This window comes from Rhodococcus sp. DT1 (assembly GCF_049844875.1).
Lineage (GTDB): Bacteria > Actinomycetota > Actinomycetes > Mycobacteriales > Mycobacteriaceae > Rhodococcus.
In genome coordinates, this window is the sequence record NZ_JBNCLW010000008.1 from 167348 (window position 1) to 217696 (window position 50349).

The window sequence follows — 50349 nt, forward strand, 5'->3', positions numbered from 1 at the left end:
GCGGGTTTTTTCCCCGGAACCTGGTTGTCCATCGAGGGCTCCTGGGCCGCGCGGGGTGGTGGTGGCCCGCGGTGGAGGCTCCGGGGAGCCTCCACCGCAACGGTGGGACGAGCGTGTCGGGTCAGGCCCGACCGAACGCGAGTGCCACGTTGTGCCCACCGAAACCGAACGAGTTGTTCAGCGCGAAGTCGATCTGTCCGTAGCGGGCTTCACCCTTGACCACGTCCAGGTCGATTTCTGGATCCTGGTTTTCGAGATTCAGCGTGGGCGGAATGACTCCGTCACGCAGACTCAGGACCGTAAGTACTGCTTCGAGCGCACCGACCGCGCCGATCGAATGTCCGAGTGCGGACTTCGGGGCATAGATCGCTGCATGATTGCCCACTGCGGCGTTGATGGCCTTCGCCTCGGCGATGTCGCCGATCGGAGTGGCCGTCGCGTGTGCGTTGACGTGCCCGATGTCGGCCTTGGTGAGGCCGGCGCTTTCGATGGCCCGCGTCATCGCACGGGCCGCTCCGGTGCCCTCGGGATGCGGTGCCACGATGTGGTACCCGTCCGAGGTGATACCCGCGCCGAGGATCCGGGCATGGATCGTCGCCCCGCGCGCTTTCGCGTGTTCTTCGGATTCGAGCACCATCAAGGCGCCCGCCTCACCGAAGACGAAGCCGTCGCGGTCCTTGTCGAAGGGCCGCGAGGCGCCCTGCGGGTTGTCGTTGCGAGTGCTCAACGCCCGCATCATGGCGAAGCTGGCGAGACCCACCGCATCGAGCTGACTTTCGACACCACCGGCGACGGCGATGTCGGCATCACCGTTCGAGATCATGCGGAACGCGTTCGCGATTGCTTCGGAACCCGAGGAGCACGCCGAGACCGGTGTGATGACACCGGCGCGGGCACCGAATTCGAGACCGACCGTGGCGGCCGGTCCGTTGGGCATGATCATCTGCACCGCGAACGGCGACACCTTGCGGTAGCCGCCGTCCCGCAGCTTGTCGACAGCGTCGATCAGCGACTCACCGCCACCGAGACCGGTGCCGATCACGACCGCGAGCCGGTCCTTGTCGACGTCCGGGCTTCCGGCGTTCTCCCAGACCGTCCGGCCGAGAGTGAGGGCCAGCCGTTCGACGAAGCTCATCCGCCGGACCTCGACCCGGCTGAGCGACTCGTCGGGGCTCACCTTCAGCCGACCGCCGATGCGGACCGGGAGGTTGTACTCGTCGACGAAGCCGTCGAGCACACCGATCCCGCTCTCACCGGCCAGGAGTGCCTTCCAGCTGGCATCCACATCGCCGGCGATCGACGTCGAAGCCGCGAGGCTCGTGACGACGACGTTGCGCAATGTCCGAGGAGAAGGGGAAGTCACGGTTGGGCTCACTCGTTGTCGTTCGTGGCCTGAACGCCCTCGGCCTCGAGCTTCTGGATGTAGTTCACGGCGTCACCGACGGTGCGGAGGCTGGCGAGGTCCTCGTCGGGGATCTTGACGCCGTACTTGTCTTCGGTCTGCACGGCGATCTCGACCATGGACAGCGAGTCGATGTCGAGGTCGTCGACGAAGGACTTGTCGACGGTCACCTCGGAGGGCTCGATGCCGGTAACTTCTTCGATGATCTCCGCGAGGCCGGCGATGATTTCTTCCTGAGTGGCCACGTCGTGGCTCCCTTCGTGATGTACCGACTATGTCGTGTGAAACCGGCCGAATGTTTCCGGCCGGACCCGGAAATTTCCCGGGTGTGCCCGTGCTGCGCGACGGTGCGCAGCAACCTAACCGAGTTCGAGTGTTTCGGCCAGAGCGGAGATGTCCGCGGGTGTTTTGAGGGCAGCAGTGGGTGTGCCGCGCATTTCGCGCTTGGCGATGCCCACGAGCGTGCCGGCGGGGGGAAGCTCCACCACCGTGGAAACCTGGGCGGAACGCAGATGTGCTGTGCACAGGTCCCAGCGCACGGGGCGGGTGACCTGCGCCGCGAGTCGTTCGAGCGCTTCGGCGCCCGAGGTGACCGGTGCGCCGTCGAAGTTGGACAACAGGGTGCGGGTCGGATCGCTCGGGGCGATCTTCGCCGCGGCAGCGGCAACCGCATCCTGCGCGGGTGCCATGAACCGGGTGTGGAAAGCGCCCGCGACCGGCAGGGCACGAACGCGCGCTTTCGCGGGAGCGTCCGCGGCGAGTGCCGCGAGTGCCTCGAGGCGTCCGGCCGCGACGATCTGACCGGCGGCGTTCATGTTGGCGGGCGTGAGGTCGAGTTCTTCCAGGCGTGCGAGCACCTCGTCCTCTGCGCCGCCGAGCACGGCGGACATTCCGGTGGGCTCGAGCGCGCACGCCTTCGCCATCTCACGGCCGCGGATCGCGGCGAGGCCGACGGCCTCGTCGGTGCTGATGACACCGGCCATCGCCGCAGCGGCCAACTCGCCCACGGAGTGGCCGGCAACGATCACATCGCCGGGTACGAGACCCAGGCGTTCGAGTTCCTCGAAGGCGAGCAGTGCGGTCGCCACGACGAGTGGCTGAGTCACGGAAGTGTCGGTGATCTCGTCTGCTGTCGCTACGGTGCCGAGGCGCTCGAGGTCGAGACCGGATGCCTTCGACCACAGCGCAATGCGGTCACGGGCACCGGCCTGCTCCAGCCACGGAGCAAGCATGCCGGGTGTTTGGGACCCCTGGCCGGGGGCAAGCAGCGCAATCACGAGCACCAGCGAACACCCTCGGCGCACTGTTGCGAGATGTCGGTGGGAATGAAAGCTTGTGCCCGGATTTGTGGGGATCTTACAAATTCCCACGTCGGCGTCGCCTATCGGACGACTCTCCCGCCGTGTTACATGTCCGATTCGCGGATTGTGAACCGTGTGACTGGTGGTGCTGGAGATTTCAGTTCGTTATGACTTCGAGCCAGGCGACCCACCGTTGCCGCGATTCGCAACACGTACGCATCGCGAGGATTTGTGGGATCCCGCCCAGTGACTTCTGTGATCCGCTTGAGTCGATACCGGACGGTATTTGGATGAACAAACAGCTTTCTGGCGCACGACTCGACAGCGCCCCCGCTGTCGAGGTAGGCGTCCAAGGTGTCGGAGAGCGAGGACCCCGCCGCGGCCAGCGGAGCCACGATGTGGTCGTCGAGCGCGACGATCGCCGCCGGATCGCCCAGCAGCGCCCGCTCGGGCAGAAGTTCGGCCGCGTGGACCGGCCGGGGCGCACCGGGCCAGCCTCCGACCGCTTCCATCCCCGCGAGCGCCTCGAGGGCGGAGACGTGGGCGGCGCCCAGGGTTGCGGTCGTCGGCCCGATCACCACTGGATCGTCGGAGAATGCCTGCATCAGTTCGCCGAGGAAGCTCGCTGCCTCTGTCGTTCCGTGCAGATCGCCGCTGACGACCATCACCAACCGCTCGCCCTGGACCACCGCGAGAGCGGCACGACCGTGCCGCTGGGCGATCGCGTGCACCGTGGTCACCACCGACACGCCCTCCTCGGGCGGGGGTGTGCCGACCACGACCGTCGCGGGCGCCGTCGCGTCCCAGTTGAGCGTTGCCGCACGCGACTGCATGTCGGCACCGGTGTCACCGCGGACCACGGCATCGACCACCAGCGCCTCGAGGCGGGTGTCCCACGCGCCGCGCGACTCGGCGGCGGTCGCGTACACCGCCGCGGCCGCGAAGCCCAGTTCGCGGCCGTATCGCAGGATCGCCTCGGTCAGCGCGACGAGTTGCTCCTCGTTGCGGGCCAGCGCCGGCAGCCACTGCTCGAAGAACTCCATCGCCGCCCGCACCATGTCCACGGTCTGCAGGAGGGTCAGGCGGTTCGCCAGATCCTGAGGGATCATCTGGAACGCGTCGAGGCTGAACCGTGGATCGTTCTCCGGGTTGCGCACCCACTCCAGGAAGTCCACCACCGACGTCTGGATCACCAACTGCACCGTCGCGCGCTGCGAGGCATCCAGATCGGAGAAGAACGGCAGTTGCTCCTGCAGCACGTGCACGGCCTCGGTGGACATGCGCCCCGAGAACTGCTTGACCCGACGCAGCAGCGCGTCGGGCAGGGGAGCGCGGTCGGGTCGCGCAGGCGGTACCGGACGCCCGGTTGGGACGCCCGGTACCCGCGCTCTGCGACCTGATGCGGGCTCGTCGACCATGCAACGAACCTACCCGGGTGTCACCCGGTCACCGTGGCCGAACCGCACGTGACGGCGTGATTCAGGCGACGCCCGGGTCCGAGGTCTGCTCGGGGGCTGCCGTCACGTCGTCGATCCGGTACTTCTTCGCCGCCTCGACTGCCCGCGCACGATCGATCGTGCCCTCACGGCCGAGAGCCTCGAGCACCGCGACCACCGTGGATTCGGCGTCGATGTTGAACACGCGCCGTGCGGCCGGGCGGGTGTCGGAGAAGCCGAACCCGTCCGCGCCGAGCACGGTGTAGTCACCCGGCACCCACTTGCGGATCTGATCGGGCACCGCACGCATCCAGTCGGACACCGCGACGAACGGTCCGGCGGCGTCGTTGAGCACGGACGCCACGTACGGAACCTGCGGTTCCCGGCCCGGATCGAGCAGCGCCTGGCGGTCGCGCTCGACACCGTCGCGGCGAAGCTCGCCCCACGAGGTGACCGACCAGACGTCGGCGGACACGCCCCACTCCTCTTCGAGCATCTGCTGAGCGCGCAACGCCTCGGGCATGATCACGCCGGAGACGAGGATCTGCGCCTTCGGGCCCGACTCGGCACCCCGCTTGTACAGATACACGCCCTTGAGAAGACCCTCGACGTCGAGGTCTTCGGGTTCGGCAGGCTGTGCGTACGGCTCGTTGTACACGGTGATGTAGTAGAAGATGTTCTCACCGCCGAACCCGTCGACACCGTCGGTCCCGCCGTACATCCGGCGCAGACCGTCGCGGAAGATGTGCGCGATCTCGTACGAGAACGCCGGGTCGTACGTCACCGCGGCCGGGTTGCTCGAGGCGAGCAACAGCGAATGCCCGTCGGCGTGCTGGAGGCCCTCACCGGTGAGGGTGGTGCGTCCGGCGGTCGCGCCGAGCAGGAATCCGCGTGCCATCTGGTCGGCCGCGGCCCACAGGCCGTCACCGGTGCGCTGGAACCCGAACATCGAATAGAAGATGTAAACGGGGATCATCGGCTCGCCCTGCGTGGCATAGGACGTACCCACAGCCGTGAACGAGGCGACCGATCCGGCCTCGTTGATGCCCTCGTGCAGGATCTGGCCGGCGGCGCTCTCCTTGTAGGCGAGCATCAGTTCGGCGTCGACGGAGGTGTAGAGCTGGCCGTTGCGGTTGTAGATCTTCAGCGACGGGAACCACGAATCCATGCCGAACGTGCGGGCCTCGTCCGGGATGATCGGCACGATGCGCTTACCGATCTCCTTGTCGCGCAACAGTTCCTTCAGGACACGGACCGTGGCCATGGTGGTCGCGACTTCCTGCTTGCCCGAGCCCTTACGCACGACGTCGTACGTCTTCTCCGGCGGCAGCGCGAGAGGCTTGGCGGCGGTGCGACGTTCCGGAACGAAGCCGCCCAGAGCGCGCCGGCGCTCGAGCATGTACTCGATTTCGGGAGCGTCGAAACCGGGGTGGTAGTACGGCGGCATCTTCGGGTTCTTCTCGAGCTCGGCGTCCGAGATCGGGATGCGCTGGAGGTCGCGGAAGTACTTGAGATCCTCGAGCGTGAGCTTCTTCATCTGGTGGGTCGCGTTGCGGCCCTCGAAGTGCTTACCCAGGGTGTAGCCCTTGATGGTGTGGGCGAGGATCACGGTGGGCTGGCCCTTGTGGTCCAACGCGGCGCGGTAGGCGGCGTGGATCTTGCGGTAGTCGTGGCCACCGCGCTTGAGGTTCCAGATCTCCTGGTCGCTGAGGTTCTTGACCAGTTCCTTGGTGCGAGGGTCGCGGCCGAAGAAATGCTCGCGGACGAACGCGCCGTCGTTCGCCTTGTACGTCTGGTAGTCGCCGTCCGGCGTGACGTTCATGAGGTTGACGAGCGCGCCGTCCTTGTCGGCGTGCAGCAGGGCATCCCACTCGCGGCCCCACACGACTTTGATCACGTTCCAGCCCGCTCCGCGGAAGAACGACTCGAGTTCCTGAATGATCTTGCCGTTGCCGCGGACCGGCCCGTCGAGACGCTGCAGGTTGCAGTTGATGACGAACGTCAGGTTGTCGAGACCTTCGGTGGCCGCCACGTGTGTGAGACCCCGCGACTCCGGCTCGTCCATCTCGCCGTCACCGAGGAACGCCCACACGTGCTGGTCGGAGGTGTCCTTGATTCCGCGGTCGTGCAGGTAGTGGTTGAACCGGGCCTGGTAGATGGCGTTCATGGGCCCGAGACCCATCGACACCGTCGGAAATTCCCAGAAGTTCGGGAGCAGACGCGGGTGCGGGTACGACGGCAGGCCGCCGCCCTGCGAGGCGTGGCTGTGTTCCTGGCGGAACCCGTCGAGCTGTTCCGCGGGAATCCGGCCTTCGAGATACGCGCGGGCGTAGATGCCGGGGGAGGCGTGGCCCTGGATGAAGACCTGATCGCCGCCGCCCGGGTGATCCTTGCCACGGAAGAAGTGGTTGAAACCGACCTCGTAGAGGGCCGCGGAGGACGCATACGTCGAGATGTGCCCGCCGACGCCGACACCGGGACGCTGCGCGCGGGTGACCATGATCGCCGCGTTCCAGCGGATGTAGGCGCGGAAGCGGCGCTCGACCTCTTCGTCACCGGGGAACCACGGCTCGTTCTCCGTGGGAATGGTGTTGACGTAGTCGGTGGACGTCAACGCCGGAAGCGACACCTTGCGCTCGTTCGCGCGCTCGAGCATGCGGAGCAGCAGGTAACGGGCGCGGGTCGGGCCCGCAGCCTCGAGCATGCCGTCGAACGATTCGAGCCATTCGTCGGTTTCTGCCGGATCGATGTCGGGCAGGTAGGAAGCCACGCCCTCGCGGATGACCCGGACACGGTTGTCCTTGGTCGAAGCCGTCTCGTTCGAGGGGCCCGTTCCCGCGGAGCCTGGTGTGGCGTCCTTCTGCGAGTCGGGTCCGTGGATCAGGTCTGTCAACGTCTGCTCCTCATCGTGGTAGGACGCGCAGGTGGGGCGCCCATTCAGAAGGCCGGCTCTTGTGGGGGCCGACCCAATCGACATCTGAACATGATGCTGATCTCATTCTCCCCCATCCCGCGGCGGAAGATGCGAGATGCCCTCTGATCGGGACACGAGAGTGCTCGGGCGGTCCCGCAGCCGAGCTTCTCGACGGTGACGGCGTAGCGTCCGGGGAAAGATTCTTGGTCTTTCCCAGCGATTCGGGTTGCGTTGAGCCTCCCGACCATGTTCGCTTTGACCATTGATCGTCACACACCGGTACGCCGAAGCGATTCGCGCACCACTACTTTTAGGAGGAGCCACCGTGGTCGCCGCGGCGGATGCCAAGAACTACGTTTCCAAGCTCGGTATCACTCACGACCATGTGGTGCAGGAACTCGGGTGGGACGAGGACACCGACGACGAGCTGAGGTCGGCGATCGAAGAGGTCACCGGAACCGAGCTCCTCGACGAGGAGTCCGACGAAGTCGTCGATGTCGTGCTGCTGTGGTGGCGCGAGAGCGACGGCGACCTGGTGGACACCTTGATGGATGCCGTCAGCCCACTCGCCGACGACGGTGTCGTCTGGGTTCTCACCCCGAAGAACGGTCGCGTCGACCACGTGGAGCCCAGTGAGATCGCCGAATCCGCCACCACCGCCGGTTTGACCCAGACCTCGGCGGCCAACCTCGGGGACTGGATCGGCAGCCGTCTCGTGCAGCCGAAGACCGGCCGTCCGCGTCGCTGAACCGGCCTTTCCCCCGAACGAAGGACCAGCACCACATGGCGATCGCAGTGGGCACCGAGGCGCCCGACTTCACCCTCAAGGATCAGAACAACCAGGAAGTCTCCCTCGCGGATTACCGAGGGAAGAAGAACGTCCTGCTGATCTTCTACCCCCTCGCGTTCACCGGGGTGTGCCAGGGCGAGTTGTGCGCCGTGCGCGACGACCTGCCGACCTTCGACAACGACGACACCGCGATCCTCGCGGTGTCGGTCGGGCCGTCGCCCACGCACAAGATCTGGGCGGCCGAGCAGGGGTACCTCTTCCCGTTGCTGTCCGACTTCTGGCCGCACGGTGAAGTCGCTCAGGCGTACGGGGTGTTCAACGAGAAGTTCGGTTTCGCGAATCGTGGGACGTTCGTCATCGACAAGGGCGGCATCGTGCAATTCGCGGAAGAGAACCAGCCCGGAGAGCCCCGTGACCAGGGAGCTTGGGTCAGAGCGCTGGCCGCGCTAGAGTCCTGATGCGACGTCGGCGGCTTCGGCCGCCGACGATGCGGGCGTGTAGCTCAGTGGTAGAGCTCTGGTTTTACACACCAGCGGTCGGGGGTTCGAAACCCTCCGCGCCCACCATGTAATAGGCGGTGAACGGCCTCTTGCCGACCTTCGCTGCTCCGTTCGATCCTGCCCCTGCGCGCCGTCACCTCGAGATAGCGTCCGCTCATGCCTGAGGACGCCCGCAATCGCTTCGCTGAAGACGTCTTCGGCCACGTCATCACCAAGGACGGCAAGGTGCTGATTTCGTGGCAGGGCAGGACCGTCACGACGGTCGCAGGAAAAGCGGCCGAGAAGCTCATCGCCCGGCTCGCGACCGCTGACCGTCGCGAGGTGCAGCACCTGCTCGCCCGCGCGACCGGGCACTTCAAGCACTAGAGGCGTACACGCCGATCTCGCGCGGCTCGGGCGCTTACCTTGTCGGTAGAAACCAGATCCGCTCCGGCGAGCGGCCCATACGACAGGGAAGCCCCGGAACTCGTCGCGAGGATCCCGACGTCGTCGCTTCCGGCGCCCGCTCCGGGATCGAGAATCTTGTCCTTGCCCAACCATCCCGCGGAGGCATCGAGTGTTCCGTCGGCGCCGTGGGCATCCCTCTTCCCACCGGTGGAGAACCTTCGCGCGTCCTCGGCGACGGTCGCGGTGGCCGTCGCGGGGCAAGCCGTGCAGGGCGACAACCTGGTACAGGCCGTGCAGGACGCGATGTGGCAGCCGGTGCCGCCCGAGCGCTGAACGGTGCCCGGCTGGGGGCGACCACGATGGGATGACCCGCACGAATTCCGGCGCGGTTGTTAATGTAGGCTTGCCTTACTAACGACCTCTCGCCGAGCGCCCTGCGCTCTCCGACCCGGAAGAGTCCTGTGCCAGAAGCCGATTGCTCACCCGCCACCCTGCCTCCCGATGGGCACGCGCCCGCCACCGCACCCGTCCTGCACGTCACCATGGGTGCCGAGGGCCCCAGCGACGACCCGCGCATGGCCCGTGTGGATATCTATCGCCTACCCGAGATCGACCTGTCCGCGGTGCGCGGTCTCATCCTCGGCGGAGGTGTCGACCAGATCTTCCTCGCGCGCAACAAGGATCTGCTCACGGACTTCGTCACCTCCGGCGGCCGCATCGCGGTGATGGGCCACGCGCTCACGGACTTCCTTCCGGGACTTGGGGTATGGCGCAAGCTCGACTACACCGGGCCGAAGGATCTGGCGATCACGCTCGGCGAGCCGCATCCCGTATGGGAGGGTGTCGAACCCGTCGATCTGAGCACCCGCAAGGGCGTGACCGGATTCTACGGCCGTGGATACATCGACAAGATCCCGGACGACGCGCTCGTCACGACCCGCATCGGACGACACGCTCTTCCGTTCGACTACGTCTACCCGCTCGGGAAAGGCCAGGTTCTCGCCCACGGCGGCAACGACCTCCTCGGATGGAAGAACGACCCGAACAGTTCGGCACGGCTGGCCGTCCAGCTCGTAGATTGGCTGGTGCAGCGATGACGATCGTCGAACCCTTCACTCGTACCGACCGCGCACCCAAGCGCGTCCGCAGGCTCGCCATCGTCCACGGGGGCACGTACTTTCACCTCCAGACGATGAAGGATCCCGCAGTGCTCGCTCACCAGCCGGACTTCCTCTACCTTCCCGAACTGCTGCCCGGCGATCTGGACTGCTACGACACCGTCGTCGTGGGCGACCGGCTGCACCCGGACCTGGTCGCCAAGAACGCGGCACAGTTCTATTCCGTGGCCGAACGTGGTGGCACCGTGGTCGCGCTCGGTGAAAGCGGCGCCCACACGTGGCTTCCCGGTGTGACGTGGGAACCGCGACCCACGAACTTCTGGTGGTGGCTGACCAAAGAGGATCCGATGATCCGGACCCGCAGTCACGACCATGAGTCCTGGCAGTACCTCACGACCAAAGCCGTCATCTGGCATCACCACGGCATCTACAACACCGACGCCGACGTGGTGCCCCTGCTGGTGTCGGAAGAGCCTGACTCCGAAGGTATTCCGCGTGACGCGGGCATGATGCTGTACGAGGACACCGTCACCACTCCCGGCCGGATCATCGCGACCACGCTGGACCCGATGTACCACCACGGCAGCAATTTCATGCCGGGCGCGACCCGCTTCCTGTACGCGTTGCTGCGCTGGGTCGACAACACCTGAGCGCTGTCACCGGCGAGTTCGGCTCGCGGCGTCCTCTTTCCGGGTGTGCGCCACAAGAGCGTTGGCGTGGCCGTGACCGAGACCGTGTTCGGCCTTCAGCCAATTCACCAGCTCGGAATGTTTGCTCAGATCCGACGCGCGGATGAGTTCTTTCCACTCCGCGATCGGCCGGCCGTACTTCTTCTCGATCGACGGAAAGTACGACTCCGGACCCTGCACCTTCTCACCCATGTCCGAAAGCTAGCAGTCCGGTCGGACACCCACGGGGAGTTCACTCGGATGCGGTGCGAGACCGGTTGCGGAGCAGGCATCTCCGGACCAGCAGAGTGAGGAACGCGACCACGGACAAACCCGCGGTCGTTCCGAGCACCAGCAGGGCCAGGCCCACGACCCACAGTCCGCTGGTGTCGTCGGACGACGCGTCGAGCGCCCACATCACCGCGAAGGCGCCCGTCGCAGTGAGAACCACTGCGGCAGCGCCGCCGCGCGAGCCACGGAGAGCCAGGCATCCCGCGACGACGACGGCCGCGACCGTCACCGCGCATGCGACCACCTGCGCGGCCGAATACGGTCCCTCCACGCTGCCGTCGGGCAGTTCGCGGTAACCGGTCTCCCAGCCGAGCCACGCGAACCAGGACAACGCGGAGGCCACGGCCACCGCGATCAGGACCGGAGCGGTGCGTGAGAAACGGGACATGGGTGCACCGTACGGGTCGCTCGCGAGACGAGCGTGCCCGCCACCGACGAACGGTGGCGGGCACGTCATGCTCGATCACACGAGTGGTTACCCGACGATGTCGTAGACCTCGTCCGCCGCCGCGGAGAGCAGTCGGTCTGCCATCTCCTGCTTGAGCACCGTCAGCCGTTCGTCCTCGGCACGGGTGCGGTCGGCTTTGCGGCCGAGGGCGATGAATTCGTCGGTGACGAACCCTTCGCGGATCTCGAGCCTGACGGTCTTTCCCCGATAGGTGAGTTCGAATACGTACCGCTCGAGCGTCTCTCCTCGCTCGGGGCGTTCCAGGGCCGAGTCGACGGTGAAGCGACCTTCCGTGACGCCACGGGTGACGGCCTCGAACGTGTCGCGGACCCCCGGCCCGCGGTGGGCGGTGACCGCCGAGATATCCCGGCGCTCGGCCGGTGCATCGGGGCTCAGGACCGGCAGGGCACGTTCGAGTACCTTGACGGCGTGCGCGACGCCACCGGGAAACCCGGGGCCGTGGTACTTCATGATGTCGTCGATGTCGAAACCGATGACGGTTCCGTTGTCGACGACCTCGAGCAGTGCAGACATGATCGATCCTCCTGTATTACAACTGTTTCCGTGTTCGGTCATTGGGCGCCGGACGCCGCCGCGACAAGCGCTGCGGTGTAGGCGTGGCGGGGACGTGCGAGAACCTCTTTCGCACAACCTGTTTCCACGATGCGTCCGGCCTGCATCACGGCGATGTTCTCGCAACTCCGCTCTGCGAGAGCCAGATCGTGCGTGATGTGCACGACCGCGAGATGTGCGGTGCCGGCGAGTTCGGTCATCAGGTCGACGATCCCGATGCGGAGCGACGCGTCGAGGCCGCTGGTCGGTTCGTCGGCGAGCAAGAGGCGCGGACGCGTCACCAGCGCCCGCGCGAAGGCCACTCGCTGGCGCTGGCCACCGGACAACTCGTGAGGAAATCGGTCCAGGTACCGGTCCGTGGGAGTCAGGTGCACGGCGTCGAGAGCAGCGACTGCCGCATCTCGTCGCTCGGCACGGTCACCGAGTCCGTGGATCACCATGGGTTCGGCGACGATGTCCCGCACCCGCAGTCCGGGTGGCAGCGACGCGTACGGGTCCTGGAAGACCATGTGCATGTCGCGGCGCACCTGTCGTCGTTGCCGTCCGCGGGCAGTCGTCACGTCGGTACCGTCGAAGACGATGCTGCCGGCGGTCGGAGTGACCAGTCCGGCGATCGCCCGCGCCACCGTGGACTTCCCGGCGCCGGAACCGCCCACCAGGGCGACCGATTCGCCCGCCGCGACCCGCAGGGAGACATCGGATACGGCGGGGACACCGTCGAACACCACGGACAGCGATCGGATGTCGAGCAGCGGGCTCACCGTGCGGCCTCGAGCAGCGCGGGGCGGAGCCGGGGAGCGGATTCGACGAGGTGCCGGGTGTAGGGATGTTCGGGTGCTCCCGTGATCTGCGAGACCGGGCCGATCTCCACCAGGTCTCCGTCCTTCATCACGGCGATGCGGTCGGCGATCCGCTCGATGACCGGGAGGTTGTGGGTGACCACCAGCAGCGCCAGCGAGTGCCGGGTTCTCAGGTCGTCGAGCAGTGCGAGCACTTCGGCTTCGCGGAGCACGTCGAGGCCGCTGGTGGGCTCGTCGGCGATCAGAACGTCCGGATCGTTCGCCAATGCCATCGCGATGACGACACGCTGCCGCATGCCCCCGGACAGTTGATGCGGGTAGGCGTCGGCCCGATCGGCACCGAGACCCACCTGGGCCAGCAGGTCGAGCGAGCGTGCCCGCGCGTCGGCGCGGCTGCAGGAACGGTGTGCCCTGACGGCTTCATCCAGTTGAGAGCCGATGGTCGTCACCGGGTTCAGGGCGCTCAGGGCCTCCTGCGGAACGAGAGCGATTCGGTTGCCGCGCACGGCGCGCAATTCCGCGGGCGTCATGGCCGCGACGTCCCGGCCGGACACCAGCACGCGCCCGGACACAATGCGTGCCGCGGGCGGCAGCAAACCCACCGTGGCGGCGGCGACGGTGGACTTCCCGCTGCCGGATTCGCCGACCAGGCCGAGCAGTTCGCCGGGTGCGATCGAGAACGACACGCCGGTGGCGCCGCGTCCGTCCGCGCCGTAGCGGACGGTGAGGTTGTCGACGACCAGGGGGTGCTGCACGTCGTCGGCGACGGTCTCGGGGGTCGCCGCCCGGAGACGAGACCGGCGAGAGGCTTTGCGCGGTAGAAGGATCGGCCGTGTCCGCTCTTCGATGGCGTTGCCGAGCAACGCGAACCCCAGCACCGTGACCGCGATCGCGATGCCGGGCGGCAGGACCCACCACAGCCACGCATCGGTCAGGAACGCGTTGCGGGAGTGGGCCATCGACAGCATCGACCCCCAGCTGGCCGCCGAGATGTCGCCGAGCCCGAGGAACGACAGCGAGGCCTCGAGCAGGATCGCCGTCTTCACGGCGAGGACGAACTGCGGAACGACGAGTGGGACCACCGCGGGTGCGATGTGGCGGCGGAGCACATAGCCCGCGCTCGCGCCCATCGCTCGCTGGGCCTGGATGTGATCGCGCTCGCGCAGGGTAAGGACCTGCGCGCGCAGTTCACGGGCCATGCCGGCCCAGAGGACGGCGGAGATGACCATGATCTGGGTGCGCAGGCCCGGACCGGCGAACACGCCGATCACGATGGTCAGTGGCAATACCGGGAGGGACAGCACGACGTCGACGGCGCGCATGAGAACGGTGTCGAGGACACCGCGCGCATAGCCTGCGACGACACCGACGAGTGTGCCGATCGCGGTGGCGACGGTTGCGGCGACCACACCGACGAACAGGGAGACACGGGCGCCGTGAAGCAGCATCGACAGCAGGTCGTGCCCGACGTCGTCGGCGCCGAGCCAGTGCTGCCAGGACGGAGACGCGAACGGCCGTGTCGCGCGCTCGGCCGGGTCGAAGGGGGAGAGCCACGGCGCGGTCAGCGCGCACAGCACCAGGATTCCGAGGATTACCGCGCCGGCCGTTGCGAGTCGCTGCGACCGTGTCTTCGTACCGAGAATGCTCACACGGTCACCTCTTCGTGAGTCGTGGCGGAGGTCCGGTCGCGACGGACCCGGGGATCGAGCAGGGGATAGGTCAGGTCGGCGACGATGTTCGCGGCGACGATGCCGACCGTGGCGAGCAGGAATGCGCCCTGGAGCAGGGGATAATCCCGCGCGGTGACCGCGTCGAAGGTGAGTTTGCCGAGACCGGGATATGCGAAGACGGATTCGACGACGACCGCACCGGACAGCAGGACGCCCACGGTGAGCGTGAGGGTGGTGTAGACGGGCAGCAGCGCGTTGCGCAGGGCGTGTCCGACCGCGACGCGGAACTCGCTCAGGCCCTTCGCCCGCGCGAGCCGGATGAACGGCTCGTCGAGGACCCCGACCATCGACGCCCGGGTCATGAGGAAGAACCCGCCGACACCGGCAATCGTGAGCGTGGCGACGGGAAGCGCCATGCGCGAGGCGACTTCGAGCAGCCATTCCCCGCCGGTGGAGGTGATGGCCGCTGCCCCGTAGGACGGGAACCAGCCGAGGGTCACGGAGAACACCGCGATGAGGATCATTCCGATGAAGAAACCGGGCATCGAATCGAGAACGAGAATGCCGACGACGGTTCCGGTTTCCTTGCCGGTGCCGCGGCGCCAGGCCGCCCAGGCACCGAGCAGGGTGCCGATGAGGAACGCCAGGAGGGTGCCGATACCTACCAGCGCAACCGTCCAGGGCAGCTTGTCCCACAGGACGTCGACCACGGGCCGGTTGTGCTGCACGGAGATTCCGAGATCTCCGTGCAGCAGACCCGACCAGAACGAGAGGTATTGCTCGAGGATCGGCCGGTCGAGTCCGTACTCGGCGCGCATCTGCGCGATGTACTTGGGATCGAGGGCCTGCTGGTCGCCGCCGTAGAGGTATTCGACGGGATCGCCGGGCGCCAAGTAGGGCAACGCGAAGTTCAGCGTCACCGCCGCCCACAACACGAGCGCGTATTGCCCTGCTCGACGCACGACGGTCATGGGTCAGTCCTGCGGTGCTTGTGCGTTGGCTGCCTCGACGACGTCCGCCGGCAGAAACGACCACTTGTGGACGATGCCGTAACCCGGGGTTTCGATCCATCCACCGAACGTGTCGGCGCGGAAGGCCCAGTACTCGTCCGGGTAGTACAGGGCGATGGCGGTCGGCTGGCGGTTGAACAGCTTCTGCATGTCCTGCATGGCGGCGATGCGCGCGTCGTTGGTCTCGGTGGCTTTCCACGCGTCGTACAGGGCGTCGAACTCGGGGTAGGCGAGGTCCGGGTGCTTCCACAGGTTGCCGGAGCGGTGCGACATGATGAACTGCGTCGAATCGGCCACTGCGTGAGGGCTGTTCGTGGTGACCATCATGTCGTAGGTCTTCTTGGACGACGCATCGGAGAACGATCCGGAGTCGAGCGGGGTCACGGTGACGGCGATGCCGATCTCGGCGAAGTCCTCGACGAGCAGTTCGGCGGCGCGGACCTGCGGTGCGTTGCCACCGTTGACGGCCAAGGTGAAGGTCGCCGGTTCGCCGGCGGGATTCTCCCGGGTGCCGTCGCCGTCACGGTCGGTCCAGCCGAGGCGGTCGAGCAGTGCTGTGGACTGCTCGGCGTCGTAGGGGGTCGAGGCGTCGGGGTCGGCGAACGGCGCGTCGGGATGGACGTAGCCCTGTGTGCCGGGACGGCCCTGGCCGAGTCCGACGACGTCGAGCAACTGGTCGCGATCGACCGCGAGGTTCAGCGCCGCGCGGAAGTCGGCCTGTGCGAACGGTTCCCGGGTGAAGTTCAGTTTGAGTTCCGGGTAGCTGAGCGGCGCGACGGTGATCACGCCGATGTCGTTCGAGGCGGTGAAGCGGTCCACGAGTTCGGGTGTGAGCGCGCGGTCGGCGGCGTCGATCTGGCCGGAGCTGAGCGCGGTGAACGCGGCGGCGTTGTCTTCGATGACCGGCATGACGAGTTCGTCGACGGTCGGGGTACCCGCGAAGTAGTCCTCGTTCGCCTCGAAGCGGTACCCGCTGGTCGGGCTGTAGTCGACGAGCACGAACGGTCCGGTGCCGACCGGAAGGTCGGTGACGGCTTTGGCCTCGGCAGGGTCGACCTTCGACCACACGTGCTCGGGGATGATCGGCAGGTCCGCGAGTGTGACGGGGCCCAGTTCGGGGCACGAGTAGTCGCACACGAAGCGGACCGAGTCCTCGTCCACGGCGTCGACCGCGGAGATGGACGGCGTGTCGTTGACGTGGTGGGTGTAGCGACCGGTGGGGGCGGCGTGCATGTAGTGGAAGCTGAAGACGACATCGTCTGCCGTGAACGCTTCACCGTCGTGCCAGGTGACGTCGTCGCGGAGGTCGACCTCCCAGGTGGTCGCGTCGACCTGGCGGACGTCGGTGGCCAGCCACGGCTGGGGGTCGGCGACGTAGGGGGACGGCGACAGAAGCTTGTCGTAGATCAGCTCGGTCATCTGGTCCGTCTGGCCGGCGAAGATGTTGAGGGGCCCGGAGTCCTTGGAGGCGGCGATGGTGAGCGATCGGGCCGAGGACGGTCCCGGAGCCGACTCTGCCGCCGTGCTCGACCCGCCGCATGCTGCAACGAGAAGTGCCGGCGCAAGAACGAGGGGCAGGGCGTGAGAACGCCGGAGTGTGCGCGTCAACTGAGTTCACATTCTGCTGAAGGGAAGTACACGGCCCGCACCACCCGAGGTAAGGCAATCCTTAGTGCGGTAAGGCTACCTTAATCCAGATCCGGGCATAAAAGGCAACCGCCCCCTCGTGTGAGGGGGCGGTTGTGTTGTCTCCGGAGAACGGACGGTTCGGCTACGGGCCGGGCTCCGCAGCCGTGTCGTAGGCCTCGCGCAGGAGTTCGGCCAGATGGTCGTCGAACCCGGCGGCGTCCGCGAGACTCAAACGGTGGGTGGTGATCGGGCCGGTCGGGAACGCCTCACGGAGAGCCGCGTGGTGCACCCGCCGCGGAAGATCGAGGGCGACTTCGAGCTTGGAGGCGTACACGAATGCGGCAGCGAATGTGCGGCCGCGGGACCACGAGATCTCCGACGCGTGCACGCGCTCCTCGATGTCGTCACCGAGGTCGAGAACCATCGTGCGGAATCGCAGGAACGCCTCGATTGCGGCCGGGTCCTTGTCCGCCAGGTAGTCCTCGACCGTGGCGTACATCAGGGCTCCTCGGAAAGTCGGTCGGCGGAAATGCGGTCGGCAGACGTGCGGTCGGCCCAGCCTGTCACCGGGACCGTCCGTAACGGTCGGCGAGCTTGTCTTCACGGGACGGCGGCGCTGCAGGAGCCGGCGCGTCGGCCGGTGCGGTGCCGGCGGGCACGGTGTCGTCAGCATCGTCGGTGAGCGCAGTGCTCTCCGACTTACGGAGGTCCGAACCGCGGCTGTCCGACTTCGCGGTGTCCGAGGCGTCGGCATCCGGCCCGGCGATCGTCGCGGCCTTCGCCTTCCGGCGTTCGCGGAGTTCTGCCCACACGAAGTAGCCGAGACCGAGCGGCGCCATGATGCCGAACGCGAGCCACTGGAGACCGTAGGAGAGGTAGGGGCCGGCGTCGAGCTGTGGCAAGGGGATGGTGCCGAGTCCGCCGGGCTGACCGTCGTCGAGCTGGAGGTAGACGTCCTCGAGCGGAAGCCCGGTGACCTGCGCGACCTGCGGGGCGTCGATGAAGTAGACCTGCTGATATCCCGCGTCGGTGAACGGGTCCTTGCCGGCCACGGTGCCCTCCGACATCCGGATCCGAGCGTCGAGGGAGACGTCTCCGGCCGGTGCGGGCGGGACCTCGGGTACCGCGGTGCCCTGCACCGGGCGGACGAAACCGCGGTTGACGAGGATCATCCGCCCGTCGTCGAACTCGAACGGAGTGAGGACTTCGTAGGCGGGACGGCCGTCGATGTTGCGCAGCCGCACGAGTACGTCGGAGTCGGGGAGATACGAACCCTGGGCCACGACCCGTCGCCACTCGTCGTCCACCGTGGGGCCGGGGCCGGCGAGAAGGTCACCGACCGGCACCGGATCCTCGGACATGGACGCGGCGAGACGATCGTTACGTTCCTCGGTGCTGGTGTTCTTACCCAGCTGCCACGGGGCGAGGACGGTGAAGCACGCGTAGGCGAAGCCGCCGACCACCAGGGCCAGGACCAGCCAGCTGGGACGGAGGAGAAACGTCAATCGGCGCACGTGTCCACGGTAGACGGTGAGGTAGGTCTCACTGCTGCCGCACCCAGTCGAGCAGCGCGGGAATCGCACCCTCGATCTGGTCGCGGACCTGCTCGAACTCGGGGAGCCCGCCGTAGTACGGATCGGGCACCGAATCGCCGTCGGCATCCGGGTCCAGCGATCGCAGCAGGACGCGCCGCTCCGCCGGGACACCCAGGTGCGCCACCGCCCGATCGTGGTGGGTGGTCATCGACACCACCAGGTCTGCGGAAAGATGCGACGGTCCGAGTTCGGCCGCGACATGCCCGGTCGGGTACCCGTGCCGCTGCAGCACCGCGTTCGTCCGCGGGTCGGCCTCGGCGCCGACATGCCAGCCGTGCGTGCCGGCGCTGCTCACCCGCACCCGGTCGCCGAGTCCTTCGCGGCGCACGTGCTCGGCGAAGATCTTCTCGGCCATCGGAGACCGGCAGATGTTGCCGGTGCACACGAACGTCACGTGGAGCACGTCGTCGTCAGCGGCCACCCGTGAGCACCTCGCGAAGTTCGTCGACACTGGTCGCGATGCGGGCGGCGGCCTGCCCCTCGGTGGCGTCGCCGTAACCCCATTCGACGAAGACCGTCGGTATGCCCCAGCGTCCCGCGCCGTGGATGTCGTGCTCGCGGTCACCGACCATCACGACGCCGGTGGTCCCTGCTTCGACCGGCCGGATACCGAGGGCTTCGAGGCTGTGCGCGACGACATCGGATTTCGCGCGCCGCGTTCCGTCGTCACTCGCCCCGCCGATGAACTCGAAGTACGGCGCGAGCCCGAAGTGGTCCAGGATGCGTTCGGCGAAGGACTCCGACTTCGATGTCGCGACCGCGAGGCGGCTCCCTGCGGCGCGCACGGCGTCGAGCAGGGGTTCGACGCCGTCGAACACCGCGTTCTCGGCCCAGCCTGTCGCCGAGTAGTACTCCCGGTACGCCTCGATCCCTGCGGCGATCCGGTCCTCGTCGAGCCCGAGTGCGAGCAGGCTGTCGCGCATGGGCGGACCCAGCAGTCGGTGGAGGTTGCCCGTGGGTGGAGCGAATCCGACGGTGTCGGCCGCGTGGAGAAATCCGTTGATCACGCCGGTCGCCGAGTCCGTGAGCGTTCCGTCGAGGTCGAACAGGACAACCGGGGCGGGCAGGAGCAGTGGCTGTGGTTCGACGAGAAGGGTCACGCATCCATTGTCCTCGGTTCGGGCACACCGCGCCGCGTAGGGTCGTCGGGACAGCCGAGACAACCCAGGAGGACACGTGACTGCGCCGTCGCTGCGTGAGGTGATCGACGTACTCGATACCGCGTATCCACCGTCGCTGGCCGAAGGATGGGACTCCGTCGGACTGGTAGCGGGCGACCCCGCCGACCCGGTCCACAAGGTGCTCCTCGCAGTCGACGCGACCGCCGAGGTCGTCGACGAGGCACTCGAGTGGGGTGCGCAGTTGCTCTTCGTCCACCACCCGCTGCTCCTGCGCGGCGTCGACACGGTGGGCGCGCACACCCCGAAAGGCGCGTTGATCCACCGGCTCATCCGCGGGGGCTGCGCGTTGTTCACCGCGCACACCAATGCCGATCGTGCGAATCCCGGCGTGTCCGACGCCCTCGCGGAGGCACTCGGGCTGACCGGACTGCGGCCGCTCGAGGCCAAGCCCGAACCGGCCACCGACAAATGGGTGGTGATGGTGCCGTCCGGTGCGGCCGACAGCGTCCGGCAGGCGTTGTTCGATGCCGGTGCCGGAGCCCTCGGCAACTACACGGAGTGCTGCTGGACCACCTCCGGCACCGGCCAGTTCCGTCCCGTCGGCGCAGCCGACCCCGCCCTCGGCGTCCTCGGGGAACTCGAGCACGTCGAGGAAGCCCGTATCGAGGTGATCGCGCCGCGGCGTTCCCGCTCCCGGGTTCTCGCCGCCCTGCGCGCCGCCCATCCCTACGAGGAACCGGCGTTCGACGTGCTCGAACTCGCCGAACTCCCGAGTGCGCGCGGGCTGGGGCGGGTCGGGGAGCTACCCGAGACGATGACGCTCGCCGAGTTCACCGACTCGGTGGCCGCGGCCCTGCCCGCCACCGTGTGGGGAGTACGCGCCGCGGGCGACCCGGATCGGCCGATCCGGACCGTCGCGGTGTGCGGGGGATCGGGCGACTCGTTCCTCGGCGCGGTCGCGGCGCTCGGCGTGGATGCCTACCTGACAGCGGACCTCCGGCACCACCCCGCCGACGAGCACCTGCGCGCCGGGGGTCCCGCACTCGTCGACGTCGCACACTGGGCGAGCGAGTATCCCTGGTGCGCTCAGGCACGTGACGTTCTCGACGCGGCATTCGCCGGCCGGGACGGCTGGCAGGCGCGGGTGAGCCGGTTGCGAACCGATCCGTGGACGACCGCCGCGGTGCGCGCGGTACCGTAATCAGCTACGACCCGTCTCCGGGGCTGTCCGTCATCCCCGCCCATCGAGGCCCCACCGAAAGCAGGAACCACCCGAGTGAACGTCGAATCCGCAGTGCAGTCCAAGCTTCTGTCTCTCGCCGCCGTGGACGCGGAGCTGAATCGCCTTGCGCACCGCCGTCGCACCCTGCCGGAACAGCAGACGGTGGACCGGCTCCAGTCCGACCGCAACGCGCGCAAGGATGCGGCCGTGGCCGTCGAGATCATCCTCGACGATCTCGATCGCGACATCCGCAAGCTCGAAGGGGAGATCGAAGCGGTGCGCATGCGTGCACAGCGCGATCGGACGATGCTCGAGAGCGGGTCGGTCGGCTCGAAGCAGCTCACGGAACTGCAGCACGAACTCGGAAGCCTCGAACGCCGTCAGGGGGCGCTCGAGGACGACCTCCTCGAGGTGATGGAACGTCGCGAGGCGTCGAAGGGCGACCACGATCACGCCGGGGCGCAGGTCTCGCAGATCGACGATCAGCTCGCCGACGCGACCCGCGCTCGTGACGAAGCCCTCGCCGACATCGACGTCGCCGAGCAGCGGTGCCGCAGCGACCGCGCGGCCCTGATCGGTGCGCTGCCCGAGGACCTGGTGGCGTTGTACGAAAAGCAGCGCGAACAGACCGGCATCGGCGCGGCACTGCTGCAGGGACGCCGCTGCGGTGCCTGCCGCCTCGAGCTCGACCGGGGCGAGATCGCCCGGATCGCGGCCGCACCTGCCGACGCGCTCGTGCGATGCCCGGAGTGCAACTCGATCTTGGTGCGCACCAAGGAATCCGGACTGTGACCCGGGTCGTCGTCGAAGCGGACGGCGGCTCGAGAGGAAATCCGGGACCGGCGGGCTACGGTGCCGTGGTGTTCGACGCCGACCATCGGACCGTCCTCGCCGAGCGGCACGCGAGCATCGGGCGGGCCACCAACAACGTCGCCGAATACCGGGGACTGCTCGCGGGGCTGACCGCCGCCGCGGAACTCGGCGCCGACGAGGTGGACGTCCGTATGGATTCCAAACTCGTCGTGGAACAGATGTCGGGCCGCTGGAAGATCAAGCATCCCGACATGGTTCCGCTCGCCGCGGCGGCGCGGGAGACGGCGGCGAAGTTCCGCCGCGTCGACTACACGTGGATTCCGCGCGCCGAGAACGCGTACGCCGACCGTCTTGCGAATGTGGCCATGGACGCCGCTGCCGAGGCACTCGTCTCCGGCGAGGAGACGCCCGTCCTCGCAGAGCCGTCCTCGTCGCCTTCGGTGGCCGCGACGACTCCGGCACCCACCGCGCCGGGCTGGACGGGGGCGACCGGTTCGCCGACACGGCTCCTGCTGTTGCGGCACGGCCAGACACCGCTGTCGGTGGAACGCCGCTACTCGGGGCGGGGCAACCCGCCGCTCACCGAACTCGGTCGTGAACAGGCCGTTGCCGCCGCGCGCCGGATCGCGGCACGAGGAGGCGTCGCCGCCGTGGTGTCGTCACCGCTCGGCCGCGCCCGCGAAACCGCCACCGTGGCCGCGGACGCCCTGGATCTGCCCGTGACGGTGCACAACGGCCTGATCGAGACGGATTTCGGCGAGTGGGAGGGCCTCACGTTCGGTGAGGCCGCCCAGCGCGACCCGGACATTCACCGCGCGTGGCTCGGCGACACCTCGGTGCGTCCGCCCGGTGGCGAGAGTTTCGACGAGGTCCACACGCGGATCGCCGCGGCGCGAGACGATCTGGTGTCGGAGTTCGGGGGAGTGACCGTACTCGTCGTCTCCCACGTCACTCCGATCAAGACCTTCCTGCGGCTCGCGCTGGATTCGGGTCCGTCCCTGCTGTACCGGCTGCACCTGGACCTGGCGTCGCTCAGCACCGCGGAGTTCTATCCGGACGGCGGATCCTCGGTGCGTCTGGTCAACGACACTTCGCATCTGTAACACGCGATATCCCGGTTCACGGGAGCAGCGATGAAAAGAGTGGCCGCGCAGGCATGTCGGGGGGTGCCTGCGTGGCCACTCACATCATGTATCGCTGCGATCGGTGAGGCGTTACCGGCCGCCGAGCTTTTTTCGAACTTTCCTTACGCGCCGCAGGTCGTTGTCGCGGGGACGCCGGCGAATCGCTGGTCCAGCCAGTCCATGCCCTCCACCAGAGCGGGGAAAAGTCCGACGACGTGCCCGAATCCTGTCTTGGTGAACGCCGGGGGAACGTCGTATCGCTGATAGGTGACGGTCGCTCCGGTGAGGCACCACTTGCCGACCATCGTGTCGACGCCCGACACGAGCACGAAATCGTCCCCGGTGGCCTGCGCCACGAACACCGGAGCGGACGGGGTCCGGTTGCCGAGTTCCTGTTCGGCCACGAGCGAGGCCCACGGCTCCTCCGAGAGATGCTCGACGATCGGCCGGCCGTCAACGGTGTACCGGGTGGTCGAGGAGAACGGGTCGAGCAGCGGTGCGTCGAACACGCACGCATTTTCGGCGCGGCCGAGAATATCGAGGCCCGCGGGATTGAACACCGCCAGCATGTCGTCGGCGTGCTGCGGGTACGCGGAGACGAACCCGTTGACGACCCAGCCGATGCCACCCGACAAGAACGAACCGTCGCCTGCGACCGCCAGATCCCTCAGCGACGCGGGCGGTGATCCCGCGACCGCACCGGCGACCGGCAGTTCCGGGGCGTAGGTCGAGGCGAGTTCGGCGGCGGAGGCGGCAGCCATACCGCCCTGCGAATAACCCCAGAAGGCGATCGGGCCGTCCTCATCCACACCGAGAGTCCCCAGCGACCGGGTAGCGCGGGCGAGGTCGAGCATCGCGTGCCCCTGAGAGGCGCGGTTGAGATAGGGGTGGACTCCGGCGGTGCCGAGCCCTTCGTAGTCGGTGACCGCGACCGCGTAGCCGCGCGCGAGGAGCGGACCGATCTGGAGGTGCTCGTACTCCTGGCCGAAGGTCATGAGCTTGGACGGGGCACACTGATCGCCCATGCCCTGAGTGCCGGGCCCGACCACGACGGTGGGCCGTGGGCCGTCGCCGGCCCACGGCAGTGCCGGGACCATCACGGTGCCGACGACGGCGACAGGCTTGTCGGTGGCGCTGGTGCTGCGATACATCACGCGGGTAACCGAGGCGTCGAGCACGGCGGGGGTGCCGGGGATGATTGCGGCGACCGACGGGGCAGTGCGCAGTACGTCTCCCGGCGAACCGGAACTCAGGTCGGGCGTGGCGTAGAAGTCGTCCGCCTGTGCGGCGGGGCCGGGCACCGCCGGCTGGGCGGCTGCGGTGGTCGTCGCGCCGAGGGAGAGTCCTGCGAGAGCGGCTGCGGCAAGCAGTCGTGCGGCAATCCGCATGTGTGTCCTTCGAGTCCGGATTCATGTGCCGCGACTGCGGCCCCCGGGGAGGGTAACTGCACTTACGAGGACGTCCGAGGATTTGCTTACTTGTGGTGACAAGTCACAGCAACTTGCGGAGTGTTTTCAGATTTCGAGAGGTGGTGACCGCCTTGTACCGACCGGACCCGGGCTTCTTCCCCAGCGCGCTGTCCAGTGTGCTGCCCTTCTCGACCTGCCAGTACAGGACCCCCGCACCCGGTGCGGCGCACTCGATGTCACTGTCGAGACTGTCCGCATCCGCGGCCAGGGCGTCGAGAACATCGGGGTCGGACACGAACACCACATAGGAATGCCGGTCCTCGCGGTCTCCGAAGGGGTAGGCCGCCACGATGTCCGCCACCCGCGACTGCTCGACGACAAAGGTGTAGGCGTCGTACCCGAAGCGCTCGGTCAGCGCGCTTTCGAGGGCGGGTTTCAGCGACGCGGCATCGTCGTCGGAGTCGAACAGCACATTGCCCGACGCGAGCACGGTGCGGACGTCGCGATGTCCCGCCGCGGAGAACAACTCCGCCAGATCGGCCATCTTGATCCGGATACCGCCGACGTTGATCCCGCGCAGGAAAGCCACGTACCGAGTCATGCGGTTCACGGTAGTTCTCCCGCGGCGGGCCGGGAGTCCGATAGGCGGTGGTCGCACGGCGGCAGACGGCACGGGGTCCGTGCGTCGTATCCCCGCGGGCGCGCGCTACGCTGTCCGGGCGGACGAGTTGGCCGGGCGACCGCGGAACAGGGAACCGGCACCGGACGGTGTCAGGCCCTGCGTCGAGGAAAGTCCGGACTCCACAGAGCAGGGCGGTTGTTAACGGCAACCCGAGGTGACTCGCGGGACAGTGCCACAGAAAACAGACCGCCTGCCCCTCGCGGGCAGGTAAGGGTGAAACGGTGCGGTAAGAGCGCACCAGCACCCCGGGTGACCGGGGTGGCTAGGTAAACCCCGCCCGGAGCAAGGTTGAAGGTCGCATCGCTGCGCGGTGCGTCTGCGCAGGTGCTCGAGGGCTGCTCGCCCGAGCCTGCGGGTGAACCGCTCGAGGTACCCGGCAACGGTGTGCCCAGATGGATGGTCGCCACCCCGCTTCGGCGGGGGACAGGATCCGGCTTACAGGCCGACTCGTCCGCCCTGCATCCCTGTCCCACCCCGCCGACGCGCGTGCCCGCCCCGGTCGGTCGACGGCATCGCCGCCGCCGGGAGTCGCTCAGAGCGGTCCGACGACCAGCAGGTGGGCCCAGTACGAGGCGGACTCGGGGCCTACATAGGGCAGCAGTGCATCGAAAAGGATGTACGACACGTGTGATCTCCTTCGGTCGGTGACGATCTTGTGGTCCGGCCGACGCTACCAGCTGCGCCGGTAGCCGAGTTTCGCCGAAACCGCGCCCGATATACCGGGTATCGCGCCGCTGTTCGGGCACACTGGGGCCATGAGTGACGACGGTTGGTATTTCGATGTGAAGACCGGCAAGGTGACCCAGGGCAAAGATCCCAGCGCCCTCAACCGCATGGGTCCGTACCCCGACCGGGAGACCGCCATGCGGGCCCTCGACATCGCTGCCGCCCGCAACAAGGCAGCCGACGACGCGGACGACGAATGGAACAAGTGATCGCGCGACGAGGAGCCCCGCCGCTTTGGTGACCACACCCATCGTCGTCGCACCGGAGATCGATTTCACCGGTGTCCGCGCCGAGTTCGGCCTCGTCGACGAATTCCCCGACGAGGCGCTCGCAGAGGCCCGGACGGCGACCGACAGATTCGCTTCGGAGCGCGACGATCGCACAGATCTGCCCGTGGTGACGATCGATCCACCCGGTTCGATGGACCTCGACCAGGCACTCCACCTCGAGCGCACCGACACCGGATTCGTGCTCCACTACGCGATCGCCGACGTGTACGCGGTCGTCGAACCCGGCGGTGCGCTGGATCTCGAGACGCACCGCCGCGCGCAGACCTTCTACCTTCCCGACGGGTCGGTGCCGCTGCACCCGCGGGTGTTGTCGGAGAACGCGGCCAGTCTGCTCCCGGGCGCGGTGCGACCGGCCGTGTTGTGGCGCATCGAGATGGACGAGTACGCAGAGCCCGTCGCAATCTCCGTGTCGCGGGCCCGCGTCCGCTCGGTGGCGCGACTCGACTATGCCGGTGTGCAGCGCGATGCCGATGCGGGCACCCTCCATCCGTCGATCGCGGCGCTACCCGAGTTCGGGCGGTTGCGCGAAGTCGCGGCGCGGGCACGGGGCGCGATCGAACTGAGACTCCCCGAGCAGGACGTGGTCGAAGACGGTGACGGCTGGCGACTCGACATCGAACCGCGCACCGAGGCCGACGACTGGAATTCGCATGTGTCGTTGCTGACCGGAATGTGCGCGGCGCGCATCATGATCGACGCGAAGACCGGGCTGCTGCGCACGTTGCCGCCCGCCGATCCCGACGCTGTCGCCTCTCTCCGCCGAACCGCCTGTTCGCTGGGCGTCGAGTGGCCGGGCGACATGTCGGTGGGCGCCTTCCTCGCCGGTCTCGACGCGAATCTGCCCACCACGCTCGTTCTCATGAGCGAGGCGCCGACGCTGCTGCGCGGCGCGTCCTACGTCGCATTCGACGGGGAACTGCCGGAACTGACGGTGCACGGCGCGATCGGCGCCGCCTACGCGCATGTCACCGCGCCGCTGCGCCGGCTGTCCGACCGCTACGCCACCGAGGTGTGCCTTGCGGTGTCCTCGGGTACCGAGTTGCCCGGCGATGTGCGCGACACCCTGGGTCTGCTGCCGAAGATCATGTCCTCGTCCGATTCGCTCGCCGGCAAGGTCGGGCGCGCGTGCATCGACCTCGCCGAAGCGGTCGTGCTGTCGTCGCGGGTGGGGGAGACCTTCGACGCCACGGTCCTGAAGGACGCCACCGAGCGACGCGACGCCGAGATCTTCATCCCGTCGGAGACGGTGATCGCGCAATGCACCGGCACACCCGCGGAGGGACAGCGCGTCACGGTCCGCCTGGTACTCGCCGACCCGGCGTCCCGGAGAGTGCAGTTCGCCTGTGAACCCTGATCGGACCGTCGGGCGCCGACCGCTCGCGGCGATCACGGCGGTCGTGGTGGTCGCCGTGGCTCTTGTTGCCGCGACCGTGTGGTGGAGTGCCCCCAACAGGTTGTTCCCCTGGGACAGTGCATCGTTCCCGGACGTGGACACGTCGGCGCTGTCACCGACGCAGGTGCAGATCGTCGAGTTGCTCGAGGATCAGCACGACGCGCAACGGCCCGGGACGTTCTACTCCGAGGGCGTCCGGGAGCCGTGGTGTGCGGACTTCGTCAGCTGGATCATGCGGGAAGCTGGTGTGCCCCTGGCTAATCCGCATTCCGGTCACTGGCGTATCCCGGGGGTGTACACGCTCGGGGAGTACTACGAGCAGACCGGCCGCTTCGAACCCTCCGGATCGGGCTACCGCCCCGCCGTCGGCGACGTGGTGCTCTACCACAGCTCACTCGGATTCGGGCAGCGTGAACACACCAACATCGTGATCGCGGTGGAGGGCAGCACCGCAACCACCGTGGGCGGCAACGAGTTCGGTAAGATTCGCGTCCACACCCTCGATTGGGAGGGCGACGGCGCCGTGGTCGGTTTCGGGCGGTTGCCCGCCTGAACCGGCGGCGGACTACCGGAACCGGTCCGTGGCCTCCAGGAGTTCATGGGTGATACCGGGTTCGGTTGCCGCGTGACCGGCATCGTCGACGATGCGCAGATCGGACTGCGGCCAGGCCCGATGCAGATCCCATGCGCTGCGCGCCGGACACACGACGTCGTAGCGGCCCTGCACGATCACCCCGGGAATGCGGTGCAGCAGATGCGCGTCGCGCAGAATCTGACCGTCCTCGAGAAAACCACGGTGGTAGAAGTAATGGTTCTCGATCCGCGCGAACGCGAGGGCGAACCGGGGTTCGGAGGTCTCCGCGACGCGGTCGGGATGGGGTAGCAGCGTGCTCGTGGCGCCTTCCCACGTCGACCATGCGATCGCGGCGTCCAGTGCCACGTCCGGGTCGGGGGAGTGCAGCAGACGGTGATAGGTGTCGACGGGATGCTCCCCGGGTTCCGCCGCGGCGAGTGGTGCGGTGAATCCCTCCCACAGATCGGGGAACACCTCTCCCGCACCGCCGTTGTAGTACCAGTCGATCTCGCTGCGCCGCAGCAGGAAGATTCCGCGCAACACCAGTTCGGTGACGCGGTCGGGGTGTCGCTGGCTGTAGGTGAGCGCCAGGGTCGATCCCCACGAGCCACCGAAGACGAGCCACTGCTCCACACCCAGGTGAGTGCGCAGCCGTTCGATATCGGCGACCAGATGGTCGGTCGTGTTGACCGACAGGTCTGCCCCGTCTGCGACGTGCGGGAGCGATCGGCCGCACCCGCGCTGATCGAACAACACGATGCGGTAGGCATCGGGATCGAAGAACCGGCGCTGCATCGGCGACACGCCGCCGCCGGGCCCGCCGTGCAGGAACACCGCCGGCTTGCCCGCGGGGTTACCGCTGACCTCCCAATACAGGTGCTGACCGTCACCGACGTCGAGCATGCCCTGCTCGTACGGTTCCAGCGGCGGATACAGCTCGCGGCGCTCGTTCATCAGAAGCCGACGAGACCGGATGCGAGATCGGGGATTTCGAGTGCGGTGACCGCTTCCTGCCGCACCTCGGGGCACTGCTCGGACGTGATCGTGTCGATCCGTCCCCGATCACCGGCAAGTGCGAGAAGGTCGACGCCGTTGGCCCCGGCCCATTCGCCGATGAGGATGTTGAGCCCACCGCGGCCGACCGACGGGGTGTACGTGCGCCACGGCGACAGTTGCGCCTCCAGCCGGGTGCACAGGTCTTCCGCCTGAGCGTCGGTGACGCCTGCCCCACCGGACTGCGGAGATCGCGTCGCCGAGGAGGTCGCCTGGGTGGACGACGACAGTTCTGTGCTGGAACCGGTCTGCCCGGACTCGGGCGCCGGAGCGCATGCCCCGAGAACGCCGATCATGGCGGCTGCGACGGCGGCCGCAGCCGGCACCTGTCGGAATCGGTTCATGGATGTACACCTCGTCTGTCGGGGCTCGCGTCGTGGTCGCCGTCGAGTGTGCCACCGAATCCTGATGGGGTGGTGAGGCCGCCCCGCCGGAACCGGGGGACGAACGTCACACAACGGCAAGCCCTTCCGCGGCGCACCGCAGGAAGGGCTTGTCGTTTGTGCCTAGGGCGTCTGCTCAGAACGAATGCTCGGGACCGGGGAACGTGCCTTCGGCGACCTCGTGCGCGTACTGGGACGCTGCGCGACGCAGTTCGTCCCCGACAGCACCGAACTTCTTGACGAACTTCGCGGTCTTGCCGCTGGTGTAGCCCGCCATGTCCTGCCACACGAGAACCTGCGCGTCGCATTCGCTTCCGGCGCCGATGCCGACCGTCGGGATGGTGAGCTTGCCCGTGACCTGACCGGCCAGTTCGGCAGGCACCATCTCCATCACGACGGAGAATGCGCCGGCTTCCTGAACCGCCATCGCGTCGGCGACGAGCTGCTCGGCACCGTCACCGCGGCCCTGGACGCGGAACCCGCCGAGCGTATTGACCGACTGTGGGGTGAAACCGATGTGCGCCTGCACGGGGATGCCGGCCGCGGTGATCGCCGCGATCTGCGGGGCGACCCGTTCGCCGCCTTCGAGCTTGACGGCGTGGGCGCCGCCTTCCTTCATGAACCGGATGGACGTCGCGAGAGCCTGTTCGGGAGACGCTTCGTAGCTACCGAACGGCAGGTCCGCGATGACGAGGGCGTGCGGCGCGCCCCGCACGACGCCACGGACCAGCGGGAGCAGTTCGTCGACGGTGACCGGAACGGTGGTGTCGTAGCCGTAGACGACGTTCGCTGCGGAGTCGCCCACGAGGAGGACCGGGATCCCGGCTTCTTCGAAGATTCGGGCCGAGGAGTAGTCGTAGGCGGTCAGTTCCGCCCAGCGGCGGCCTTCGGCCTTCATCGCCTGCAGGTGATGGACTCGAGTCTTGCGCTTGGGGGTATCGGCGGGAGCAGCGCCGCCGTATACGGACGTCATGTTGTCGGACATCGCTGTCCCTTTCTGCCTCGAGGCCCTAGGGGTCCCCGGGTTGGGTGATGACCGTCTCAGTCTGCCACCGCCGGTCGCTGCACAAGGACCACGTGGCGGTGCGATTGGTCACAGCGTCGGCACTCTGTCGGCGCATGGGACGATCGACGGGTGTCGATGTCCCCCCGTATGCACGTTCTCCGTCTCGTGTCGCTCGCTGTTGTCGCAGGTCTCGCCGTCCTGGGCTGCTCGGCGCCGGGCACCGGCACGCAGCCGCCGTCGGATGTCGCGGTACCGGGCGAACTCGAGAAGTTCTACCGCCAGGCCGTGCGGTGGGAGTCGTGCGCGGGATACGGAACCGACGGTCGCTACCTTGCCCTCAACGGTGTGGAGTGCGCCCGGATCACGGTGCCGCTCGATTACGACGATCCCGACGGACAGACCGTCTCGCTCGCGTTGTCGCGGTCCCGGGCCGGTGGGGACCGGATCGGTTCACTGCTGACGAACCCCGGCGGGCCGGGCGCGTCGGGGTTGTCGCTCGCGCTGGCCGGGGACGGCACCCCGCTCGCCGAGCGCTTCGACGTCATCGGGATGGATCCGCGGGGGATCGGGGCCTCCGATCCGCAGGTCGTGTGCCGCACGGACGCCGAGACCGATGCCGATCGCGCCCTCGACCCCGGCGACACCAGCAGCGAGGGCATCGCGCGAGCCGAGAAACTCAACCGGGAGTACGCGGATCTGTGCGCCGAGCGCACCGGGGCGGAGGTGCTCGCGCATGTCGGGACCCGCGAGGTGGTGCGCGACATGGATGTCGTGCGCGGGGTACTCGGCGACGATCAGCTCACCTACCTCGGCTACTCGTACGGCACCAGGCTCGGCGCGGAGTACGCCGCAGCGTTTCCCGATCGCGTGCGGGCGATGGTGCTCGACGGTGCCATCGACCCGGATCAGGATCCCGTCGAGGAGATCGTGTTGCAGGCGGAGGGCTTCCAGCGCGCGTTCGAGGAGTTCGCGCGCTACTGCGCCGACTACGACGGATGCCCGCTCGGCGACGATCCTGCGGCGGCAGTGGACCGGTTCCGCGCCCTCGTCGGCCCGCTGCTCGACACACCCGCGCCCACCACCGACCCCCGCGGCCTGAGCTACGGCGACGCGATCACCGGGGTCCAGCAGGGGCTGTACTCACCGACCTTGTGGGGCTCGTTGCGCGGCGGACTGGACTCCCTTGCGAGCAGCGGTACCGGCGACACGCTCCTGCGGCTCGCCGACCTGTACGAGGGTCGCGGCGACGACGGCACCTACAGCAACATCACCGCCGCGTTCGACGCGGTGCGATGCGTCGACGACATCCCCGTCACCGATCGGGCCCTCGCCGGAGAACTCGACACCCGGTTCCGTGCGGCGGCGCCGTTCCTCGACGACGGGCGCGGCAACGGTTCCGCCGCGCTCGACACGTGCGCTTTCTGGCGCGTCCCGCCCACCGTGGACGACGAGGACGCGGAGCTGTCGGGTCTGGCTCCCGTGCTCGTGGTGTCCACTACCGCCGACCCCGCGACCCCGTATCTCGCGGGAGTCGAGCTCGCGGGTCATCTCGGCGGCGCGCTGCTGAGTTTCGACGGGACCCAGCACACGGTGGTACTCGACGGCGAGAAATGCGTCGACGACGCTGTGACCAGGTATTTGATCGATCTCGAAGTCCCTGAAACCGATCCTCACTGCTGAGTCCGGCACAATGTGAGCGACACGCCACTGTCCCAACGCGCGTATGTAACACGGAATTAACGGATGGTGCCTACTCTCGCGGATATGGATCGCCAGAAGGAGTTCGTGCTCCGCACCCTCGAAGAGCGCGACATTCGGTTCGTTCGTCTCTGGTTCACCGATGTCGTCGGCACCCTGAAATCCGTGGCGATCGCCCCGGCCGAACTCGAGGGAGCCTTCGAAGAGGGCATCGGGTTCGACGGTTCGGCCATCGAGGGATTCTCCCGGATCTCGGAAGCCGACATGGTCGCCCGCCCCGACGCGACAACCTTTCAGGTGCTGCCGTGGACCGACGACCGGGGCCACCAGTACTCCGCGCGCATGTTCTGCGACATCACCATGCCGGGTGGTACGCCCAGCTGGGCCGATCCGCGGCACGTGCTGCGGCGTCAGCTCAACAAGGCGTCCGACCTCGGCTTCAGTTGCTACGTGCATCCCGAGATCGAGTTCTTCCTCGTGGAGAACGGCGAAGAGGGTGCCCCGCCGGTGCCCGCCGATACGGGCGGCTACTTCGACCAGTCCGTCCACCGGTCCGCCCCGCACTTCCGGCGCCACGCCATCGACGCGCTCGAGTCGATGGGCATCTCGGTGGAGTTCAGCCACCACGAGACGGCTCCCGGCCAGCAGGAGATCGACCTGCGATACGCCGACGCGCTGTCCATGGCGGACAACGTCATGACCTTCCGCTACGTGGTCAAGGAGATCGCGATGCAGGAGGGCGTGCGCGCGACGTTCATGCCGAAGCCCTTCCGCGAGCACGCGGGCTCGGCCATGCACACCCACATGTCGCTGTTCGAGGGCGAGACCAACGCGTTCCACGACCCCGACGACCCGCTGCAGCTCTCGGCGACCGGCAAGGCGTTCATCGCCGGCATCCTCGAGCATTCCGGCGAGATCAGCGCCGTCACCAACCAGTGGGTCAACTCCTACAAGCGTCTCGTGCACGGCGGCGAAGCACCGACCGCGGCGTGCTGGGGACCGTCGAACCGCTCGGCTCTCGTCCGTGTCCCGATGTACACGCCCAACAAGGCGTCGTCGCGCCGGGTGGAGATCCGCACCCCGGACTCCGCGTGCAACCCGTACCTGTCGTTCGCGTTGCTGCTCGCGGCAGGCATGCGCGGCATCGAGAAGGGATACGAACTCCCTCCCGAGGCCGAAGACGACGTGTGGTCGCTGACGTCGGCGGAGCGTCGCGCGATGGGGTACCGCGAGCTGCCCACCGATCTCGACATCGCGCTTCGCGAGATGGAAAAGTCCGAGCTGGTCGCCGAAACGCTCGGCGAGCACGTGTTCAACTATTTCCTGCGGAACAAGTGGCGTGAGTGGGAGAACTACCGTAGCCAGGTCACGCCGTTCGAGCTCGAGCAGTACCTGGGGCTCTAATCGGCCGGCGATGGCGGATGATGTGGTGGTGAAACCGCCGACTTCTCGTTCCACTGTCCCGGCTCCCGGTCGGCTCGGCCTCGTCGAGCCGACCGCGCCAGAAGAGCTGCAACGGCTCGGCTGGAACGACGCCGACAGCGTCGAACTGCTGTGGGCGCTGTCCCGCGCCGCCAATGCGGATCTGGCGCTGCGGACCCTGGCGCGCCTCGCAGACAGTCTCGGTGACGAAGGCTGGGCCGAACTCGATGCCGCGCTGCGTGCCGACAAGGGCCTGCGCGGCCGGCTGTTCGGCCTGTTCGGGGCGTCGTCCGCGTTCGGTGACCACGTGGTCGCGAATCCTGCCTGCTGGCGGCTGCTCGAAGGTTCCCTGGATCTGCCGGACAAGCACACCTTCACCGCGAGGATGCTCGACAGCGTCGGCGGGTATCCCGAGCCGGGCGGTCGCGTCGGCCGCCTGCTCTACCGCGCAGAGATCACCGGTCCCGCGGCAGTTGCGGCCTTGCGGACCGCCTATCGCGACCAGCTCATGATCATCGCGGCGGCCGACCTCGCCGCGACCGTCGAGAACGAGCCGGTCGTTCCGTACCTCGAGGTCGGGGCGCTGCTCGCCGACCTCGCCGACGCCGCCCTCACCGCGGCTCTCGCGGTCGCCGTGACGACGGTGGTTCCCGACGAGCCGTGCCCGATCCACCTGGCGGTCATCGCCATGGGTAAATGCGGAGCGCGGGAACTGAACTACGTGAGCGATGTCGACGTGGTCTTCGTCGCCGAACCCGCGGATGCGCGCGCAAGCCGGATCGCGGGCGAAATGATGCGTATCGGCACCTCCGCCTTCTTCGAGGTCGATGCCGCGCTGCGCCCGGAAGGCAAGAGCGGTGAGCTGGTGCGCACCCTCGAGTCGCACATCGCGTATTACAACCGGTGGGCCAAGACGTGGGAGTTCCAGGCGCTCCTCAAGGCCCGGCCGATGGCCGGCGACTTCGATCTCGGCCGCCGGTACGTCGAAGCGCTGAGCCCGATGGTGTGGACAGCCTCCGAGCGCGAGGACTTCGTCCCGGAAGTCCAGGCGATGCGCCGGCGCGTCGAGGACCTGGTGCCCGCAGAACTGCAGGAACGCGAACTCAAGCTCGGCCGCGGCAGCATCCGCGACGTCGAATTCGCCGTCCAGTTGCTCCAACTCGTACACGGCCGCGTCGACGAGTCGCTGCGGGTCCCGAACACGGTGGAGGCGCTCGGTGCGCTCGCCGACGGTGGCTACATCGGCCGCGACGACGCCGCGAACCTCCGCGCGTCGTACGAGTTCCTCCGGTTGCTCGAGCACCGCCTCCAGCTCCAGCGACTCAAGCGCACCCACACGCTGCCGCCCGTGGACGACCGGGAGGCGCTGCGCTGGCTCGCCCGTGCGTCGCACATGCGTGCGGACGGGCGGAAGGATGCGCTCGGCGTGCTCGAATCCGAGATCAAGCGCAACTCGTCGCGGGTGCGGAAACTGCACGCGAAACTGTTCTACCGGCCGTTGCTCGAGTCGGTGAGCAAGCTCGACAAGGAGGCCGTACGGCTCTCGCCCGACGCGGCCGTCCGTCAGCTCGCCGCCCTCGGGTACAGCGCGCCCTCGCACGCGCTCGACCATCTGACAGCCTTGTCCGGCGGCGCGTCCCGTAAGGCGCGGATCCAGGCGATGCTGCTTCCGCAACTGCTCGAATACCTCGCCGACACAGTCGATCCCGACGCCGGACTGCTGGCCTACCGCCGTTTGTCCGACGCGCTGTACGACACCGTGTGGTTCCTGCGGGTGCTCCGCGACGAGCCGGCGGTGGCGGAACGCCTCATGACGGTGCTCGGATCGTCGGCGTACGTGTCGGACCTGCTCGTGAAGTCGCCCGAGGTGCTGCGCTTGTACGCCGACGGCCCGAACGGTCCGAGGTTGCTCGAACCGAAGCCTCCGGAAGTCGCCCGCGCGCTGGTCGCGTCGTCGTCCCGCTACGGCGACCCGGCGCGTGCGATCCTCGCCGCCCGCTCGTTGCGCCGCGCCGAACTGGCCCGGATCGCGAGTGCGGACATCCTCGGGATGCTCGACGTCCCCCAGGTGTGCGAAGCACTGTCGACGGTGTGGTCCGGGGTGCTCGAGGCCGCACTCACCGCCGTCATTCGCGCGTCGGAAAGCTCACGGGGACCGGCCCCCGCGCGCATCGCCGTGATCGGGATGGGTCGTCTCGGAGGTGCCGAACTGGGCTACGGCTCCGACGCCGATGTGCTGTTCGTCTGTGAACCGCACGCGGACGCCGACGACACCGACGCCGTGAAATGGGCGACGACCGTTGCCGAACAGGTCCGCAAGTTCCTCGGCGCGCCGAGCACCGATCCGCCGCTCGAGGTCGACCTGAACCTGCGGCCGGAAGGCCGCAGCGGACCGCTGGTGCGCACGCTCACCTCCTATGAGGCGTACTACACCCAGTGGGCCGAGGTGTGGGAGGTGCAGGCGCTCCTGCGGGCGCACGCTGTCGCCGGCGACCCAGACCTGGGCACGCGCTTTCTGCGCATGATCGACAAGGTCCGCTACCCGGAGGGCGGCCTGTCCCAGGAGGCGGTCCGCGAGATCCGCCGGATCAAGGCACGCGTCGATTCGGAGCGTCTGCCCCGCGGAGCCGACCCCGCCACCCACACGAAGCTGGGCCGCGGTGGACTTGCCGACATCGAATGGACGGTGCAGTTGCTGCAGTTGCAGCACGCGCACCACATCGAGGCGCTGCACAACACGTCGACGCTCGAGACCTTGGACGCGATCGGTGCGGCCGAGTTGATCAGCGCCGGGGATGTGGAGTTGCTGCGCGACGCGTGGATCACCGCCACCAGTGCACGCAACGCATTGGTGCTCGTCCGGGGCAAGCGCGCCGACCAATTGCCCGGCCCGGGAAGGCTTCTCACGGCAGTCGCGAGAGTGACGGGGTGGCAGGGCGAAGACGCCTCGGAGTATCTCGACCACTACCTGCGCGTCACCCGTCGTGCGCGGGCAGTGGTCGAGCGGGTGTTCGGTGCCTGACGGCAGCCGGGGTCAGTCGCAGAAAACGACCAGAGCGACCCCGCGCCAGACCTCCGTCTCGGTCTTGTCCCACTCTTCGTCGTCGGCGTCCCACGAGTATTCGACCTCGGTGTCGTAGCCGCGGTCGCGCTGCTCGGTCACGTTGCAGTTCCGCAGGGTGCTGCCCGAGCGGCTGAGAATGATGTACTCGACGCCGGCCTCGGACAATGTGGCTTCGGCCTGTTCCTGGGACATTCCGACGGTCGAGATATCGGTCTGGGCACCGGCCACACCGGCGCCGATACTGCTTACGAGCAGGGCGGCAGAGCATGCCGCAGCACTGAGGATGTTTCTGCGCATCACGGTCTCCTTCGGGAGACATGTCGTTCGGAGTACTCGGCCGGGCACGGGCCCGGGTTCGGCAGGGCCGAACGCGCAGGACGGTCTCGCACGACGACCGGATACGCAACGACAGGCGTCGCGTCGGCAACGGACGCGGCGACCGGAGAATCGGGTGCCGTGACGCAGGCGGCGTATCCCTGTCTTTGCCCCGACGCAAAGAAAACGTTCTCCATCACCCGAGGCGTGATCGAAGTCACCCTCACGGCACTACAAGGGTACGCCGGTGCGGCGGGTCCCCGCGGTGCTTCGCCTCAGCACCGGCCGCACGACTCCCACACGACGAAGCCACCCGCCGAAGTACGACGGGTGGCTTCGGTGTCGCGGTGCCGTCCGGCGGCACCGTTCCCGGACGGCTCAGGCCAGATCGAACCGATCGAGATTCATCACTTTGGTCCACGCCCTCACGAAGTCCTGCACGAACTGCGGCTGCGCGTCGTCGGTGCCGTATGCCTCCGACAGCGCCCGCAGCTGCGCGTTCGCGCCGAAGACCAGATCGACCGCGGTCGCGGTCCATTTGACCTCACCGTTGCCGCGGGCCCGGCCTTCGTACACGCCCTCCGACGACTCCGAAACCTGCCACTCCGTGCCCATGTCGAGCAGGTTGCGGAAGAAGTCGTTGGTGAGCACTTGCGGTCGGTCGGTGAACACACCGTGTGTGCTGCCACCGTGGTTCGTGCCCAGTGCGCGCAGGCCACCGACGAGTACGGTCATCTCCGGCGCGGTCAACGTCAACAGGTTCGCGCGGTCGAGCAGCAGCTTCTCCGGCGGAAGCTTCTCACCGACCTGAAGGAAATTGCGGAACCCGTCGCTTTTCGGTTCGAGCACCGAGAACGACTCGACGTCCGTCATCTCCTGGGACGCGTCCGTCCGGCCGGGCGAGAACGGCACCGTGATGTCGTGTCCGGCCTCCTTGGCTGCCTTCTCGACGGCGGCACTACCGGCGAGCACGATCAGGTCCGCGAGCGAGACCTTCGTGTTTCCCGTTGCCGAGGCGTTGAAGTCGTCCCGGATGCGTTCGAGCACCGGCAACACCGCGTTCAGCTGGGCAGGTTCGTTGGCCTCCCAGTTCTTCTGCGGCTCGAGGCGGACGCGTGCGCCGTTCGCGCCGCCGCGCATGTCGGTGCCGCGGAAGCTCGCCGCCGACGCCCATGCGGTGGCCACCAACTGCGGGATGGTCAACCCGGAGTCGAGGACCGTGCGCTTGAGCGACGCGATGTCGTCGTCGCCGATCAGCTCGTGATCGACGTCGGGCACCGGGTCCTGCCACAGTTGCGGCTCCGGGATCCACGGCCCGAGGTACCGCGAGAGCGGTCCCATGTCGCGGTGCAGCAGCTTGTACCAGGCCTTGGCGAACTCCGCTTCGAGTTCTTCGGGGTGGTCGAGCCAGCGCCGGGTGATCTCGCCGTAGATGGGGTCGTATCGCAGCGCGAGGTCGCTCGTGAGCATCCCGGGTGCATGTTTCTTCGACGAGTCGAACGCATCGGGCACGACATCAGAGCCGGCGTTGTCCTTCGGGGTCCACTGCCAGGCGTCCGCAGGACTCTTGGTCTTCTCCCATTCGAACCCGTACAGCATTTCGAGGAACGTGTTGTCCCACTTCGTGGGGGTGGGTGTCCAGGTCACCTCGATGCCACTGGTGATCGTGTCGGGCCCCGTGCCCGTGCCGTACGAGTTCTTCCAGCCGAGGCCCTGTTGTTCCAGCGGCGCAGCCTCGGGTTCGGGACCGAGATTGTCGGCGGGCGCAGCACCGTGCGTCTTTCCGACGGTGTGGCCCCCGACGATCAACGCGGCGGTCTCGACGTCGTTCATCGCCATGCGGGCGAACGTCTCACGAATGTCGCGGCCCGACGCAAGGATCTCCGGATTACCGTTCGGGCCTTCCGGATTGACGTAGATCAGGCCCATCTGGACGGCGCCCAGCGGGCCCTGCAGTTCGCGCTCGTCGGCATAGCGCTCGTCGCCGAGCCAGGTGTCTTCCGGACCCCAGAACACCTCGTCGGCTTCCCAGATGTCCTCGCGGCCGAACGCGAACCCGAAGGTCTTGAAGCCCATCGACTCGTATGCACAGTTGCCGGCGAAGACGATCAGATCCGCCCACGACAGGCTGCGACCGTACTTCTGCTTGATCGGCCACAGCAGGCGACGCGCCTTGTCGAGACTGACGTTGTCGGGCCAGCTGTTGAGCGGTGCGAAACGCTGGGCGCCTTTTCCGCCGCCGCCTCGGCCGTCGGCGATGCGGTAGGTGCCGGCGGAGTGCCAGCTCATGCGGATGAAGAGGCCGCCGTAGTGCCCGAAGTCCGCGGGCCACCAGTCCTGGGAGTCGGTCATCAGCGCGATGAGGTCCTGGCGGAGCGCGTCGACGTCGAGCTTCTCGAATTCTTTGCGGTAGTCGAAGTCCGGGGCCATCGGGTTGGCCATGGGTGAATGCTGGTGCAGTACTTGGAGGTCCAGTTGATCCGGCCACCAGTCCAGGGTGGTCCTGGGACGGTGGGGTTGTGGCTTGGGGGTGGGGACTGCCGGGTTTTCGCTTTCGGACACTGCGGGTTCCTTCCGGATCTGGGTGGATCGGACAGATTCAGGGCTGTGGTCGCGAAGCTGTCGATGAGGAGCAACCGGGGCACAGACCCCAGAAGACGACCTCGGTTTCGTCTACGGTGAAACCGCCGTCGTCGTACCCGGTGAGACAGGGTGTGTCACCGGTCGCGCTGTTCACGTCTGCAATGACTCCGCATGCCCGGCAGACGAGGTGGTGATGGTTGTCGCCGACGCGGGCCTCGTACCGCGCATAGGATCCCGACGGCTCGATCCGCCGGAGCATCCCCCGTGACGTCATCGCGTGGAGTACGTCGTAGACGGTCTGGCGAGAAATGCCGGGAAGCGCGGTGCGCACCGTGTCGAAGATCGTCTCGGCGTCGGCGTGCGGGTGAGTACCGGCGGCGTCGAGGACAGCAACTCGCTGGCGCGTCACGCGGAGACCTGCTGCGCGCAACTGCTGTGCTGCTTCCCTCGAGGTGGGCACCAGACCACTATGACCCACGTTTCTGGAATGAGTCGCGATTTCGGCCGATCCGTCGCACAAGCAGCCGGCGTGGTCGCGCTCAGCCCTGGCTGTGGGTCCGGACTGCCGCAGCGGCCAGTCGGCGTCCGGTCTCGATCGGCGCCGCCGGCCGGCCGCGGAGGAACGCTACGAGGGTGCCGTTGTAGGCCATGAGCACCTCGTCGGCCAGATCCTGGGCACGTGCCCCGGCCAGAGGGCGGGAGAAGTGCAGAAGCCGGGTGGTGAGGAGTTCGGTGTCTGCGGAAAGGATCCGGCGGATGTCGTCCGTCGCGTCGGGAAGTTCGGTGGCGGTGGCCAGGAAGGCGCACCAGCGCCCGGGAGCGCCGCGTGTGTCGCGGTAGTCGGCAAGGGCGTCGAACAGCGCCAACAACCGCGACGTGTCGTCGTCGGCCGCGATGATGTGCTGGTCCCATGCGGCCTGCCAGTCCGCCAGCCGTAGCCGCAATACCTCGGCGATGAGCGCGTCCTTGCTGCCGAACTGCGCATACAACGTCGCTGCCGAGACTTCGGCCCGTCGCAGCAACTCGTCCACGGACGTGGCGCGGATGCCGCGGTCGAACAGCATGCTCTCGGCCGCGTCGAGCAGTCGGGTGCGCGCGGGGGATCGCTCGGTTACGGACACCATCCCACTGTAACGCTCGTTCTGACAGAAGCACCGTTCCGGAGTAGTGTAACGGGCGTTCTGATTCAGGCTCGGTCGGAGGTGTGATGCGAACCCTCGTGGTCAGCGGCATGGCTCTGATCGCGGCGACCTACGGGTTGGCGCGCTTCGGCTACGGACTCTTCCTCCCACGCTTCACCGAGACTTTTCAGATGGGGTCCACCCTCGCCGGGGCCGTTCAGGCGGGAAGCTTCCTCTCCTATTGCTGTGCGGCTCTCGCTGCCACACGTCTCGGTGATCGCCCCCGCCTGGTCGTGGTCTGCGCCGGAGCGACGGCAACCCTGGGAGCCGCAGGCGTTGCGCTGGCACCGCACGTCGGCCTCTTTGCGCTGGGCGTAATCGTCGCCGGGGCCGGTGCCGGGTTCGCGACTCCGGGGCTCGTCACTCTCATCGAACGCAACGTCGCCGCCGCGCGACAGGAGAACGCGCAGACCATCGTCAACGCCGGCACCGGCGCCGGAATCGTCGTCGCGGGCATCCTTCTGATCCTGACCGCCGGGCACTGGCGTGTCGGATGGCTGGTCATCGCGCTCGCCGCCGGGCTCGCAACGGTCGCAACCCTGCGCGCGGACCGGTCGACGCCGCGTCGCCGCCGGTCCGCTCGTCCGTCCCGGGTGAAAGCCGACGACGTGGCGGCCCTCGCCCGTCCGCTCGTGGGCGCGACGCTGGCCGGTGCGTCGAGCGCCGCGATCTGGACCTTCGGGCGCTCGGTGATGGCCGATTCCGGAGCAGGCGACGAGACCTTGTCCATCGCGGCCTGGATGGTCCTCGGGGCATTCGGGATACTCGGCGCCGCCGCGGGGAAGATCGTGCAGACCTGGAGTCTGCGAATTGCCTGGGTCGCCACGGCCGCGGTCATGGCGACGGCGACCGTCCTGCTCGGGTCGGCTCCCGGCACACCACCCGCGGCGTACGTCTCCGTGGCAGCGTTCGGGGCAAGTTACACCGCGATGAGCGGGGTGCTCATCGTCTGGGCAGTGCGCGTGGTACCAGATCTCGCCGCTGAGGGGACTGTCGTACTGTTCATCGCCCTGGCGGTCGGGCAGGCGGCCGGTTCGGTAGCGCTCGGAGTGCTGGTGGGAGCGTCACCGGTCCTCGCCTTCGCCGTTGCCGGCGTGCTCGGGATCCTCGCGGTGCTGCCGGCCGTTCGCTACCCCGCCGCAGCAGGCTCGAGGCGCACGCCGCGATGAGCGTGGGGATCACCGGTCGGTGTCGCCCTGGAAAGCGGGGATCACCTCGTTCGCGAACAATTCCGCGTATTCCATGAACCTTTCGGCGGGCAGTCCGGCGGGCATCATCATCATGAAGTGCTCGAACGGCATGCGGTCCTGCATCTTCCTGAACTTGTCCACCGCCCGGTCGGGTGTGACGATCTGCGGAATGCCGCTGTGCTTGAACTGTTCGAGACTCATGGGTTCGAGCACGGGGTCGCTCATGCCGATGGCCTTGTCCTCGTCGAGCCAGGCACCGTAGCTGTTGTTGATGTAGTGGTAGTGCGGCGCGAGTTCCTCCATCGCCTTGTCCGGGTCGTTCGCCACCGCGAAGAACAATCCCTGGATGCGGATTCCACCGCCCGCGGGGTCCTTTCCCTGTTGCCGCAGTTTCTCGGCGTAGAGGTCGCTGAACTCTTCGTTGCCGAAATAACCGTCGGCGTACTTCGCCACCCGTTCGAGTGCCTTGTCTGCGAAACCCCCGATGTAGAGCGGGATCCGTCCACCCACCGGTGGCGGCATGATCTTCGCGTCCTTCGCAGTGAAATGTCTCCCTTCGACATTCACGGTCTCACCCGCCCACAAAGCGAGAACGATCTGCAGGAGCTCGTCGAATCGCCGTCCACGCGTGGAGAAGTCGAGTCCGAGCGCGTCGTACTCACGACGTCGGTAGCCGAGCCCGAGGGCGATCTCCACGCGACCACCAGAAATGATGTCGAGAATCGCGGTGTCCTCCGCGAAACGGACCGGGTGGTAGAGCGGCGCAAGTGCGACGGCCGACCCGAGCCGAAGAGTCGTGGTGCGCGCAGCGATGGCCGCGAGCGTCAGCAGCGGTGAAGGTTGGTAACCGTCGTCGGCACCGTGATGCTCCGGCACCCATGCGCCGGTGAAGCCGACGCTCTCCGTCCAGGCGATCACGTCGAGCGTCTCGGCGTAGAGGTCACTCCACGGACGCTCCCACGCGGGAGGGTTACGGAAGTCGTAGAGATAGCCGAAAGTCAGCTTGCGAGTCATCGGGAGTCCCCTCACACCTGGTGGAGTGAGCACCATAGGGCAATCCTCTAAATGATTACAAGACTTGCCTATGCGGGGGTTCGTCCGGTACGTACAGCGAGCAGATACACCGACCATCACCGATGATGGCGGTATGGAGCATGCGAGCACACCCGTCGTCGACACCGTCCGCGAGTCGTACTCGGCCAGATCCCAGGAGTATGCGGATCTCTTCGGCTCCGTGGCGTCGGCGCATCCGTTGGACCGGGCGCTGATCGGTAGCTGGGCCGACACCGTCTCCGGTCCCGTACTCGACGCCGGATGCGGCCCGGGTCAGTGGACGGATTTCATGGCCGCGCGCGGACTGGCCGTGAGCGGCGTCGATCTCGTTCCCGAGTTCGTCGAGCGCGCTCGTAAGCACTATCCGGATCTCTCGTTCGAGGTCGGCACCTTGGACGCAGTGGACGTTGCGGCGAAGTCGCTGGGAGGTGTGCTGTCCTGGTACTCGCTGATTCACCACAGTCCGAAGGACATCCGGACTCCGCTCGCCGAATTTGCACGCGTAATCCGGCCGGGCGGTGGGCTTTTGGTGGGCTTCTTCACGGGACCCACCCTCGAGGCCTTCGAACATGCTGTGACAACCGCCTATCGGTGGCCTGCCGCCGAACTCGGCCAGGAGTTGGACAGGGCCGGCTTCCGGACCGTGGAGACCCATACACGCACCGGGAGCGGCCACAGGCCCCTCGCCGCGATCATCGCGATCAGAAAGGCTGCAGGATAACGAAACTGGTCCGCTCGCCCGACGTGGGGCAAGCGGACCAGTTCTCGAAACTACCGCGGAAGTCTTGCTGACGACACGCTCCCAGGGGAGTGTTCGGCCGTCAGCGCATCACGAGACTCAGCAGTCGAAGTACAGCTGGAACTCGTACGGGTGCGGGCGCAGGTTGACCGGAGCGATTTCCTGCTCGCGCTTGAGCGAGATCCAGGTCTCGATCAGGTCGGTGGTGAACACGCCACCCTCGGTGAGGTACTCGTGGTCGGCCTCGAGGCGGTCGATGACCGCGTTGAGCGACGTCGGAGCCTGCGGGATGTTCTTGGCCTCCTCCGGCGGAAGCTCGTAGAGATCCTTGTCGACCGGAGCCATCGGCTCGATCTTCTTCTTGATGCCGTCCAGGCCGGCCATCATCTGCGCGGCGAAGTTCAGGTACGGGTTACCCGAGGAGTCGGGCGCGCGGAACTCGAGGCGCTTGGCCTTCGGGTTGTTGCCCGTGATCGGGATACGGACCGCGGCCGAACGGTTGCGCTGGCTGTAGACGAGGTTGATCGGCGCCTCGTAGCCCGGCACCAGACGGTGGTACGAGTTGATCGTCGGGTTGGTGAACGCGAGCAGCGACGGCGCGTGGTGCAGGATGCCGCCGATGTACCAGCGGGCGAGGTCGGACAGACCCGCGTAGCCGGACTCGTCGTGGAACAGCGGCTTGCCGTCCTTCCACAGCGACTGGTGCACGTGCATGCCCGAGCCGTTGTCGCCGAAGAGGGGCTTCGGCATGAAGGTGGCGGTCTTGCCGTTCTTCCACGCGGTGTTCTTGACGATGTACTTGAACAGCTGCAGGTCGTCGGCAGCCGAGAGCAGCGTGTTGAACTTGTAGTTGATCTCCGCCTGTCCGCCGGTGCCGACCTCGTGGTGGGCGCGCTCGAGCTCGAAGCCCGCGAGCTGCAGGTTGGTGGAGATCTCGTCGCGCAGGTCCACGTAGTGGTCGTACGGCGCAACGGGGAAGTAGCCGCCCTTCGGGCGAACCTTGTAGCCGCGGTTCGGGGTGCCGTCGGCGTTGTAGTCCACACCGGTGTTCCAGGCGCCGGAGATGGAATCGACCTCGTAGAACGAGCCGTTCATCTTGGAGTCGTAGGAGACGGAGTCGAAGATGTAGAACTCGGCCTCGGCGCCGAAGTACGCGGTGTCGGCGATGCCGGTGCTGACCAAGTACTCCTCGGCCTTGCGCGCGACGTTGCGGGGGTCGCGGGAGTACGACTCGCGAGTGAAGGGGTCGTGGACGAAGAAGCTCACGTTGAGCGTCTTGGCGGCACGGAAGGGATCGATACGCGCGGTGGTCACGTCCGGAAGCAGGAGCATGTCCGACTCGTGGATGGACTGGAAGCCACGCACGGACGAGCCGTCGAAGGCCAGGCCGTCCTCGAAGACGTCCTGATTGAACGCCTTCGCCGGGATCGAGAAGTGCTGCTCGATGCCGGGCAGGTCGGTGAAGCGGATATCCACGTACTCGACGTTTTCGTCCGCGATGTACTTGATGACCTCTTCGGCCGTGGTGAACGCCACGCTTGTGCTCCTTCAGTCGGTGCGCGCCATGGTGCTGGGGCGCCTGCGTCGGATCAGACGGTATGGACCTGGTGTTGCCCGCCCATCAAACCTATGTTTCGACGGTGTTACGGCTCGCATTGCCCCTGCTGTCAGGGCAGAAACGTGGTAGACGTCACCGCCGGTGCATGGGATCGTGGTGATCCGCAGCGACCAGCCTATCCTGGACGTATGGCACGTATGACGGGCAGTTGGCTTTCCGGACCTTCCGCGGCGCTCCCGAAGGGGCAGCAGGAAGAGCAGGCGTACTCCGGCGAACTGCTCGGTCTTCCCCAGCACGGACCCGGGTCTCTCGTGTCGACGGCGCGCCGTGTGCTGGCATTGTCGCTCGACTGGTTCCTGTCGATGGCGATCGCGGCGAGCCTGGTCGGCGAGAACCCGCTCGAAAGCTCCCGCCTCTCGGGATACACGTTGATCATCTGGTTCGTCGTCGGCGTCGTGACCGTCGCGCTGTTCTCGTTCACCCCCGGCCAGTTCCTCGCCGGGGTGCGCGTCGCTCGCGTGGACGCGCCCGTCCGGGTCGGTATCGTCCGGGCGCTCGCACGCCAGATGCTGATCGTGTTCGTCGTCCCCGCGACCGTCACCGACGTCGACGGCCGCGGCCTGCACGACCGCGCGACCGGTACCGCGATCGTCCGCGCCCGCTAGACGTCCCTGACCGCACCGAAAAGCCGCCCCGATCAGTGGATCGAGGCGGCCTTTGCGTGGAACGGAGGGAATGCGGGGTCAGCGGCGACGGATCGTGCGCTGCACGCTGCGCATCTTCGCGCCGGCGGGCAGCGGACCCTTCGGCATGGCCGGTCCGGTCTTCTTGGTGCTCAGCGCCGAGAGACGACCCTCGATGGTGTCCATACGCTTGGTGTCGATGTTGCGGGGAAGCTTCGACAGGTGCTTCTGGAGCTGCGAGAGCTTGACCTGTCCTTCGTCGTTTCCGACGATCACTTCGTAGATCGGCGTGTCGCCGACGAGGCGGGAGACGCGCTTCTTCTCCTGAGCCATGAGGCCCCGGACCCGGCCGGGGTTGCCTTCACCGACGAGAATCACGCCGGGGCGGCCGATGACGCGATGGACCGCGTCGAGCTGCGTCGTCCCCGCGACCGCCTGGGTGACGCGCCATGCGCCCTGAAGGTTGTCCAGTGCCCAGGCTGCTGCGCCGGCCTGTCCGTCGGCCTTCGTGTACACCGACTTCTGGACGCGGCGCCCGAAGATGATGAACGCGAGAAGCACGCCCACGAGAATTCCGATGGGCAACAGGAACCACTGGATCCCGAAGATCAAACCGATGAGGAAGAACACGACGATCGATGCGACGAGCGTCCCGATCATCCACGGAAGGAGAAGCTTGTCTTCCTTGCGCTGAATCTGGAACGCCTGCCACAACTGGCCGCGACGCTCCTTCGACGCCTGCTTCCGTGCGGCTTTCGCCGCAGCCTTCGCTTCCTTGTCGCTGCTACTGCCCTTGGCCATACCCACAAGGATACGGCCCCGGTGGTGGCGCATTCGCCACCACCGGGGCCGACCGGACAGCGTCGCCGATCCGGAGCGTCAGCTACCGAATCGGGCGAGGACTGCGCCCGCCTCTTGCGATGCGGTGCCTTCCTCGGCGAGGTGCGCCTGTGCTGCGGGCAGTTCGCGGCCGTGATGGGCCATGGCCTGCGCGTAGAGACGGCCGGCGCGGTACGACGAGCGCACCAGCGGACCGGCCATCACGCCGGCGAACCCGATGGAGCGGGCGGTGTCGGAGTGCGCTACGAACTCTTCGGGCTTGACCCACCGCTCGACGGGATGGTGCCGCGGCGACGGCCGCAGGTACTGCGTGATGGTGATGATGTCGCACCCGGCGTCGTGCAGGTCGTGCAGCGCCTGGGTGACCTCCTCGGGCGTCTCGCCCATTCCGAGGATGAGGTTCGACTTGGTGACGAGACCGAATTCGCGGGCCGCGGTGATCACGTCGAGCGACCGCTGGTAGCGGAAAGCCGGGCGGATGCGCTTGAAGATCCGCGGCACCGTCTCGACGTTGTGAGCGAGCACCTCGGGACGGGACTCGAACACCTCGCGCAGGAGGTCGGGCTTGCCGTTGAAGTCGGGGATGAGGTTCTCGACACCGGTGCCGGGGTTGAGTTCGTGGATCTGCCGCACGGTCTCGGCGTACAGCCACGCGCCGCCGTCGGGGAGGTCGTCGCGGGCAACGCCGGTGATCGTCGAGTATCGAAGGCCCATCGCCTGAACGGATTCGGCGACACGGCGCGGTTCGTCACGGTCGAGTGCCGCGGGCTTGCCGGTGTCGATCTGGCAGAAGTCGCAGCGCCGCGTGCACTGTTCACCACCGATCAGGAACGTCGCCTCACGGTCTTCCCAGCATTCGTAGATGTTGGGGCACCCGGCCTCTTCGCAGACCGTGTGCAGGCCCTCGCGTCGTACAAGGCCTTTGAGCTCGGTGTATTCCGGGCCCATCTTCGCCCGGGTCTTGATCCAGTTCGGTTTACGTTCGATCGGCGTCTGAGCGTTTCGGGTCTCGATCCGCAGCAGTTTGCGTCCTTCTGGGGCCACAGTCACGTCCTCGATCGTACGCTCGCGCTCACACCGTGACCCGGTCGGGGAGCGCCGCCGGTCAGAACTGCACAGTGGTGAATTCCGGGGCGCGTGAGGAGCCTTCGGCCGCGGCGGCGGCCTCCTCGAACGTGACCCGGTCGATGTCCGATGTGGTGACGGGAATCCGTCCGTCGAGCGCGTCGAGCACGGCCTCGGTCACCGCCGGGGTGACGTCGTCGATCGTGATCTCCCTGCCGAGTTCCCCGGTCAGTGACGCGACACCGGCGTCGCGGATTCCGCACGGCACGATCGAGTCGAACGCATCGAGCCTGGAATTGCAGTTGAGCGAGAAGCCGTGCATCGTGACGCCGCGCTGCACGCGGATCCCGATCGCAGCGATCTTCCGCTCGGGCACCCACTGCCCGTCGCGCAGTTCCCCGGGCAGCCATACCCCGGAGCGTCCCTCGATGCGACCACACGTCAGTCCCAGGTCGGTGCACACCGTGATGAGTGCCTGCTCGATCCGGCGTACGTACCCGACGACGTCGATGGGCTCGGCGAGCTTGATGATCGGGTATCCGACAAGCTGGCCGGGACCGTGCCAGGTGATCTTTCCGCCCCGGTCGACGTCGATCACGGGGGTGCCGTCGGTGGGACGGTCGCCGTCCTCGGTGCGCCGGCCCGCGGTGTAGACCGCGGGGTGTTCGAGCAGCAGCAGGGTGTCGGACCCGGTGCCGTCGGCGCGGGCGTTGAGGATCTCCCGCTGCCGCTCCCACGCCTCGAGGTACCCGATCGACCCGAGATGCACCACGGTGACCGGCGCGGTATCGGAACGGGCGGACGCGGTGGGGTTGCTCATGTATCCGGACTTTACGCCGGTCGGGTCGAAGCGGAACGGCCCGTACCGCGACCGCACGACGAAAAACGGGGGCGCCGTCGCAATGACGGCGTCCCCGCTATCCGTGGAGCACGAATGTGATCTTCAGTCGATCACAGACCGAGGATCACAGACCGAGGTCGGCCTCGAACGCGGCTTCCTCGAGACGATGCTTGATCGTCGTCAGGAACCGGCCGGCATCGGCGCCGTCGATGAGACGGTGATCGTAGGTGAGCGGCAGGTAGCACATCGACCGGACGCCGATCGACTCGTTGCCGGTCTCGTCGGTCACCACCACGGGGCGCTTGACGATCGCGCCCGTACCGAGCATCGCGGCCTGCGGCGGCACGAGGATCGGGGTGTCGAACAACGCGCCCTGGCTTCCGATGTTGGTGATCGTGAACGTGCCGCCGGCCAGCTCGTCGGGCTTGAGACCGCCGCTGCGCGTGCGCTTGGCGAGATCGGCGATGGCCCGTGCGAGCCCTGCCAGCGACAGGTCGCCGGCGTTGTGGATCACGGGGGAGAGCAGACCCTGCTCGGTGTCCACAGCGATGCCGAGGTGCTCCGCAGCGTGGTACGTGATCTCCTTCTTGCCCTCGTCGAACGACGCGTTGACGTTCGGGTGCGCACGCAGCGCCTCGACGACAGCCTTCGCGAAGAACGGCAGGAAAGTGAGGTTCACGCCCTCACGCTCGGCGAACGACTTCTTCGCCTGGGCCCGCAGCTGGGCGATCTTGGTCATGTCGACCTCGAAGGTCTGCGTGAGCTGCGCCGTGGTCTGCAGCGACTCGACCGTCTTCTTCGCCGTGATCTGACGGATCCGGTTGACCTTCTGCGTGGTACCGCGCAGATCGGCCAGTTCGGGACGCACACCCGGTGCGGCACCGGACGGTGCGGCCGGAGCGGACTTCGCGGGAGCCTTCTCCTCGGCGGCCGGAGCCTTCTTCGCCTCCGCGGCAGCAAGCACGTCCTGCTTGCGGATTCGGCCACCGACACCGGTGCCCTTGACCGTGGCCAGGTCCACATCGTTCTCCGCGGCGAGCTTGCGCACGAGGGGAGTGACGTACGGGCTGGACCCGTTCGACGAGTCGCCGGACGAGGACGCCACAGCCTGCGGAGCCGGAGCCGACGCAGCCTGCTCGGCCTTCGGAGCGGCCGGCGCGGAAGCCGCGGGCTTGCTCTCGGCAGGCTTCTCGGCGGCCTTGGGCGCCTCCTGCTTGGGAGCTTCTTGCTTGGGAGCTTCCTGCTTGGGTGCAGGCTTCGCCTCGGGTTCGGCGGGCTTCTCGGCGGGGGCCTCGGTGCCGATGACGGCGAGCTGTCCGCCGACCTCGACAGTGTCGTCCTCCTGCGCGGTGATCTCGGTGAGGATACCGGCGACGGGGGACGGGATCTCGGTGTCGACCTTGTCGGTGGAGACCTCGAGGAGGGGTTCGTCGGCGGCCACTTCGTCGCCGACAGCCTTGAGCCACCGGGTGACGGTGCCTTCGGTGACGGACTCGCCCAGTGCGGGCATGGTGACCGGGGTGCCTTCGCCGCTGCCACCGGAAGCAGCCGGAGCGGACTGCTCGGGCTCGGACGGCTCCGACTCGGACGGCTCCGACTCGGACGGCTCGGGTGCCGCTTCCTCCGAGGGAGGCGTGGACGCAGGCGCGGCGGCGGGCTTCTCGGCGGGGGCTTCGGTGCCGATGACGGCGAGCTGTCCGCCGACCTCGACGGTGTCGTCCTCCTGCGCGGTGATCTCGGTGAGGATACCGGCGACGGGGGACGGGATCTCGGTGTCGACCTTGTCGGT

Annotated in this window: 49 protein-coding genes, 1 tRNA gene, 1 other RNA gene and 1 pseudogene; 20 read left to right on the forward strand and 32 right to left on the reverse strand. The window is 67.5% G+C overall.

Translation table 11 applies throughout. The features are described 5' to 3' along the window. Nucleotides 1–121 precede the first annotated feature (121 nt). The 5 genes from ACLQ3J_RS19835 to aceE all read right to left on the reverse strand — a co-directional run bounded on the left by ACLQ3J_RS19835 (nucleotide 122) and on the right by aceE (nucleotide 7032). A complete protein-coding gene (locus tag ACLQ3J_RS19835; RefSeq protein ID WP_422425015.1) occupies nucleotides 122–1363 on the reverse strand; it encodes a KasA/KasB family beta-ketoacyl-ACP synthase in 1242 nt (413 codons plus the stop codon). Nucleotides 1364–1371: 8 nt separating this feature from the next. Then, a complete protein-coding gene (gene acpM / locus ACLQ3J_RS19840) occupies nucleotides 1372–1647 on the reverse strand; it encodes a meromycolate extension acyl carrier protein AcpM (protein ID WP_072699228.1) in 276 nt (91 codons plus the stop codon). A 114-nt stretch (nucleotides 1648–1761) separates the two neighbouring features. Continuing rightward, on the reverse strand, nucleotides 1762–2679 hold the full coding sequence (locus ACLQ3J_RS19845; protein ID WP_169620394.1) for an ACP S-malonyltransferase: 918 nt from the start codon (nucleotides 2677–2679) through the stop codon (nucleotides 1762–1764). Nucleotides 2680–2807: 128 nt separating this feature from the next. Then, nucleotides 2808–4121, reverse strand: coding sequence for a PucR family transcriptional regulator (locus ACLQ3J_RS19850; protein ID WP_296550088.1), 1314 nt, complete (start codon nucleotides 4119–4121; stop codon nucleotides 2808–2810). A 61-nt stretch (nucleotides 4122–4182) separates the two neighbouring features. Further along, nucleotides 4183–7032, reverse strand: a complete 2850-nt coding sequence (gene aceE, locus ACLQ3J_RS19855) for a pyruvate dehydrogenase (acetyl-transferring), homodimeric type (protein ID WP_425904208.1) — start codon at nucleotides 7030–7032, stop codon at nucleotides 4183–4185. 346 nt (nucleotides 7033–7378) lie between these two features. Between aceE and ACLQ3J_RS19860 the strand changes: the two genes are divergently transcribed. The 4 genes from ACLQ3J_RS19860 (at nucleotide 7379) to ACLQ3J_RS19875 (ending at nucleotide 8709) form a co-directional block, all read left to right on the forward strand. Next, nucleotides 7379–7801, forward strand: a complete 423-nt coding sequence (locus tag ACLQ3J_RS19860) for a DUF3052 domain-containing protein (protein WP_169620248.1) — start codon at nucleotides 7379–7381, stop codon at nucleotides 7799–7801. A gap of 35 nt (nucleotides 7802–7836) precedes the next feature. Continuing rightward, the gene (locus ACLQ3J_RS19865; protein WP_378528927.1) at nucleotides 7837–8301 is read left to right on the forward strand and encodes a peroxiredoxin; all 465 of its coding nucleotides are present in this window, start codon (nucleotides 7837–7839) and stop codon (nucleotides 8299–8301) included. Nucleotides 8302–8334: 33 nt separating this feature from the next. Beyond that, nucleotides 8335–8409 (forward strand) — tRNA-Val (locus ACLQ3J_RS19870). A gap of 90 nt (nucleotides 8410–8499) precedes the next feature. Continuing rightward, nucleotides 8500–8709 carry a hypothetical protein gene (locus ACLQ3J_RS19875; protein ID WP_296550086.1) on the forward strand — a complete coding sequence of 70 codons (210 nt, stop codon included), beginning with the start codon at nucleotides 8500–8502 and terminating at the stop codon, nucleotides 8707–8709. Nucleotides 8710–8765: 56 nt separating this feature from the next. On the opposite strand, the pseudogene ACLQ3J_RS19880 reads toward ACLQ3J_RS19875, so the two are convergent. Further along, nucleotides 8766–8903 (reverse strand): annotated as a pseudogene (locus ACLQ3J_RS19880) (amidohydrolase); the annotation flags it as partial. On the opposite strand from ACLQ3J_RS19880, the gene ACLQ3J_RS19885 reads away from it, so the two are divergent. The 3 genes from ACLQ3J_RS19885 (at nucleotide 8872) to ACLQ3J_RS19895 (ending at nucleotide 10498) form a co-directional block, all read left to right on the forward strand. Beyond that, complete coding sequence (locus tag ACLQ3J_RS19885; protein ID WP_425904242.1) at nucleotides 8872–9063, forward strand: hypothetical protein; 192 nt, start codon at nucleotides 8872–8874, stop codon at nucleotides 9061–9063. The pseudogene ACLQ3J_RS19880 and the gene ACLQ3J_RS19885 overlap by 32 nt on opposite strands. Before the next feature lie 128 nt (nucleotides 9064–9191). Continuing rightward, nucleotides 9192–9827, forward strand: coding sequence for a hypothetical protein (locus tag ACLQ3J_RS19890; RefSeq protein WP_425904209.1), 636 nt, complete (start codon nucleotides 9192–9194; stop codon nucleotides 9825–9827). Next, nucleotides 9824–10498, forward strand: a complete 675-nt coding sequence (locus ACLQ3J_RS19895; RefSeq protein WP_169620245.1) for a hypothetical protein — start codon at nucleotides 9824–9826, stop codon at nucleotides 10496–10498. The genes ACLQ3J_RS19890 and ACLQ3J_RS19895 overlap by 4 nt, the downstream gene beginning before the upstream one ends. 6 nt (nucleotides 10499–10504) lie before the next feature. Here the strand turns inward: ACLQ3J_RS19895 and ACLQ3J_RS19900 are convergent, their stop codons facing one another. The 11 genes from ACLQ3J_RS19900 to ACLQ3J_RS19950 all read right to left on the reverse strand — a co-directional run bounded on the left by ACLQ3J_RS19900 (nucleotide 10505) and on the right by ACLQ3J_RS19950 (nucleotide 19632). Next, nucleotides 10505–10729, reverse strand: a complete 225-nt coding sequence (locus tag ACLQ3J_RS19900; protein ID WP_425904210.1) for a DUF4287 domain-containing protein — start codon at nucleotides 10727–10729, stop codon at nucleotides 10505–10507. 40 nt (nucleotides 10730–10769) lie between these two features. After that, on the reverse strand, nucleotides 10770–11195 hold the full coding sequence (locus ACLQ3J_RS19905) for a hypothetical protein (RefSeq protein ID WP_425904211.1): 426 nt from the start codon (nucleotides 11193–11195) through the stop codon (nucleotides 10770–10772). Nucleotides 11196–11282: 87 nt separating this feature from the next. Continuing rightward, nucleotides 11283–11789 carry a hypothetical protein gene (locus ACLQ3J_RS19910; protein ID WP_425904212.1) on the reverse strand — a complete coding sequence of 169 codons (507 nt, stop codon included), beginning with the start codon at nucleotides 11787–11789 and terminating at the stop codon, nucleotides 11283–11285. 38 nt (nucleotides 11790–11827) lie between these two features. Then, nucleotides 11828–12589 (reverse strand): ABC transporter ATP-binding protein, encoded by a 762-nt coding sequence (locus ACLQ3J_RS19915; RefSeq protein ID WP_425904213.1) that lies wholly within the window; start codon nucleotides 12587–12589, stop codon nucleotides 11828–11830. After that, complete coding sequence (locus ACLQ3J_RS19920) at nucleotides 12586–14277, reverse strand: dipeptide/oligopeptide/nickel ABC transporter permease/ATP-binding protein (protein ID WP_296549597.1); 1692 nt, start codon at nucleotides 14275–14277, stop codon at nucleotides 12586–12588. Before ACLQ3J_RS19920 ends, ACLQ3J_RS19915 begins: the two co-directional genes overlap by 4 nt. Then, entirely contained in the window at nucleotides 14274–15269 is a 996-nt protein-coding gene (locus ACLQ3J_RS19925) for an ABC transporter permease (RefSeq protein ID WP_425904215.1), read from the reverse strand. The genes ACLQ3J_RS19920 and ACLQ3J_RS19925 overlap by 4 nt, the downstream gene beginning before the upstream one ends. 3 nt (nucleotides 15270–15272) lie before the next feature. Beyond that, entirely contained in the window at nucleotides 15273–16916 is a 1644-nt protein-coding gene (locus tag ACLQ3J_RS19930) for an ABC transporter substrate-binding protein (RefSeq protein WP_425904216.1), read from the reverse strand. A 163-nt stretch (nucleotides 16917–17079) separates the two neighbouring features. Continuing rightward, the gene (locus ACLQ3J_RS19935; protein WP_169620239.1) at nucleotides 17080–17436 is read right to left on the reverse strand and encodes a DUF5655 domain-containing protein; all 357 of its coding nucleotides are present in this window, start codon (nucleotides 17434–17436) and stop codon (nucleotides 17080–17082) included. Between the two features lie 64 nt (nucleotides 17437–17500). Next, nucleotides 17501–18451, reverse strand: a complete 951-nt coding sequence (locus ACLQ3J_RS19940; RefSeq protein WP_169620238.1) for an SURF1 family cytochrome oxidase biogenesis protein — start codon at nucleotides 18449–18451, stop codon at nucleotides 17501–17503. A gap of 28 nt (nucleotides 18452–18479) precedes the next feature. Continuing rightward, complete coding sequence (locus ACLQ3J_RS19945; protein WP_378528936.1) at nucleotides 18480–18953, reverse strand: low molecular weight protein-tyrosine-phosphatase; 474 nt, start codon at nucleotides 18951–18953, stop codon at nucleotides 18480–18482. Next, nucleotides 18943–19632 (reverse strand): HAD-IA family hydrolase, encoded by a 690-nt coding sequence (locus tag ACLQ3J_RS19950; RefSeq protein ID WP_169620237.1) that lies wholly within the window; start codon nucleotides 19630–19632, stop codon nucleotides 18943–18945. Before ACLQ3J_RS19950 ends, ACLQ3J_RS19945 begins: the two co-directional genes overlap by 11 nt. Nucleotides 19633–19708: 76 nt before the next feature. On the opposite strand from ACLQ3J_RS19950, the gene ACLQ3J_RS19955 reads away from it, so the two are divergent. The 3 genes from ACLQ3J_RS19955 to ACLQ3J_RS19965 all read left to right on the forward strand — a co-directional run bounded on the left by ACLQ3J_RS19955 (nucleotide 19709) and on the right by ACLQ3J_RS19965 (nucleotide 22791). Further along, on the forward strand, nucleotides 19709–20854 hold the full coding sequence (locus ACLQ3J_RS19955; protein ID WP_425904217.1) for a Nif3-like dinuclear metal center hexameric protein: 1146 nt from the start codon (nucleotides 19709–19711) through the stop codon (nucleotides 20852–20854). A 75-nt stretch (nucleotides 20855–20929) separates the two neighbouring features. Further along, on the forward strand, nucleotides 20930–21667 hold the full coding sequence (locus ACLQ3J_RS19960; protein ID WP_169620235.1) for a zinc ribbon domain-containing protein: 738 nt from the start codon (nucleotides 20930–20932) through the stop codon (nucleotides 21665–21667). After that, entirely contained in the window at nucleotides 21616–22791 is a 1176-nt protein-coding gene (locus tag ACLQ3J_RS19965) for a bifunctional RNase H/acid phosphatase (RefSeq protein WP_425904218.1), read from the forward strand. Before ACLQ3J_RS19960 ends, ACLQ3J_RS19965 begins: the two co-directional genes overlap by 52 nt. Before the next feature lie 143 nt (nucleotides 22792–22934). Here ACLQ3J_RS19965 and ACLQ3J_RS19970 read toward each other — a convergent pair whose 3' ends face one another. Beyond that, nucleotides 22935–24200 carry a lipase family protein gene (locus tag ACLQ3J_RS19970; RefSeq protein WP_296549593.1) on the reverse strand — a complete coding sequence of 422 codons (1266 nt, stop codon included), beginning with the start codon at nucleotides 24198–24200 and terminating at the stop codon, nucleotides 22935–22937. A gap of 103 nt (nucleotides 24201–24303) precedes the next feature. After that, entirely contained in the window at nucleotides 24304–24822 is a 519-nt protein-coding gene (locus ACLQ3J_RS19975; protein WP_425904219.1) for a DUF1697 domain-containing protein, read from the reverse strand. A 123-nt stretch (nucleotides 24823–24945) separates the two neighbouring features. Here ACLQ3J_RS19975 and rnpB point away from each other — a divergent pair. The 4 genes from rnpB (at nucleotide 24946) to ACLQ3J_RS19995 (ending at nucleotide 27865) form a co-directional block, all read left to right on the forward strand. Continuing rightward, an RNA gene (gene rnpB, locus ACLQ3J_RS19980) (RNase P RNA component class A) lies at nucleotides 24946–25357 on the forward strand. Between the two features lie 301 nt (nucleotides 25358–25658). Continuing rightward, nucleotides 25659–25838, forward strand: a complete 180-nt coding sequence (locus ACLQ3J_RS19985) for a hypothetical protein (RefSeq protein ID WP_169620231.1) — start codon at nucleotides 25659–25661, stop codon at nucleotides 25836–25838. Nucleotides 25839–25863: 25 nt separating this feature from the next. Continuing rightward, nucleotides 25864–27273, forward strand: coding sequence for an RNB domain-containing ribonuclease (locus tag ACLQ3J_RS19990; RefSeq protein ID WP_296549591.1), 1410 nt, complete (start codon nucleotides 25864–25866; stop codon nucleotides 27271–27273). Beyond that, nucleotides 27263–27865: a CHAP domain-containing protein gene (locus ACLQ3J_RS19995; RefSeq protein WP_425904221.1), complete on the forward strand. Its 603-nt coding sequence runs from the start codon at nucleotides 27263–27265 to the stop codon at nucleotides 27863–27865. Before ACLQ3J_RS19990 ends, ACLQ3J_RS19995 begins: the two co-directional genes overlap by 11 nt. 12 nt (nucleotides 27866–27877) lie before the next feature. Here the strand turns inward: ACLQ3J_RS19995 and pip are convergent, their stop codons facing one another. From pip to panB, 3 genes are all read right to left on the reverse strand, one after another. After that, nucleotides 27878–28840, reverse strand: a complete 963-nt coding sequence (gene pip / locus ACLQ3J_RS20000) for a prolyl aminopeptidase (protein ID WP_296549590.1) — start codon at nucleotides 28838–28840, stop codon at nucleotides 27878–27880. Further along, on the reverse strand, nucleotides 28840–29283 hold the full coding sequence (locus ACLQ3J_RS20005; protein ID WP_425904222.1) for a hypothetical protein: 444 nt from the start codon (nucleotides 29281–29283) through the stop codon (nucleotides 28840–28842). Before ACLQ3J_RS20005 ends, pip begins: the two co-directional genes overlap by 1 nt. A gap of 175 nt (nucleotides 29284–29458) precedes the next feature. After that, a complete protein-coding gene (gene panB, locus ACLQ3J_RS20010) occupies nucleotides 29459–30307 on the reverse strand; it encodes a 3-methyl-2-oxobutanoate hydroxymethyltransferase (RefSeq protein ID WP_169620226.1) in 849 nt (282 codons plus the stop codon). A gap of 156 nt (nucleotides 30308–30463) precedes the next feature. Between panB and ACLQ3J_RS20015 the strand changes: the two genes are divergently transcribed. The 3 genes from ACLQ3J_RS20015 to ACLQ3J_RS20025 all read left to right on the forward strand — a co-directional run bounded on the left by ACLQ3J_RS20015 (nucleotide 30464) and on the right by ACLQ3J_RS20025 (nucleotide 36470). Continuing rightward, on the forward strand, nucleotides 30464–32008 hold the full coding sequence (locus ACLQ3J_RS20015; RefSeq protein ID WP_425904240.1) for an alpha/beta hydrolase: 1545 nt from the start codon (nucleotides 30464–30466) through the stop codon (nucleotides 32006–32008). A gap of 84 nt (nucleotides 32009–32092) precedes the next feature. After that, complete coding sequence (locus ACLQ3J_RS20020) at nucleotides 32093–33430, forward strand: glutamine synthetase family protein (protein ID WP_296549588.1); 1338 nt, start codon at nucleotides 32093–32095, stop codon at nucleotides 33428–33430. A 25-nt stretch (nucleotides 33431–33455) separates the two neighbouring features. Further along, on the forward strand, nucleotides 33456–36470 hold the full coding sequence (locus ACLQ3J_RS20025) for a bifunctional [glutamine synthetase] adenylyltransferase/[glutamine synthetase]-adenylyl-L-tyrosine phosphorylase (RefSeq protein WP_425904241.1): 3015 nt from the start codon (nucleotides 33456–33458) through the stop codon (nucleotides 36468–36470). 12 nt (nucleotides 36471–36482) lie between these two features. On the opposite strand, the gene ACLQ3J_RS20030 is transcribed toward ACLQ3J_RS20025, so the two are convergent. The 4 genes from ACLQ3J_RS20030 to ACLQ3J_RS20045 form a co-directional block, all read right to left on the reverse strand. Further along, nucleotides 36483–36809 (reverse strand): hypothetical protein, encoded by a 327-nt coding sequence (locus ACLQ3J_RS20030; RefSeq protein ID WP_425904224.1) that lies wholly within the window; start codon nucleotides 36807–36809, stop codon nucleotides 36483–36485. 396 nt (nucleotides 36810–37205) lie between these two features. Next, entirely contained in the window at nucleotides 37206–39389 is a 2184-nt protein-coding gene (gene katG, locus ACLQ3J_RS20035) for a catalase/peroxidase HPI (protein WP_425904225.1), read from the reverse strand. A 37-nt stretch (nucleotides 39390–39426) separates the two neighbouring features. Further along, nucleotides 39427–39870, reverse strand: a complete 444-nt coding sequence (locus ACLQ3J_RS20040) for a Fur family transcriptional regulator (protein WP_425904226.1) — start codon at nucleotides 39868–39870, stop codon at nucleotides 39427–39429. A 79-nt stretch (nucleotides 39871–39949) separates the two neighbouring features. Next, nucleotides 39950–40534, reverse strand: a complete 585-nt coding sequence (locus ACLQ3J_RS20045) for a TetR/AcrR family transcriptional regulator (protein ID WP_425904227.1) — start codon at nucleotides 40532–40534, stop codon at nucleotides 39950–39952. 83 nt (nucleotides 40535–40617) lie between these two features. Between ACLQ3J_RS20045 and ACLQ3J_RS20050 the strand changes: the two genes are divergently transcribed. Continuing rightward, on the forward strand, nucleotides 40618–41760 hold the full coding sequence (locus tag ACLQ3J_RS20050; RefSeq protein WP_425904228.1) for an MFS transporter: 1143 nt from the start codon (nucleotides 40618–40620) through the stop codon (nucleotides 41758–41760). 9 nt (nucleotides 41761–41769) lie between these two features. Here ACLQ3J_RS20050 and ACLQ3J_RS20055 read toward each other — a convergent pair whose 3' ends face one another. Next, nucleotides 41770–42795, reverse strand: a complete 1026-nt coding sequence (locus ACLQ3J_RS20055) for an LLM class flavin-dependent oxidoreductase (protein ID WP_425904229.1) — start codon at nucleotides 42793–42795, stop codon at nucleotides 41770–41772. A 133-nt stretch (nucleotides 42796–42928) separates the two neighbouring features. On the opposite strand from ACLQ3J_RS20055, the gene ACLQ3J_RS20060 reads away from it, so the two are divergent. Then, the gene (locus ACLQ3J_RS20060; RefSeq protein WP_425904230.1) at nucleotides 42929–43555 is read left to right on the forward strand and encodes a class I SAM-dependent methyltransferase; all 627 of its coding nucleotides are present in this window, start codon (nucleotides 42929–42931) and stop codon (nucleotides 43553–43555) included. 117 nt (nucleotides 43556–43672) lie between these two features. Here the strand turns inward: ACLQ3J_RS20060 and glnA are convergent, their stop codons facing one another. Continuing rightward, on the reverse strand, nucleotides 43673–45109 hold the full coding sequence (glnA, locus tag ACLQ3J_RS20065) for a type I glutamate--ammonia ligase (RefSeq protein ID WP_169620220.1): 1437 nt from the start codon (nucleotides 45107–45109) through the stop codon (nucleotides 43673–43675). 210 nt (nucleotides 45110–45319) lie between these two features. Here glnA and ACLQ3J_RS20070 point away from each other — a divergent pair, with 210 nt between their 5' ends. Next, on the forward strand, nucleotides 45320–45796 hold the full coding sequence (locus ACLQ3J_RS20070) for an RDD family protein (RefSeq protein WP_169620219.1): 477 nt from the start codon (nucleotides 45320–45322) through the stop codon (nucleotides 45794–45796). Nucleotides 45797–45874: 78 nt separating this feature from the next. On the opposite strand, the gene ACLQ3J_RS20075 is transcribed toward ACLQ3J_RS20070, so the two are convergent. The 4 genes from ACLQ3J_RS20075 to sucB all read right to left on the reverse strand — a co-directional run. Continuing rightward, a complete protein-coding gene (locus ACLQ3J_RS20075; RefSeq protein WP_169620218.1) occupies nucleotides 45875–46615 on the reverse strand; it encodes a DUF4191 domain-containing protein in 741 nt (246 codons plus the stop codon). A 78-nt stretch (nucleotides 46616–46693) separates the two neighbouring features. Next, nucleotides 46694–47704: a lipoyl synthase gene (gene lipA, locus ACLQ3J_RS20080; protein WP_169620217.1), complete on the reverse strand. Its 1011-nt coding sequence runs from the start codon at nucleotides 47702–47704 to the stop codon at nucleotides 46694–46696. A 55-nt stretch (nucleotides 47705–47759) separates the two neighbouring features. Continuing rightward, nucleotides 47760–48539, reverse strand: coding sequence for a lipoyl(octanoyl) transferase LipB (lipB, locus tag ACLQ3J_RS20085; protein WP_169620216.1), 780 nt, complete (start codon nucleotides 48537–48539; stop codon nucleotides 47760–47762). A 145-nt stretch (nucleotides 48540–48684) separates the two neighbouring features. Continuing rightward, nucleotides 48685–50349: 2-oxoglutarate dehydrogenase, E2 component, dihydrolipoamide succinyltransferase (sucB, locus tag ACLQ3J_RS20090; RefSeq protein ID WP_425904232.1), on the reverse strand; the 1665-nt coding region annotated here is incomplete at its 5' end.

What these genes read in the sequence shown, in the direction of transcription:
- ACLQ3J_RS19850 (WP_296550088.1), bottom strand. Translation starts at nt 4,121, where the DNA reads ATGGTCGACGAGCCCGCATCAGGTCGCAGAGCGCGGGTACCGGGCGTC.
- ACLQ3J_RS19865 (WP_378528927.1), top strand. Translation starts at nt 7,837, where the DNA reads ATGGCGATCGCAGTGGGCACCGAGGCGCCCGACTTCACCCTCAAGGAT.
- ACLQ3J_RS19875 (WP_296550086.1), top strand. Translation starts at nt 8,500, where the DNA reads ATGCCTGAGGACGCCCGCAATCGCTTCGCTGAAGACGTCTTCGGCCAC.
- ACLQ3J_RS19895 (WP_169620245.1), top strand. Translation starts at nt 9,824, where the DNA reads ATGACGATCGTCGAACCCTTCACTCGTACCGACCGCGCACCCAAGCGC.
- ACLQ3J_RS19900 (WP_425904210.1), bottom strand. Translation starts at nt 10,729, where the DNA reads ATGGGTGAGAAGGTGCAGGGTCCGGAGTCGTACTTTCCGTCGATCGAG.
- ACLQ3J_RS19905 (WP_425904211.1), bottom strand. Translation starts at nt 11,195, where the DNA reads ATGTCCCGTTTCTCACGCACCGCTCCGGTCCTGATCGCGGTGGCCGTG.
- ACLQ3J_RS19910 (WP_425904212.1), bottom strand. Translation starts at nt 11,789, where the DNA reads ATGTCTGCACTGCTCGAGGTCGTCGACAACGGAACCGTCATCGGTTTC.
- ACLQ3J_RS19925 (WP_425904215.1), bottom strand. Translation starts at nt 15,269, where the DNA reads ATGACCGTCGTGCGTCGAGCAGGGCAATACGCGCTCGTGTTGTGGGCG.
- ACLQ3J_RS19935 (WP_169620239.1), bottom strand. Translation starts at nt 17,436, where the DNA reads ATGTACGCCACGGTCGAGGACTACCTGGCGGACAAGGACCCGGCCGCA.
- ACLQ3J_RS19965 (WP_425904218.1), top strand. Translation starts at nt 21,616, where the DNA reads ATGCCCGGAGTGCAACTCGATCTTGGTGCGCACCAAGGAATCCGGACT.
- ACLQ3J_RS19970 (WP_296549593.1), bottom strand. Translation starts at nt 24,200, where the DNA reads ATGCGGATTGCCGCACGACTGCTTGCCGCAGCCGCTCTCGCAGGACTC.
- ACLQ3J_RS19975 (WP_425904219.1), bottom strand. Translation starts at nt 24,822, where the DNA reads ATGACTCGGTACGTGGCTTTCCTGCGCGGGATCAACGTCGGCGGTATC.
- ACLQ3J_RS19985 (WP_169620231.1), top strand. Translation starts at nt 25,659, where the DNA reads ATGAGTGACGACGGTTGGTATTTCGATGTGAAGACCGGCAAGGTGACC.
- pip (WP_296549590.1), bottom strand. Translation starts at nt 28,840, where the DNA reads ATGAACGAGCGCCGCGAGCTGTATCCGCCGCTGGAACCGTACGAGCAG.
- ACLQ3J_RS20005 (WP_425904222.1), bottom strand. Translation starts at nt 29,283, where the DNA reads ATGAACCGATTCCGACAGGTGCCGGCTGCGGCCGCCGTCGCAGCCGCC.
- panB (WP_169620226.1), bottom strand. Translation starts at nt 30,307, where the DNA reads ATGTCCGACAACATGACGTCCGTATACGGCGGCGCTGCTCCCGCCGAT.
- ACLQ3J_RS20015 (WP_425904240.1), top strand. Translation starts at nt 30,464, where the DNA reads ATGTCCCCCCGTATGCACGTTCTCCGTCTCGTGTCGCTCGCTGTTGTC.
- ACLQ3J_RS20020 (WP_296549588.1), top strand. Translation starts at nt 32,093, where the DNA reads ATGGATCGCCAGAAGGAGTTCGTGCTCCGCACCCTCGAAGAGCGCGAC.
- ACLQ3J_RS20030 (WP_425904224.1), bottom strand. Translation starts at nt 36,809, where the DNA reads ATGCGCAGAAACATCCTCAGTGCTGCGGCATGCTCTGCCGCCCTGCTC.
- ACLQ3J_RS20045 (WP_425904227.1), bottom strand. Translation starts at nt 40,534, where the DNA reads ATGGTGTCCGTAACCGAGCGATCCCCCGCGCGCACCCGACTGCTCGAC.
- ACLQ3J_RS20050 (WP_425904228.1), top strand. Translation starts at nt 40,618, where the DNA reads ATGCGAACCCTCGTGGTCAGCGGCATGGCTCTGATCGCGGCGACCTAC.
- ACLQ3J_RS20055 (WP_425904229.1), bottom strand. Translation starts at nt 42,795, where the DNA reads ATGACTCGCAAGCTGACTTTCGGCTATCTCTACGACTTCCGTAACCCT.
- ACLQ3J_RS20060 (WP_425904230.1), top strand. Translation starts at nt 42,929, where the DNA reads ATGGAGCATGCGAGCACACCCGTCGTCGACACCGTCCGCGAGTCGTAC.
- ACLQ3J_RS20070 (WP_169620219.1), top strand. Translation starts at nt 45,320, where the DNA reads ATGGCACGTATGACGGGCAGTTGGCTTTCCGGACCTTCCGCGGCGCTC.
- ACLQ3J_RS20075 (WP_169620218.1), bottom strand. Translation starts at nt 46,615, where the DNA reads ATGGCCAAGGGCAGTAGCAGCGACAAGGAAGCGAAGGCTGCGGCGAAA.
- lipB (WP_169620216.1), bottom strand. Translation starts at nt 48,539, where the DNA reads ATGAGCAACCCCACCGCGTCCGCCCGTTCCGATACCGCGCCGGTCACC.